This window comes from Polynucleobacter sp. MWH-UH24A (assembly GCF_018687475.1).
Taxonomy (GTDB): Bacteria; Pseudomonadota; Gammaproteobacteria; order Burkholderiales; family Burkholderiaceae; genus Polynucleobacter.
This window is the reverse complement of sequence record NZ_CP061292.1, coordinates 690436-745110: the sequence shown is the minus strand read 5'-3', so window position 1 is coordinate 745110 and position 54675 is coordinate 690436. Positions and strand designations below refer to the sequence as shown.

Annotated in this window: 66 protein-coding genes (1 of these 66 only partly in view); 20 read left to right on the top strand and 46 right to left on the bottom strand. The window is 46.9% G+C overall.

Annotated elements, in window-relative coordinates; all coding sequences use genetic code 11:
* Positions 1-8 precede the first annotated feature (8 nt).
* From ICV32_RS03945 to ICV32_RS03935, 3 genes are read right to left on the bottom strand one after another with little or no spacing between them, the layout of a single operon-like run.
* A complete protein-coding gene (locus ICV32_RS03945) occupies positions 9-374 on the bottom strand; it encodes a Rap1a/Tai family immunity protein (protein ID WP_215372113.1) in 366 nt (121 codons plus the stop codon).
* An 11-nt stretch (positions 375-385) separates the two neighbouring features.
* Positions 386-1504 (bottom strand): DUF3300 domain-containing protein, encoded by a 1119-nt coding sequence (locus ICV32_RS03940; RefSeq protein ID WP_215372111.1) that lies wholly within the window; start codon positions 1502-1504, stop codon positions 386-388.
* Between the two features lie 28 nt (positions 1505-1532).
* A complete protein-coding gene (locus ICV32_RS03935; protein WP_215372109.1) occupies positions 1533-3230 on the bottom strand; it encodes a cation:proton antiporter in 1698 nt (565 codons plus the stop codon).
* A gap of 387 nt (positions 3231-3617) precedes the next feature.
* Here ICV32_RS03935 and ICV32_RS03930 point away from each other — a divergent pair, with 387 nt between their 5' ends.
* Positions 3618-4166 carry a GNAT family N-acetyltransferase gene (locus tag ICV32_RS03930; protein WP_215372107.1) on the top strand — a complete coding sequence of 183 codons (549 nt, stop codon included), beginning with the start codon at positions 3618-3620 and terminating at the stop codon, positions 4164-4166.
* Between the two features lie 10 nt (positions 4167-4176).
* On the opposite strand, the gene ICV32_RS03925 is transcribed toward ICV32_RS03930, so the two are convergent.
* The 9 genes from ICV32_RS03925 to hemP all read right to left on the bottom strand — a co-directional run bounded on the left by ICV32_RS03925 (position 4177) and on the right by hemP (position 11594).
* A complete protein-coding gene (locus ICV32_RS03925) occupies positions 4177-4569 on the bottom strand; it encodes a VOC family protein (protein WP_215372105.1) in 393 nt (130 codons plus the stop codon).
* A gap of 73 nt (positions 4570-4642) precedes the next feature.
* Entirely contained in the window at positions 4643-5413 is a 771-nt protein-coding gene (locus ICV32_RS03920) for an ATP-binding cassette domain-containing protein (RefSeq protein WP_215372103.1), read from the bottom strand.
* A 1-nt stretch (position 5414) separates the two neighbouring features.
* Complete coding sequence (locus ICV32_RS03915) at positions 5415-6389, bottom strand: iron ABC transporter permease (protein ID WP_251371925.1); 975 nt, start codon at positions 6387-6389, stop codon at positions 5415-5417.
* A gap of 65 nt (positions 6390-6454) precedes the next feature.
* On the bottom strand, positions 6455-7357 hold the full coding sequence (locus tag ICV32_RS03910; RefSeq protein ID WP_215372099.1) for a hemin ABC transporter substrate-binding protein: 903 nt from the start codon (positions 7355-7357) through the stop codon (positions 6455-6457).
* Positions 7354-8436, bottom strand: coding sequence for a hemin-degrading factor (locus tag ICV32_RS03905; protein WP_215372097.1), 1083 nt, complete (start codon positions 8434-8436; stop codon positions 7354-7356). The genes ICV32_RS03910 and ICV32_RS03905 overlap by 4 nt, the downstream gene beginning before the upstream one ends.
* 9 nt (positions 8437-8445) lie before the next feature.
* Positions 8446-10359, bottom strand: coding sequence for a TonB-dependent receptor domain-containing protein (locus ICV32_RS03900; protein ID WP_251371966.1), 1914 nt, complete (start codon positions 10357-10359; stop codon positions 8446-8448).
* Positions 10360-10369: 10 nt separating this feature from the next.
* Positions 10370-10726, bottom strand: a complete 357-nt coding sequence (locus ICV32_RS03895; protein ID WP_215372093.1) for a Plug domain-containing protein — start codon at positions 10724-10726, stop codon at positions 10370-10372.
* A gap of 141 nt (positions 10727-10867) precedes the next feature.
* A complete protein-coding gene (locus tag ICV32_RS03890; RefSeq protein WP_215372091.1) occupies positions 10868-11368 on the bottom strand; it encodes an energy transducer TonB in 501 nt (166 codons plus the stop codon).
* 88 nt (positions 11369-11456) lie between these two features.
* Positions 11457-11594, bottom strand: a complete 138-nt coding sequence (gene hemP / locus ICV32_RS03885) for a hemin uptake protein HemP (protein WP_215372089.1) — start codon at positions 11592-11594, stop codon at positions 11457-11459.
* A 213-nt stretch (positions 11595-11807) separates the two neighbouring features.
* Here hemP and ICV32_RS03880 point away from each other — a divergent pair, with 213 nt between their 5' ends.
* Genes ICV32_RS03880 through ICV32_RS03870 form a run of 3 tightly spaced genes read left to right on the top strand, consistent with a single transcriptional unit; the run spans position 11808 to position 14360 of the window.
* The gene (locus tag ICV32_RS03880; RefSeq protein WP_251371924.1) at positions 11808-13001 is read left to right on the top strand and encodes a nitrate/nitrite transporter; all 1194 of its coding nucleotides are present in this window, start codon (positions 11808-11810) and stop codon (positions 12999-13001) included.
* Positions 13002-13003: 2 nt separating this feature from the next.
* Entirely contained in the window at positions 13004-13975 is a 972-nt protein-coding gene (senB, locus tag ICV32_RS03875) for a selenoneine biosynthesis selenosugar synthase SenB (RefSeq protein WP_215372087.1), read from the top strand.
* A 10-nt stretch (positions 13976-13985) separates the two neighbouring features.
* A complete protein-coding gene (locus tag ICV32_RS03870; RefSeq protein ID WP_215372085.1) occupies positions 13986-14360 on the top strand; it encodes a DUF2784 domain-containing protein in 375 nt (124 codons plus the stop codon).
* 29 nt (positions 14361-14389) lie between these two features.
* Here the strand turns inward: ICV32_RS03870 and ICV32_RS03865 are convergent, their stop codons facing one another.
* The gene (locus ICV32_RS03865) at positions 14390-15022 is read right to left on the bottom strand and encodes a class I SAM-dependent methyltransferase (protein ID WP_215372083.1); all 633 of its coding nucleotides are present in this window, start codon (positions 15020-15022) and stop codon (positions 14390-14392) included.
* Between the two features lie 4 nt (positions 15023-15026).
* The gene (locus ICV32_RS03860) at positions 15027-15629 is read right to left on the bottom strand and encodes an NTP transferase domain-containing protein (protein WP_215372081.1); all 603 of its coding nucleotides are present in this window, start codon (positions 15627-15629) and stop codon (positions 15027-15029) included.
* A 63-nt stretch (positions 15630-15692) separates the two neighbouring features.
* Here ICV32_RS03860 and ICV32_RS03855 point away from each other — a divergent pair, with 63 nt between their 5' ends.
* The gene (locus tag ICV32_RS03855; protein WP_215372079.1) at positions 15693-16643 is read left to right on the top strand and encodes an XdhC family protein; all 951 of its coding nucleotides are present in this window, start codon (positions 15693-15695) and stop codon (positions 16641-16643) included.
* On the opposite strand, the gene soxA is transcribed toward ICV32_RS03855, so the two are convergent.
* From soxA to ICV32_RS03825, 6 genes are read right to left on the bottom strand one after another with little or no spacing between them, the layout of a single operon-like run.
* Complete coding sequence (gene soxA / locus ICV32_RS03850) at positions 16640-17398, bottom strand: sulfur oxidation c-type cytochrome SoxA (protein ID WP_215372077.1); 759 nt, start codon at positions 17396-17398, stop codon at positions 16640-16642. The two genes, ICV32_RS03855 and soxA, sit on opposite strands and share 4 nt — an antisense overlap.
* Positions 17395-17724: a thiosulfate oxidation carrier complex protein SoxZ gene (locus tag ICV32_RS03845; RefSeq protein ID WP_215372075.1), complete on the bottom strand. Its 330-nt coding sequence runs from the start codon at positions 17722-17724 to the stop codon at positions 17395-17397. Before ICV32_RS03845 ends, soxA begins: the two co-directional genes overlap by 4 nt.
* On the bottom strand, positions 17721-18164 hold the full coding sequence (locus ICV32_RS03840; protein WP_215372073.1) for a thiosulfate oxidation carrier protein SoxY: 444 nt from the start codon (positions 18162-18164) through the stop codon (positions 17721-17723). Before ICV32_RS03840 ends, ICV32_RS03845 begins: the two co-directional genes overlap by 4 nt.
* Positions 18161-18598 (bottom strand): sulfur oxidation c-type cytochrome SoxX, encoded by a 438-nt coding sequence (soxX, locus tag ICV32_RS03835; RefSeq protein WP_215372071.1) that lies wholly within the window; start codon positions 18596-18598, stop codon positions 18161-18163. The genes ICV32_RS03840 and soxX overlap by 4 nt, the downstream gene beginning before the upstream one ends.
* A 3-nt stretch (positions 18599-18601) precedes the next feature.
* Positions 18602-20812: a xanthine dehydrogenase family protein molybdopterin-binding subunit gene (locus tag ICV32_RS03830; protein ID WP_215372069.1), complete on the bottom strand. Its 2211-nt coding sequence runs from the start codon at positions 20810-20812 to the stop codon at positions 18602-18604.
* Positions 20813-20822: 10 nt separating this feature from the next.
* On the bottom strand, positions 20823-21272 hold the full coding sequence (locus tag ICV32_RS03825) for a (2Fe-2S)-binding protein (RefSeq protein WP_215372067.1): 450 nt from the start codon (positions 21270-21272) through the stop codon (positions 20823-20825).
* A gap of 226 nt (positions 21273-21498) precedes the next feature.
* On the opposite strand from ICV32_RS03825, the gene ICV32_RS03820 reads away from it, so the two are divergent.
* Entirely contained in the window at positions 21499-23055 is a 1557-nt protein-coding gene (locus ICV32_RS03820; RefSeq protein WP_215372065.1) for a cryptochrome/photolyase family protein, read from the top strand.
* On the opposite strand, the gene ICV32_RS03815 is transcribed toward ICV32_RS03820, so the two are convergent.
* Positions 23040-23522, bottom strand: coding sequence for an MEKHLA domain-containing protein (locus ICV32_RS03815; RefSeq protein WP_251371923.1), 483 nt, complete (start codon positions 23520-23522; stop codon positions 23040-23042). The genes ICV32_RS03820 and ICV32_RS03815 overlap by 16 nt on opposite strands.
* Before the next feature lie 283 nt (positions 23523-23805).
* Between ICV32_RS03815 and ICV32_RS03810 the strand changes: the two genes are divergently transcribed.
* Positions 23806-24075, top strand: coding sequence for a GNAT family N-acetyltransferase (locus ICV32_RS03810; protein WP_215372063.1), 270 nt, complete (start codon positions 23806-23808; stop codon positions 24073-24075).
* Positions 24075-24938, top strand: coding sequence for a ChaN family lipoprotein (locus ICV32_RS03805; protein WP_215372061.1), 864 nt, complete (start codon positions 24075-24077; stop codon positions 24936-24938). The genes ICV32_RS03810 and ICV32_RS03805 overlap by 1 nt, the downstream gene beginning before the upstream one ends.
* Here the strand turns inward: ICV32_RS03805 and ICV32_RS03800 are convergent.
* Positions 24908-25219: a hypothetical protein gene (locus ICV32_RS03800; RefSeq protein ID WP_215372059.1), complete on the bottom strand. Its 312-nt coding sequence runs from the start codon at positions 25217-25219 to the stop codon at positions 24908-24910. The genes ICV32_RS03805 and ICV32_RS03800 overlap by 31 nt on opposite strands.
* 103 nt (positions 25220-25322) lie before the next feature.
* Here ICV32_RS03800 and ICV32_RS03795 point away from each other — a divergent pair, with 103 nt between their 5' ends.
* Positions 25323-25460 (top strand): hypothetical protein, encoded by a 138-nt coding sequence (locus tag ICV32_RS03795; protein ID WP_215372058.1) that lies wholly within the window; start codon positions 25323-25325, stop codon positions 25458-25460.
* A 55-nt stretch (positions 25461-25515) separates the two neighbouring features.
* Positions 25516-26115: an MOSC domain-containing protein gene (locus ICV32_RS03790; RefSeq protein ID WP_251371922.1), complete on the top strand. Its 600-nt coding sequence runs from the start codon at positions 25516-25518 to the stop codon at positions 26113-26115.
* Here ICV32_RS03790 and ICV32_RS03785 read toward each other — a convergent pair.
* The gene (locus tag ICV32_RS03785; protein ID WP_215372056.1) at positions 26100-26510 is read right to left on the bottom strand and encodes a thiol-disulfide oxidoreductase DCC family protein; all 411 of its coding nucleotides are present in this window, start codon (positions 26508-26510) and stop codon (positions 26100-26102) included. The two genes, ICV32_RS03790 and ICV32_RS03785, sit on opposite strands and share 16 nt — an antisense overlap.
* Before the next feature lie 35 nt (positions 26511-26545).
* Here ICV32_RS03785 and ICV32_RS03780 point away from each other — a divergent pair, with 35 nt between their 5' ends.
* Positions 26546-26845 (top strand): hypothetical protein, encoded by a 300-nt coding sequence (locus ICV32_RS03780; protein ID WP_215372054.1) that lies wholly within the window; start codon positions 26546-26548, stop codon positions 26843-26845.
* A 3-nt stretch (positions 26846-26848) separates the two neighbouring features.
* Here the strand turns inward: ICV32_RS03780 and ICV32_RS03775 are convergent, their stop codons facing one another.
* From ICV32_RS03775 to ICV32_RS03745, 7 genes are all read right to left on the bottom strand, one after another.
* Positions 26849-27478, bottom strand: coding sequence for a hypothetical protein (locus ICV32_RS03775; RefSeq protein ID WP_215372052.1), 630 nt, complete (start codon positions 27476-27478; stop codon positions 26849-26851).
* A 27-nt stretch (positions 27479-27505) separates the two neighbouring features.
* Positions 27506-27643, bottom strand: a complete 138-nt coding sequence (locus ICV32_RS03770) for a hypothetical protein (RefSeq protein WP_215372051.1) — start codon at positions 27641-27643, stop codon at positions 27506-27508.
* An 85-nt stretch (positions 27644-27728) separates the two neighbouring features.
* Positions 27729-28778: a selenide, water dikinase SelD gene (gene selD, locus ICV32_RS03765; RefSeq protein ID WP_215372049.1), complete on the bottom strand. Its 1050-nt coding sequence runs from the start codon at positions 28776-28778 to the stop codon at positions 27729-27731.
* A gap of 14 nt (positions 28779-28792) precedes the next feature.
* A complete protein-coding gene (locus ICV32_RS03760; RefSeq protein WP_215372047.1) occupies positions 28793-29578 on the bottom strand; it encodes a hypothetical protein in 786 nt (261 codons plus the stop codon).
* Between the two features lie 33 nt (positions 29579-29611).
* Positions 29612-29872, bottom strand: coding sequence for a SemiSWEET transporter (locus ICV32_RS03755; protein ID WP_215372045.1), 261 nt, complete (start codon positions 29870-29872; stop codon positions 29612-29614).
* A gap of 29 nt (positions 29873-29901) precedes the next feature.
* Positions 29902-30177 carry a heavy-metal-associated domain-containing protein gene (locus tag ICV32_RS03750; protein WP_215372043.1) on the bottom strand — a complete coding sequence of 92 codons (276 nt, stop codon included), beginning with the start codon at positions 30175-30177 and terminating at the stop codon, positions 29902-29904.
* Positions 30178-30244: 67 nt separating this feature from the next.
* Complete coding sequence (locus tag ICV32_RS03745; protein WP_215372041.1) at positions 30245-30946, bottom strand: haloacid dehalogenase type II; 702 nt, start codon at positions 30944-30946, stop codon at positions 30245-30247.
* 110 nt (positions 30947-31056) lie between these two features.
* Between ICV32_RS03745 and ICV32_RS03740 the strand changes: the two genes are divergently transcribed.
* Positions 31057-32202, top strand: coding sequence for an alpha-hydroxy acid oxidase (locus ICV32_RS03740; protein ID WP_215372039.1), 1146 nt, complete (start codon positions 31057-31059; stop codon positions 32200-32202).
* A 1-nt stretch (position 32203) separates the two neighbouring features.
* Here ICV32_RS03740 and ICV32_RS03735 read toward each other — a convergent pair whose 3' ends face one another.
* Positions 32204-33019: an extracellular solute-binding protein gene (locus ICV32_RS03735; protein WP_215372038.1), complete on the bottom strand. Its 816-nt coding sequence runs from the start codon at positions 33017-33019 to the stop codon at positions 32204-32206.
* A gap of 75 nt (positions 33020-33094) precedes the next feature.
* Between ICV32_RS03735 and ICV32_RS03730 the strand changes: the two genes are divergently transcribed.
* Positions 33095-34090 (top strand): substrate-binding domain-containing protein, encoded by a 996-nt coding sequence (locus ICV32_RS03730; RefSeq protein WP_215372036.1) that lies wholly within the window; start codon positions 33095-33097, stop codon positions 34088-34090.
* 27 nt (positions 34091-34117) lie between these two features.
* On the opposite strand, the gene ICV32_RS03725 is transcribed toward ICV32_RS03730, so the two are convergent.
* Together ICV32_RS03725 and yjgA are read right to left on the bottom strand one after the other, a co-directional pair.
* Positions 34118-34588: an isoprenylcysteine carboxylmethyltransferase family protein gene (locus ICV32_RS03725; RefSeq protein ID WP_215372034.1), complete on the bottom strand. Its 471-nt coding sequence runs from the start codon at positions 34586-34588 to the stop codon at positions 34118-34120.
* Complete coding sequence (gene yjgA / locus ICV32_RS03720) at positions 34589-35104, bottom strand: ribosome biogenesis factor YjgA (RefSeq protein WP_215372033.1); 516 nt, start codon at positions 35102-35104, stop codon at positions 34589-34591.
* A 70-nt stretch (positions 35105-35174) separates the two neighbouring features.
* Between yjgA and ICV32_RS03715 the strand changes: the two genes are divergently transcribed.
* Together ICV32_RS03715 and ICV32_RS03710 are read left to right on the top strand one after the other, a co-directional pair.
* Positions 35175-36116 carry a DnaJ C-terminal domain-containing protein gene (locus tag ICV32_RS03715; RefSeq protein WP_215372031.1) on the top strand — a complete coding sequence of 314 codons (942 nt, stop codon included), beginning with the start codon at positions 35175-35177 and terminating at the stop codon, positions 36114-36116.
* Positions 36117-36127: 11 nt separating this feature from the next.
* The gene (locus ICV32_RS03710; RefSeq protein ID WP_215372029.1) at positions 36128-36436 is read left to right on the top strand and encodes a chaperone modulator CbpM; all 309 of its coding nucleotides are present in this window, start codon (positions 36128-36130) and stop codon (positions 36434-36436) included.
* On the opposite strand, the gene ICV32_RS03705 is transcribed toward ICV32_RS03710, so the two are convergent.
* Positions 36437-37621: an alanine--glyoxylate aminotransferase family protein gene (locus tag ICV32_RS03705; RefSeq protein ID WP_215372027.1), complete on the bottom strand. Its 1185-nt coding sequence runs from the start codon at positions 37619-37621 to the stop codon at positions 36437-36439.
* Between the two features lie 205 nt (positions 37622-37826).
* On the opposite strand from ICV32_RS03705, the gene ICV32_RS03700 reads away from it, so the two are divergent.
* Positions 37827-38735, top strand: a complete 909-nt coding sequence (locus ICV32_RS03700; protein ID WP_215372025.1) for a 3-hydroxyacyl-CoA dehydrogenase family protein — start codon at positions 37827-37829, stop codon at positions 38733-38735.
* Here the strand turns inward: ICV32_RS03700 and ICV32_RS03695 are convergent, their stop codons facing one another.
* Positions 38736-39869, bottom strand: coding sequence for an aminotransferase class V-fold PLP-dependent enzyme (locus ICV32_RS03695; protein WP_215372023.1), 1134 nt, complete (start codon positions 39867-39869; stop codon positions 38736-38738). It abuts the gene before it with no gap.
* Between the two features lie 81 nt (positions 39870-39950).
* Between ICV32_RS03695 and ICV32_RS03690 the strand changes: the two genes are divergently transcribed.
* Positions 39951-40799 (top strand): ion transporter, encoded by an 849-nt coding sequence (locus ICV32_RS03690; RefSeq protein ID WP_215372021.1) that lies wholly within the window; start codon positions 39951-39953, stop codon positions 40797-40799.
* A gap of 10 nt (positions 40800-40809) precedes the next feature.
* On the opposite strand, the gene ppc is transcribed toward ICV32_RS03690, so the two are convergent.
* The 5 genes from ppc to ICV32_RS03665 are packed head-to-tail and all read right to left on the bottom strand — an operon-like array spanning position 40810 to position 48773.
* Positions 40810-43620 carry a phosphoenolpyruvate carboxylase gene (gene ppc / locus ICV32_RS03685; protein WP_215372019.1) on the bottom strand — a complete coding sequence of 937 codons (2811 nt, stop codon included), beginning with the start codon at positions 43618-43620 and terminating at the stop codon, positions 40810-40812.
* Positions 43621-43624: 4 nt separating this feature from the next.
* Positions 43625-44647, bottom strand: coding sequence for a type I glyceraldehyde-3-phosphate dehydrogenase (gap, locus tag ICV32_RS03680; RefSeq protein WP_215372017.1), 1023 nt, complete (start codon positions 44645-44647; stop codon positions 43625-43627).
* A 30-nt stretch (positions 44648-44677) separates the two neighbouring features.
* On the bottom strand, positions 44678-45742 hold the full coding sequence (gene fba / locus ICV32_RS03675; RefSeq protein WP_215372015.1) for a class II fructose-bisphosphate aldolase: 1065 nt from the start codon (positions 45740-45742) through the stop codon (positions 44678-44680).
* 8 nt (positions 45743-45750) lie between these two features.
* The gene (gene tkt / locus ICV32_RS03670; protein WP_215372014.1) at positions 45751-47745 is read right to left on the bottom strand and encodes a transketolase; all 1995 of its coding nucleotides are present in this window, start codon (positions 47743-47745) and stop codon (positions 45751-45753) included.
* Positions 47746-47765: 20 nt separating this feature from the next.
* Positions 47766-48773 carry a class 1 fructose-bisphosphatase gene (locus ICV32_RS03665; protein WP_215372012.1) on the bottom strand — a complete coding sequence of 336 codons (1008 nt, stop codon included), beginning with the start codon at positions 48771-48773 and terminating at the stop codon, positions 47766-47768.
* A 124-nt stretch (positions 48774-48897) separates the two neighbouring features.
* Between ICV32_RS03665 and ICV32_RS03660 the strand changes: the two genes are divergently transcribed.
* Both ICV32_RS03660 and ICV32_RS03655 read left to right on the top strand, forming a co-directional pair.
* Positions 48898-49965, top strand: coding sequence for a tartrate dehydrogenase (locus ICV32_RS03660; RefSeq protein WP_215372010.1), 1068 nt, complete (start codon positions 48898-48900; stop codon positions 49963-49965).
* Between the two features lie 72 nt (positions 49966-50037).
* A complete protein-coding gene (locus tag ICV32_RS03655; RefSeq protein ID WP_215372008.1) occupies positions 50038-50997 on the top strand; it encodes a tripartite tricarboxylate transporter substrate binding protein in 960 nt (319 codons plus the stop codon).
* Between the two features lie 5 nt (positions 50998-51002).
* On the opposite strand, the gene ICV32_RS03650 is transcribed toward ICV32_RS03655, so the two are convergent.
* On the bottom strand, positions 51003-51452 hold the full coding sequence (locus ICV32_RS03650; RefSeq protein ID WP_251371921.1) for a lipopolysaccharide assembly protein LapB: 450 nt from the start codon (positions 51450-51452) through the stop codon (positions 51003-51005).
* Positions 51453-51535: 83 nt separating this feature from the next.
* On the opposite strand from ICV32_RS03650, the gene ICV32_RS03645 reads away from it, so the two are divergent.
* Positions 51536-51730 carry a hypothetical protein gene (locus ICV32_RS03645; protein WP_215372006.1) on the top strand — a complete coding sequence of 65 codons (195 nt, stop codon included), beginning with the start codon at positions 51536-51538 and terminating at the stop codon, positions 51728-51730.
* Between the two features lie 105 nt (positions 51731-51835).
* Here the strand turns inward: ICV32_RS03645 and ICV32_RS03640 are convergent, their stop codons facing one another.
* The 5 genes from ICV32_RS03640 to ICV32_RS03620 all read right to left on the bottom strand — a co-directional run.
* On the bottom strand, positions 51836-53275 hold the full coding sequence (locus tag ICV32_RS03640; RefSeq protein ID WP_215372004.1) for a PucC family protein: 1440 nt from the start codon (positions 53273-53275) through the stop codon (positions 51836-51838).
* Positions 53276-53379: 104 nt separating this feature from the next.
* On the bottom strand, positions 53380-53577 hold the full coding sequence (locus ICV32_RS10055) for a light-harvesting protein (RefSeq protein ID WP_256437870.1): 198 nt from the start codon (positions 53575-53577) through the stop codon (positions 53380-53382).
* 27 nt (positions 53578-53604) lie between these two features.
* On the bottom strand, positions 53605-53757 hold the full coding sequence (gene pufB, locus ICV32_RS03630) for a light-harvesting antenna LH1, beta subunit (RefSeq protein ID WP_108508170.1): 153 nt from the start codon (positions 53755-53757) through the stop codon (positions 53605-53607).
* 266 nt (positions 53758-54023) lie between these two features.
* Entirely contained in the window at positions 54024-54422 is a 399-nt protein-coding gene (locus ICV32_RS03625) for a VOC family protein (protein WP_215372001.1), read from the bottom strand.
* 4 nt (positions 54423-54426) lie between these two features.
* Positions 54427-54675, bottom strand: the 3' portion of a protein-coding gene (locus ICV32_RS03620) for a cytochrome c (protein WP_215371999.1). 330 nt of this gene lie beyond the right edge of the window; the window shows 249 of its 579 coding nt (coding positions 331-579); its start codon lies beyond the right edge, outside the window; it ends in the stop codon at positions 54427-54429.

Here is a 54675-nt window from a genome sequence, read left to right as displayed (position 1 = left end):
TTAAGCCATCACTTACAGGGGTAGCGTTGTTTAAAAAAACGGATCAAGGTTTTGGCAGCTTGCTCTAGGTTAAATTGCGGATTTTGCTGATTCCACTTTAAAAAATCATCCAATATTTGCTCACGCGTGTGATTAATTGCTGCAAAGCAAATACTGGGTTTTGAGCCCGCTGGCCGACTAGCTAAATAGGCTTGATAAACCCCCTCACCAAACCCGAAGCAAAAGTTTTGGGCATCGATGTCATTTCGCGACTTACAAAGCTCCACCATCGCAGCCGTTGATGCATCATGCGGCTTTACTTGAGCAAAACTGGTAACGGGAAGTAAGACCAAAAAGCTGATCACCAATCCAATGCTTACCCTCAGTGTTTTCATTATTCGTACCATTAACGTCTAAAGCCTCCCATACGACCTGCTCCAAAACCGCCTCCACGAAAACCCCCAAAACGATCTCGATTCTCATCAAAGCGAGCTTGCTCCCGCATCGCATTTTCTTGAGCAGCTTCCCGAGTTGCATTGGGGTTTGCACGATCCTCGGAAATCGCTCGGCGCCCCTCTTGGTTAAGTCGATTCGCTTGTGCTTTCTCCTCTGGAGTGGCATCTTTCTGAAATGAACTATCAGCACGTTGCGCGGCATTGCGCGCATCTTGACGCTCTTGTGGGGTTGCGTTATTTTTCCAGTCATTTAACAAGCGCTGCTGATTTGCAATGCTGCTAGGACCAATAAGACCACGATTTGGACGTTGCTCATTATTGTTGACATTAATCGTGCCACTTGACCAAGCTGGCGTTGCCCATAATGCTCCTCCGACTGCTAAACCTACCCCAAAAGACATTGCACCCCAAGCTGGATCGTATGCTGGATAAGGTGGGTAATCGGGATAGGGCCATGGGCCATACATCTGGGTTGGGTTATAAGTTGGTACATACACAATTTGCGTATTGGGTGGCGCAATCATGATGTTTCCGCTTGCATCGGTACTCACGGTCATTTGAGCATTCGTTTTTAATGTACCGGCGGCTTGCGCTTTCTTACGCAGTGCCTGAATAGCTTTCATCGTATCTGCCGGTTGTAATTTATAGGCATTTCCGAGATTTTGCGTCCACTGCAATTGCTTACCCATCATGGTTAACGCCTGGGGAAATGTCATTAATGACTTCACACTATCGTTCCACGATTGGGCATTTAGCGCATTGGTGAGCGCACTGCCTTGCAAACTCGCATTGCTCGAGCGCCAGTTATAGGCTTCAGCAACCTCGAGTGGATAAGTTGAAGCCAACAGCATGATGGAGAGTAATGAATCGGGGTACAAAGCAATAGGAGAAACCAAGGACTCCAGTTGCGCATTTGATAATGTTTGGGGGCTGGCACTGGCCGAGACAGAGCTTCCAGAGCCAGTATTTGATTGCCCACCTGCGCAAGCACCTAATAAGAGCATCGTGGCGACACTCACCGCAATACAAATAGGCTTCTTTGATTTAGCCATCACGATCTTGGGGTTCATTAATTTCAGCGATACACAAAAGAATGAATTATTTTGCCATCTCCGCCACAACCTCGCCAGTGATGCGTGCTGCTAACTCGTCCTCGGGGGTAAAGGATTTGCCCCAACCCTCTTTTTCATAAAGCTCAACCTCTTCAGGGTTTCGTGCTCGAATAAATATTTTTACTTCCGGATTAAGGGTTCGGGCAGTCTCAACCATCTTGCTAATATCAATCGAATCTTTCGTTGCAATGACCAAGATTGCGGCGCGGGCGATATGTGCTTGAATCAACACAAAAGGATCAGCTGCGTCACCGGTTACGGCAGGAATATTTTGGTTTCGTAAGTTCTCAACAAGACCGCGATCTTTTTCAGCAATCACGCAATTAATATTATGTGATTTAAGGTTCTCAAAGACTTTTTTACCCACTCGACCATAACCAACAATGACCACCTGCTTATGTAAGAGCGATTGATTGACAGTACTTGGCAATAAAGAAAGGGGGTCGAGTCGCTCATCAAGCTTACGCGCCAGATGAGAGCGTTTTCGAGCCCATACAAGGGCAGGTTCAATGCCATTAAATAAGAAGGAGTTTAAGGCGATCGATAAAATTGCGCCCGCCAGTATCAAGCTATAAGCCTCATTCGGGATTAGATTCATGGCAAGGCCCATGCCAGCGAGAATGAATGAGAACTCACCAATTTGTGCCAAGCTCACACCGACTGTTAAAGCGGTTCCAAGTGGGTAATTAAATAGGAGAACCAGAACAATACCCACTGCCATATTTCCAATCAGAATGATTGAAACAACGATTAACAATTTAAGCGGCTCTTGCCAAACGATCTCCGGGTTAAAAACCATTCCAACCGATACAAAGAATAAAACAGCAAAGGCATCGCGTAAGGGTAAAGATTCATCAGCAGCACGTTTACTTAGCTCGGACTCACCAAGCATCATGCCCGCAAAGAATGCGCCGAGCGCAAAAGATACATCAAATAATTCAGCCGAAAAGAAGGCAACCCCAATTGCGGTAGCAATGACAGCCAAAGTAAACAGCTCTCGCGAGCCACTCTTTGCCACCAACCATAACATCTTGGGTAATAAACGCTTCCCAACCACTAGCATCAGTGCGATAAATGCGGCAACTTTTGCAAGGGTTAAACCAATCATAGACAGTAAATCGCCAGAACTCGCCTGCTGAGTAGTGGCTGCGTTATCCCCATAGATACCAGCCAATACAGGCAATAAAACCAGGGCTAAGACCATGACGAGGTCCTCAACTACGAGCCAACCAACTGCAATTTGGCCATTCGCTGTTTCCAACAAGCCTTTTGATTCAAGTACTCGCAAAAGAACAACGGTACTTGCAACAGACAAGCTGAGGCCAAAAACAATGGCACCAATGGTTGATAAATCCCAATAGCTTGCAACCATAAAACCAAGTGCGGTAACCACAATAATCTGGAGTAATGCACCAGGTACGGCAATTTTTTTGACGGCCATCAAATCGTCAAATGAAAAATGCAGTCCGACACCAAACATCAAGAGCATTACACCAATCTCTGCTAACTGCTGCGATAGCCCAATGTCTGCCACGAATCCAGGAGTTGCAGGTCCAATCATGACCCCAGCAATTAAATAGCCGAGCAATGGCGGCATTTTCAAATATGAGGCAGCCAAGCCAAAGATCAGAGCCAATCCAAAACCTCCAGCTAGAGTAGCAATCAGAGTAACGTCATGTGGCATAGATCGGAATAGTTATTCGTTATCGATATAAACCATTCGATAGTATCAGTTTTGTTTTTATACGCTCCAGCAAAAAACCATACTCCATCAGCATTCCCCGTTTTTTCTTAGTCGTTGTTGAGGAATGTCTCCTGCAATGGCAAATGTGGAGAGTTGGGATAAAGCCACGCTTACAAATGCTGTCATGCAACATTCTTAAATTAAGCGTATAGTAGATTTAGGGTTAACCCTTAAAAAGAGTTAATTCCTATTTAAATCATACCTTTACAAGAGGAAAATGCATGAAAAATCTAATCAAATTACTCAAAAATAGCATTGAAGCTTGGTCTGAGGCACGCCTTGCGTATCTCGCAAGGAACCGAAAAAATTACCCCATGGGGTCATGAAATGACGGTTTTCACTCACTTCCTGCCCGAAACTCAAATCAGTCGGTACGGCTCGTGGCTAAAAACCTTGGACCCCCAGACGCTAAGGAACTACTTTGGGATTAGCTTAAGTGCTGAGGGCATCAACCGCCTCATCCGCAAATTTAAACAGGACAAGGCAAATCATCATTTTTTAATTGCTCATCACGATGGACACTGGGCTGGTGTAATTCATATTGCCTGTCTTGATGATGCAGTGGAATTTGGCGTGATTGTGAAAAAAGAGTTTCGTCGACATGGCATTGCCGATCAACTATTGAGCGAAGCAATCACTTGGGCTCAAAACCGTGGCTACCATACGCTCTATATGCATTGCGTCATCGAGAATCAAGCAATTCGACATTTATGCGATAAGCACGGCTTGCAATCCAGGAATATCTACGGCGATGTTGAAGGTCATATGGACCTACCCAAACCCAGCTGGCGATCCCTATGGAAGGAATATTGGCAACGTCAAGCCAATTGGTATTACTTTGTCGAAGACCGGCTGAAGGACACAAAGGCCATCTAAAGTTAAGCTCTTAGAGCAATTCACTGATCTCGATTAGATTTTGGTCGGGGTCGCGTACATAAACTGAATTTATTTTCGTCGTTGCTCCAGTCCGAACAACCGGCCCTTCGATGATTGGCCAATTTAGAATTTTTAATTGCTCAATCACCTCCTTCAATGGACGGTCTGCAATAAAACATAAATCAAGCGAACCAGGTGTTGGAACATCCGCCTTGGGTTCAAATTCTTTACCTTTGATATGAAGATTAATCTTTTGCTGACCAAACTTGAATGCTTTACGCTCAACCGGTGGTGTTCCCCCAATAAATGACTCAAGTTTCATCCCAAGAATGCGTGTATAGAAATGGATGCACTGTTCCTCGTGTGCAGTTGTTAAAACCAAATGATCCAAATGATCAATCATGTCCCCTCCATCACAGTTGCTAATGAATAGATCATATGGCATCCAACCCATAATTTAAAGTGTTCAGTTACGGTTAAATACCGGATGGGTGAATCTGAATCAGCACACTTCTCCCCAGGCTATCGCGAAGATGCTCTAACTGAATACCATATAAGCGCTCTAAGTCCACTGGTGCACCATGATCGGCTGGACGATCCTGAATAATGCGTCCCTGCTCAACAAGCAGTAAACGCTCAAAATCCAAGGCATGATTGATGTCATGCAAAACGGCTAGTACCGCATGGTTTCTCTCGCTGGCAAAGTGATCGATCGTACTCAGTAATTGGTACTGCAGCCCTGGGTCTAATGCCGCCACTGGTTCGTCTACCAATATCAGACCATCATATGCATCCCATAGTTGAGCAAAGACCCGTGCCAGATGAACTCGTGCTTGCTCACCGCCAGATAGCGTATTAAAAGTGCGTCCTAAAAGATGCTCCGCACACGCCATCTGGGCTGCTTGCATAACAATCGTTTCTTGGTTGACCTTATTTGGGGCGCTCACCCGCCCCAGCTCAATCACAAGATCGGTCATGAGTCCAAAGGCAATTTGGGTGTTCTGAGGCAGAACCCCGCGAATTCGACTCAGTTGCGCCGATGAGTACTGATTCATCGAAGTGCCGTTGATCAAAATCGAGCCACTTTTTAGTTGATGCTCTCGCGCAATCAACCGCACAATCGTTGACTTACCGGCACCGCTTTTTCCCAAGATCGCAATACGCTCACCTGCCTTGATCGAGAAATTAAAGGGTCCGAAGAGTTTTTTTCCAAGCTGCAAAGAAGCGTGATCAAGCCGCAATTGCATATCAATCAAGCCTTGATCGATATTGCCGCAATAGGATCAAAAATAATGGTCCACCCAGTAGGGCTGTAAAAATACCGACAGGAAGCTCTGCGGGGATTGCAATGGTCCTGGCAATGGTGTCAGCAATCACCAGCAGGATCGCCCCAACACCCGCTGAATAAGGAATCACCCTCTTTTGATCAGACCCTAAATAAATCCGCACAAGGTTGGGTGCCATTAAACCAATAAAGCCAATCATGCCGCACCACGCAACCGCCAATCCAGAAAGAGTGGCGACCAAAACGATGGCCTTCGTTCGTAGCCGCAAAATGTCTACCCCGAGATGATTCGCAATGCTCTCACCCAATGTCAAAGCATTCAGATCCTGTAAAAGAGTTCGAATCCAGGCCCATCCGATGACCAAGACTCCAATCAGCATCCCGACCATTAACCATCGCGCGCTTGCGAGAGACCCAAGGGTCCAGAAAGTAAAGCTACGCAATTGTTCATCGTTAGCTAGATAAGTGCACAGGCCGATCACGGCACCTGCTAAGGCATTCAATGCAATGCCGGTTAATAGCAAACCAGTAATCGATCCCGGAGATACAACACGGGCAACATAATCAAGACAGAAACAAACCGCTATAGCACCCAAGAATGCAAAAAATGGGATGGCCCAAACCCGAAGTTCTTCGGTTGGAATAAAACGAAAGCCATCCAACATCACGATACCGATCGCCACGCTGCAACTGGCGCCCGCAGAGACTCCCAATAGACCAGGATCAGCTAAAGGATTACGAAATAAGCTTTGTGCGAGAGCGCCTGCAATGCCTAGAGCCGCGCCAACCGTAATAGCTAATAAGACACGTGGGATCCGAATGGTCCAAAGCACATAACTGGCACCCTCATAACCATTCTGCTGACTAAATAGGTGTAACCAATCAGCGCTTTGAATATCCACGGCACCGAAGTTCACTGCAATTAGAAATGCAAACAATCCTATAAAAAATATCCCGAGTCTTATAATCCAGGTTGAGTAATCAAAATGACTGACAGCCTGCCTCATCCGAATAATGCTCGTGCTTGACGATACAGAGTTATGACCGCCTCAGGCATTCGTGGACCAAACCCCAATAAATAAACGGCATCCATCGAAATAACCTTCTGACTAAGAATCGCTTTCGTTCTTTCCATACCGGGCAAACGCGCAAGCTGACTACGTCCGCCAATCGCTTGCAGCCCTTGGTCGGTGACCAAAATTAAATCGGGATTGGCCACAATCACTGCTTCTGGAGTAAGTGGCTTATAGCCCCGAAATCCATCCATCGCATTTCGCAGACCAGCGTAACGAATCATGGCATTGGCATTGGTTTCTTGGCCAGAGACCATCACTTGGGATGGGTTCATTGAATGAATATAGAGCACACGAGGAGCTGCACTTGGAAAGGGTTTAGCTTTCATCGCATCTTCTATACGAGCCCACTGCTGCTGCAACTGAAACTTCAATTGATCAGCTCGAGTTGGTTGATGAATCGCCTGACCAATCGCAATCACCCGATCGCAAACTCCGGTAAAGGTGTGGTGGGCAGGTATCCGTTGTATCCGAATACCGGCATCTTGGATCTGCTGAAGTACTACTGGAGGACCCGCATCCTCGGTACATAAGATTTGGCTTGGGGATAGGGATAAAACGCCCTCCGCCGATAGGGTTCTCGAGTAGCCAATGCTGGGCAATGAGCGGGCTGCATCTGGATAAATGGAGGTCGTATCAACACCCACAATCAAATCGTTTGCTTCGAGTGCATACACAATTTCTGTAACAGCGGATCCAATACAAATCAGACGTTGGCGACTTGAAATGGATTGAGTTCGTGCTGCCCAAGTGGACTTCCCAAACCAAGCCACAGGGATAGTAGCGATTGTGCATAGCGCACGACGACGCCCTGTATGACAAAGATCACTCATTGGCAGACCTCCATCAATCCATGTTCACCCTCAATATCGATTACTAGGTCTCGCCAGGATTCAAGCTCAGCGCTGCCGGGCTTGCGCTCTCCAAAAAACATTGCAATAGCCTCACCGCTGTGATCAAAAAACTCGATCGAAGTGACAATGCCATCCACAGTTGGCTTACGAACAATCCAGGCATGCGCAATAAGATCGTGGCGGACATGCAGATTAAATCGGGGATCCATCACATTGATCCAAGACCCCTGCTCAATGATCCGATCAATGGGTCCCGAATGAATCTGAATCATTCCAGGATTACCAACAAAAACCATGATGGGTGTTTGGGTCTGAGCTGCACGCTGCAACATCGATCGTAGGCAGTCTTTAGAAAGCTCACGAACAAACTCTGGCTCTGCCAAACGAAGTGCCTGAGTACGGGTAAGCGTGTATTTTCGTAAGAGTGGATAAAAATCATGGGTATCCTTGAGTTCTCTCCATGCCTGCCAAAATCCGGCGCGATCAATCTCTTCGTCTGGAATGGGATCTGACTTTATCTTGGGCTTTAAAACCTCAAGGCCAGGCTCTTGTTGACTGGCTGCGAATAATGAAACGATTCCATCAAAAGCCGACACATCACTCTGTGGTTTCAGATAAATCTTATGAATGGCCTGGCCCTGGGCATCAAAAAATTGCAAGCTATGCTGCTCTCCCTGAGAACTACTTTCAGTAACCGCAAATCCAGCAAACCACTGTTGATAAAAGATCCGCAAGTCAATCTCACCCACGACGAGGCCCACTGACCCATCATGACTAACGTGACGGTATTGGCCAATTTTTTCATGAACACACGCTTCATTTCGAGTAAGCGCCATGACCTCCCCAAGCGTCTCGACTGAGGCAAGTAGCTTTGGCCACTCCGTATTCAGACGAATTGCTCTTAAGCCATTTCGAATCGCTGTACCAAGTCCAACATGAGCAGCAATCAACTCCCCTTCCGAGATATCGAGCTTCATAGCAATATCACGATGCCGTAAGCGTCCTTCTTTGCGTAGCGTGATAAACGATTGACAAATACGATGAATCGTCGGTTTCATAAGGCCTCCTTAAAAGTCGTAGCGAGCTGAGATTTGCCAGTTCCGCAGCGCTGCCGTGGCTGATTGTTGAGTAGCTTGGGCGTTGTACTCTGAAAATCCACCAGCAGCCGCTCGGTTTTGAGTTAGAACAGAACCTTGAACATCTGACCAGTTCCAATAGGTGGTGTTGAACACATTATTGAGATTGGCATTGATCGTTAGTTTTTTGAGGGGTTTCCAGTAGCCCGTCAGATTAAGAACGATGGATGCGGGTGATAAGAATTGATTGGCTGTACCACCGGTAGCATTATTAAAGTTCACACGATCAGCGGATTTACCCTGATTCCAAATAACATTGGCAAATGCTCCCCAAGTAGTAGCGTCATACCGCAATCCTGCAATGGCGCGCAAAGGTTGAATCGTATTTAGCGGTGCTGAAATCCCATGTTGGGTTTGCTCACCATCGCTATAGGCCATTGCTGAATTCGCCTGCCAACCCTGAGCAAACGCCCAATCCGTTCGGACATCCCAACCCCAAATATTGACCTTGGATAAGTTTTGATATTGAAAGATTTGGTTAGGTCGTTCGCCGGAACTAACCTGAGAAATAAAGTCTTTGTAAGAGTTTGCATACCCCGATACTTGATAACGAAACTGCTGAAGCTGGCCGCGAGCGCCGACCTCAAAGCCATTGCCAGTTTGCGGTTTCAACTTGGGATTTGGGATGTTGGTATACCCACTTCCCGCAAAATAAGACAATGTTTGATCCGGTGTAGGTGCCGTAAATCCAGTTCCCCAGTTTGCAAACGGACGAAACTCGCGGGCTATATTCCAAATAGCCCCAATTCGAGGGGATACTGCTGATCCGGAGTTCGATGGCAATGAACCAGTGACTGGTGTAATCGAGTAACTGTCAAAGCGAAGTGCTGGAATCACACTCACTTGATTGAACTCCATTTCACTTTGCAAAAACGCGCCTGCTAGGTTGTAGGTCGATTTAGGTGCGGGTGTAATTGAACTCCCATTACCAGCTGCATTGAGCTGACTGGATATCTGCGAGGAACTCCAATCAAATCCATAGGTGAGTCGCTGATTCACAACGCTGGAAAGGTTACTCTCCAGAGTGGTATTGATGCCGTAGGTGTCTTGGCTATAGGTGTTGTTGCGACTGCGCCATGATGAAAGACTTGAATTGCCAACTTGCTGCTGGTAGGCATTTTGAGTGACATCTGCATCTTGGTAATACACCATGACATTGGCTTTTTGAACGAACAGTGCTCCACTGTCTTTAAAGTCGTATTCACCCGATACGCGATTACGCGTCGTTTTATCTTGAGTGGTGGATGTCACGACATTGTTATAGGTCGTTGGGCCAAAGGATATCCAACCGCCACTAACTCCCAGATCGGATAAATTACTCACGTTTTGTGTCACATTTTGAGACTCATAGGTAATGCCCAGTTTTTGATTGCGATCGATTTGGGCAAATCCCTTAGTCAGAACATACCAATTGCTGTAATCCGCTGGATTGGGCGCCGTCCTGGTGATGCCGGTTGAGTCAATTGATCCCTGGTTTTGATATTGGTGACCGGCTTGAAAGTTTCCAAGGACCATCCCTTGCAAGTGGTCTTGAATACCACCATAGCCAAATGTTGTATTCGAAGATGTATCGACGCTTGAGTAACCGGTGCGAGCAAATCCGCCGTGAGTCTCACCCTTTTTGATGAAATCACTTGGATTAAAGGTCTGAAAGTTCACGATCCCAGCAAGGCCATCGCTACCATACTGAGTTGAGGATGGGCCGCGTACCACCTCGACACGACGAAACCCATCAACATCCAAAAAGTTTCCTCGCCCAACCGATAGGGCCCCAAATGAGAACGCATTGGGTACCCGAATCCCATCCACTAGGAGTAAGACATTATTTCCCTGTAGCCCACGAATATTGACACTTTCATTCCCCCCCCCGGCCCTGGGCTCCGACAGCTAGACTAAATCGTTGCGTTTGCTGGGGAACCGTGACGTCTACCGAGTTATTGAATAAGTCTTTAATGTTGCGGTCACCCCTTTCTTGGATTTCTTCGGCCGTTGTCACTGTCACGACATTGGGTACGTTATCGACCTTACGAAGGGACCGAGTCGATGTTACGGTAACCTCTTTCAGAATGACATCCACCTCGCCCCGCTCACCACGGGATTGTTCAATGGGCCTTCCATCTTCCGTGATGACTGTCTGACTATGGGTACTCATGGCAATACCCGCCAAAGTGATTGCTGCAATAGCCTTCCATGGAAGTTTTCTTAGATTCATGCTCGCTAGAATTTGATGACACTAGCTAGCGACGGCGGGCTGTGACGTTTACACAATCGTTTTTTGGTTAAAACGAATCCTTACTTTAATGAGAATGATTCTCATTGTCAAGTAATATTGACAATATTCAGTGTATGGAAATTAAGTTAATACAAAGACAATCGGTAATCGATAGCAGTACGGAATCGCAGCACCATTTTTGCGCGCCGGATGAAATTTCCAGTGCGTCACCGTATTCAAGGCCGAACGATCGAGTGCTGGATGTCCTGAGGATTGAGCCAATTGCAAGCGATCAATCAACCCATACTCAGATACACATAATGAAAGCCATACCCTGCCCTCCTCCCCATTTTCTCGACTAGCAATTGGATACGCTGGCTTTGGATTATTGAACCTTGAGTCAGCAGCGGACGGCAATACTATGGGTGCAGATGAAACGTTTGTGTCTCTGCTCTCTGGCTGTTGACTGGTTATGGGGCCCTGGCTACTCTCAATGGTCGTTGCATTTGGTTGGTTAATCGGATATTGTTTTGCATGAATTGGCGAAGTTACTTTTTTTTGAATCGTATTTGACTCTCGCTCAACTAATTGACCATAGAGGATGGCAGGCGTCTCAGGTTGATGATTGCTTATGGCAGTCATGATCCATCCAATTAGCAATGCATGCCCCACGCATACCGCTAGAGTAATTTTGAATGAAGGCGAACGCAGCAACTGCCCTGAATCCATATTACTTGGTTAAGATCAATTTACCGAATTGGGTAATGCGTAAGGTGTAGATCACTCCACGATGATTAATCTGAATCGCGCTTTCCAAACCAAACAACTCCTCACTTCGGTATATCCGAATGCAATTTGATTTATTCATCGTCTTTATTTTTTATGAACATTAACAAATGCTACTACAAATGAGAATGATTATCAATAACTGTTCGTAGTTAAATACATTCTTTAGTCCTTTAGGTTTTTGGGATACCGCAGGAGCGGCACTTAAATGGAGTGCAAGCCTTTGCAAGAGCTGCATGGCATTGAAGAAGTACCATAATAGAAGCAACTAAAGTTAGTCCTATTATTTATTCAATTGATTACTTCGAAACCCTCTCGAACCATTAGCCCAAATGTAGCTTCGTTATTGATTGTGATTGCGGAGCTCATGGGAACCTCCTTGTGGTTCTCGATCAATGGCGTGGCTGACAATTTAATTGGTTCCTGGAATATCAATCTTGCAGGCATTGGTGTTTTAACCAATGCCGTGCAATTGGGTTTTGTAGCGGGCACCTTAGTATTTGCCTTAAGCGGTATTGCGGATCGGTTTAAACCCAGTCATTTATTTGCCGCTTGTGCCCTACTTGGGGCTCTGTTCAATACCGCATTTGCGATATGGGCCGATAGCATCTGGATGGGCTCTGCACTGCGTTTCTTGGTTGGAATTTGTTTAGCAGGCATCTACCCCATCGGTATGAAACTCATCATGACTTGGGATCCTCAAAAGGCATCCTCTCGTATCGCGCAATTGGTTGGCATGCTTACTCTGGGAACCGCCATCCCCCATGCCACACGCTACTTCGGCGTTGATTGGCCTTGGCAAGAGGTGATTCTGTTCTCCTCCTTCCTGGCTATCATTGCGATGGGAATTATTTTTTGGCTTGGCGACGGCCCCCACCTCAAATTAGGCACCGCCTCACGGGTGAAGCTAAGTGGCTTTCGACAACTTTTTGCTATCCCAGCATATCGTCGCTCTGCATTAGGTTATTTCGGTCATATGTGGGAGCTCTACGCCTTCTGGGCATTGGTGCCATTTCTGATTGCCAGTACGTATCCCGTTCAAAATCCCTTGAATTTATCTGGATTGGCATTTTCGGTCATCGGGGTCGGTGCGCTCGGATGTTTTCTTGGAGGGCAACTTAGCAAATCAATGGGTGGGGTCAAGGTTGCCTCAACCGCTTTAGCGCTATCGGGTATCTGCTGTCTTCTCTATCCATGGCTGACTGGTTTGCCACTGTGGGCGCAAATTTTGTTTTGGCTTATTTGGGGCATGAGTGTCGTCGCTGACTCACCACAGTTCTCGGCCCTATCGGCCCAAGCTTGCCCACCCGAAATTGTCGGTACGGCACTGACAATTCAAAATGCGATTGGCTTCACCATTACGATAATCTCAATTCAAATCAGTACCTTGGTCTTGCCCCTCGTGGATCACTACATTACCTGGCTATTACTACCTGGCCCTGTATTGGGACTTATTTTTTTGAATCGCATTTCAAAGAATAGTTCTTAAATATGCGCCGTATCGAAATCGTCACCCCAGCCCCTCCTGGGAGCCTCCACGGTAATCGTGTGACCGCCAAACGATGGCAAGGTTTTTTAAGACAGCTTGGCTACCGAGTCCCCATCACTGAATCTTGGTCTAAAAAAGACACCGACCTTCTGATTGCCTTGCATGCCTATCGAAGTCATGCGTCAATTGATGCGTTTAAGCGCGCATACCCTAATCGTCTTTTAATTCTGATTCTGACCGGTACTGACTTATATCGGGATATGGCAAACCACCCAGAGGTTCATATATCGATGGCATTAGCAGATACATTGGTGGTTTTACAGGCAGAGGCATTACAAATCATCCCCGCAAAATGGCGTCATAAGACAACGGTCATTCATCAGTCGGTACCGCAGATACCAAAGCAGCAAAAGCCCAAAGGGCAATTCAGTGTGAGTGTGATTGGGCATCTTCGCCCTGAAAAAGATCCTTTTTGTATCATCCGCGCCTTACCCTATTTGCGCAGCGACAGTCAAATCACTATTCAACACTTGGGGATGGCGATGAGTGTTGAGATGAAGAAATCAGCATTGCAAGCGACCAAACAATATGGTCGCTATACCTGGCAAGGCATGGTGAGTCATCAGAAAACACTAAGAACCCTGGCGCGCAGTCACGTCATGGTTATTTCTAGTCGCATGGAGGGTGGCGCTCATGTGGTTTCTGAAGCAATTGCCGCAGGTATTCCAGTCCTTGCCTCAAAGATAGCGGGCAATTGTGGGTTACTCGGAAAAGATTATTTGGGATATTTTCCGGTTGGTAATGAAAAAGCTTTAGCCAGACTTCTGCTCCGTGCAGAAACCGATCAATTGTTCTATAAGAAACTTCAAGATCAAATTAAACAATTGCGAAAATTCATAAAGCCAGTTCAAGAAAAAGCTGCTATTCAAAAACTATGCGCCAAGCTATTCCAATCAATACGATCTAATAAATAAAAATATTTTTATGACATCGCTTGCGGATATTGTCTTGGCTTTTCACTTTAGTATCGCCCTCTTTATTACGCTGGGCTTGCTGCTCATTCCGCTTGGATTTATTTATTCCTGGTCCTGGATTCGTAATCGCCGCTTTCGTCAGATACATGCCGGCCTCATGCTCTTTGTTGCTATCGAGGCAGTATTTGCCATCACCTGCCCACTGACAGTATTGGAAGCTCAGCTTCGACAGACAACTGCCCCACAATCATTCTGGGCTTATCAGCTTAATCAACTCCTTTACTGGGATTTACCACCCTCTTTCTTTGTGGGACTCTACCTTCTTTGCAGCATCTGGGTAGTCTATCTTTGGAGGCGAATTCCACCTCGCTCTTTGGGTCAGTAAATCACACAACCACTTGGCCGCTTGAGAGCTTAGAGTTTACGAGCAACCACGCCCATCAAGGCAGACATGCCACGATGTCCTTCACCCTCATGAATTTCTGCTTCGTACTCTTGCCAATCACAGATTTCCATTCCTCTTAAGAGATCCTGAATTAATTCAGTGGTGTAGAGATGATCAATACTCGGTGGGCCACCCGTCTTATATTCCAATTGCTTGGGCGTATACCCCTGAAGGATTAGATATCCACCGGGTTTTAGGGATTGGCGTATGTGGGCAAAGAGGTCAACACGCATATTGGGGGTCGCAAACTGAATAAATATGGCTGCGATTAAATCGTAGTGATTCAGTTTCCACGTCCAAGAATCGGTGCTAGCAACATTTAATGCAACCGATACCAATTGGTGCTTGGCTAATTGCCTTGCCTTTTCTACGGCCACTGGCGATATATCAAAGGCCTCCACAATCATTCCCTGCTGAGCTAGCCAGACGCTATTTCGCCCCTCGCCATCAGCGATGCAGAGAGCATTCCCACCTGATTTCATGCGGCTTGTTACCTGATCTTTTAAGTAAGCATTTGGGTCTTTGCCAAATACATACTCATCCCTCGAAAATCGCTTATCCCAAAATTGGGCTGCATCATCTGCGAAATGTGTTTTTTTCATTGGATTATGAGTGACTCATAGAAAGATTCTCATACTCAAGATCGGTCATCGTATCGACATCTCGAATATATGATTCGTGAGGCATGTCGATAAATAAAACATGATCAGGATTTTGATCCAACCACTCTCGACATCCTTGATTTGGGGTTGCTAACACAGCCTCTACTGCGCTCCGAGTTAATACAACTGGATTACCTCGTTGACCCTGATAACAAGGAACAATCGCTCTTACTTGACCTCGAACATGCTCTGCGTGGGTCATGAGGGCTTGTAGCTCGCGTAAGGTGATCTGAGGTTGATCCACCAGACCGATCAATAGATATTCGTAATTTGATTGCAAGGCGGCAAGACCAATTCGGACCGAGGAGGATTGGCCTCGTTCCGGTTGATCATTCGTGATTGTCTTGGAGTATTGCAAAGCCAAGGGTCTTAAACGATCTGCGTAAAAACCCAAGACAGTAATGGCTTCGCACGGCTGCAATTGGGAAGCCTCAAGCCAAAATCGACTCAGTAAGGGCACCCCATCTTTCATTAGCAGCCCTTTGGGATAACCACCTAATCGAGCCCCCTGACCAGCAGCAAGAAGAAGAATGGCAATTTTGGGCATATAGAAAATCAGGGTTTTGATCAATTCAAATAGGCATTAAACACTACCATTAAACTCTAGTACATGAATAGTACTGATTATCAAGTCCTCCAATCCGCCATTAGTTGGTTGCAGGATGGAAAGCGTGTTGCGTTAGCTACGGTTGTCCAAACCTGGGGATCCTCTCCTCGGCCAGTTGGCTCATGGCTTGCCATACGAGAAGATGGACAGGTTGTTGGATCCGTCTCCGGAGGTTGTGTAGAAGATGATTTAATTCGGCGTGTGCAAACGGAGATTTTGACTCGAACATCACCTGAATTAGTTAAATATGGGGTTAGCAAGGATGAGGCGGTTCGCTTTGGGCTTCCTTGCGGAGGAACGCTCCAGCTCTTAGTTGAACCGCGGCCCGAGCTTGCGATTCTTGAGGCGATCATGAGCGGTATTAAAAAACGTTCCATCGTATTACGCGAAGTGGACGTACTAACTGGTCAATCAACCCTAAGTATCGGAAATCGCTCTACACAGTTCCAATTTTCGAATGAGAAAATGCAGACTATTTATGGTCCCCGCTGGCGGATGTTCATTATTGGAGCCGGTCAACTCTCTCTTTGTTTAGCCAGTTTTGCCTTAACCTCAGACTTTGACATCACCATCATTGATCCACGCGAAGAGTACGCGGAGGGAATCGGATCCGAGGGAATTCAGTTTATTCAAGGAATGCCAGACGATGTGATGCAAGAGTTAGGGGTGGACTCGCATACTGCCATTGTGGCGCTCACGCATGATCCAAAAATTGATGATTTAGCCCTGATTGATGCCCTCCAATCTGAAGCCTTCTACGTTGGAGCATTGGGCAGTCATACCAATACCCAAAAACGCAAAGAGCGGCTAAGAGAATTTAACCTCTCTACCGAACAGCTAGAGCGACTGCATGGCCCTGTAGGCCTAGCGATTGGGGCTTTAACCCCACCCGAAATCGCAGTTTCGATCATGGCAGAGGTAATCGCTGTTAAATACGGAAAGAATGCTTCCTAAGGACGAATTCCCGGGCTTTCTATGATCATGCCATTTGCACGATGCATTAAATAGAGCTCAATTTGCATTAGCTCGTTCGACCCATAGGCATAGGTTTGGGCACGTACTCCCGACAGGCAGTTTCTTAAGCGGCGTTGCAACGATCCCATTCCTTGCCATTCAATCCGATAAATGGGATAACCGGTAGGATGCGCCTGGGGAATAACACTCCCACCAAGTTTTAAACCAGCCCGATCATCATGACACTGCGCACAAGACAAATTAAGCTGACCAATCCGTTGAAAATATAGGCTCTTACCGGACTCATACTCTTTTTTAACATCTCCCAGCGGTGTAGCCTGAATCGGCGAGCCGCGTGACTGCAAAGCGATCAAAGTACTAAGCGCTAGCATCGGCTTACTTTCGTATGCAAACGCAGGTAAGTGCTGATGGCGGGTACGACAAGCATTGATCTGACCCTCCATATTTTGTAATTTCTGATGCATGATTTTTGGGTAGGTTGCAAAAACGCCCCGCATCGATTGTTTGACATCCCCATGACAAGATGCACACGATTTGCCATTGGCCTGGGATTTTTCTTGCCAAAGAGCTTCACCATCCATCACTGCAAAAAGTGCTGGATTGAGATTCATATCATTTTGCATCGCTTGATTGGTTGGGGATAGAAGCTGGTATGCCGATTGGCGAGAATCTGCGAGTGCCGAATGGGTGAAAAGAAAAAAACTGATGGCAAGCGAACCAAACGCTTGAATCATAGTACGGTAATTGGCTGTTGTAGTACGGTTAAATAACCGTTATCCCCTGACCATTTACACTCGATCATCCCAGATTGATCGGCCTTTGCATCAAAGATAAAAATCGGGTTTGATCCTATTCCTGGATGAAGATCGGCCCGAAAAACGAGTCGGCCATTGTAGGTACAAACAAACTCCCGAATGATATCGCGTGGTACCCGCACACCCTGTTCGGTATGACGAAAGCCGGATTCCATATCGTGTTGAACAATGGCCCGAATTGAAAATAATTCGCCACGCTTTACTTGATTTGAAAAGGTAACAACGGCACGTGAAGAGCGACTCATATCATCTCCGTACAAGCCGATAAAGTGACTACCGTGTCAGCAGAAGTTCGCCAGAAATCACCATTACTCATTTGAGCCAAGACCCATACTCGCTGCGAATCTGCTAGTCGAATCCGCGTACTAAATTCTGCCTTTCCTGATAGCGGTGTGAAATAGCAACTCACGACATTGGGAAGTGGATTGCCCTCAGCAATCATATGAATAACTTTTACATAATCATTGGCGGTCATTGGGCTTTGGACTGCACACTTCACGGCAACTAAATTGCCATTCTCAACCAAAGGCGGAAGCTCAAAATAAATTCTTCCAGTTTTGACCGACTGATTTCCAATGATTTTTGAAATAACTTGCTGAGCATCGCTTGTCGATGCTTGTGCTCGATGCCAAGGGCTCAGACAAATGGCCGTCATGGAGGAAATAAATAAACGACGTGAACTCATGGTGTTTTGATTGTTAGCAAATAGGCAACCACATCCTCAATGTCTTGACCACTTAATACCGTTTTACCTGCAAATGATGGTGCAACACGATGAAGATGATCGATTCTATAGTAAGACGGCATAATCGTGTTGGGTTGAAAACGTGAGGCATCGACTAGACGCGCACGAAGTTGAGCGGCATTTAAATTACCTACACTGATGCGCAAATCGGGTGCTAAATTTCCCTGAAATCGCTCCTCGGTAGATGGCACGCTGTGGCACAAAATACACAAACCCGTTTGACGACTTACGACAATGGATTTTCCTCGAGTGGGATCACCAGGCTGCCCACTTAATGAATTTGGGATGGCATCGCCATCCCAAATCAGTTGTGCATACAGTGGGTGTGGAAAAGCTAGTAACGCACAAACGACTAGCTTAAATCCAACACGCATCAATTACACAAGGGTGATACCGCTATTCTTAAGTGGTACGGTACGAACGCGCTTACCGGTTGCACGGTAATAGGCATTGAGTACGGCTGGAGCAGCAACAGAAATAGTGGGTTCACCAATTCCACCCCACTCTTTTCCACCACCTTGAATAATGATCGTTTCTACTTTTGGCATTTGCCGCAAACGAATCGACCCAAAGGTATCAAAATTGGTTTGCTCGATGCGCCCATTTTTGACGGTACACTCTTCTTCAAACAATGCCGAGAGGCCATAAACAAAGGATCCAGAAACCTGACGCTCAATTTGCGCCGGATTAACCGCATAACCAGGATCCGTAGCAGCAACGATCCGATGTATCTTGATCTTATTGCCATCGGTGACCGAGATTTCACAAGCAGCCGCCACAAAACTACCAAATGATTTTTGCTGCGCTATTCCTCGGAATACACCAGCGGGCGCAGGTTTTGTCCAACCAATTCGATCGGCCACCGCATTGAGAACGGCCAAATTGCGTGGGTAATTGGCTGAATACTTGCGTCTGAATTCGACTGGATCCATTCCGGCATATTCTGCCAGTTCGTCCATGAAGCATTCCATAAAGACAGCATTCTGATTGATATTGACGCCCCGCCAGAAACCCGGTGGCACATGCGTGTTCCGCATGGCATGGTCAATCGTCAAGTTAGGAAAATCATAGCTAATGCCATGCTCTCCACCTTTTGCTACCCCCTGGAAAACCAATGGATCCATTCCTTTATTTTGGGCAACCACCGCAGGACGAACGGCCGTCAAGATGGACTGACCTGAGAGGCGCATATGAACACCGGTTAGGTTTTTCTTATCATCAAACGTTCCGGTCATCTTGCACATCATGATGGGATGGTAACGACCCTGGGTCATATCCTCTTCACGAGTCCAAATGAGCTTAATGGGAGTACCAGGCATTTGTTTTGCAATATTGACCACTTGAGTTGTGTAATCCTGAAACGCCCCGCGTCGTCCAAATCCACCACCAAGATTAACTTTGATTACATCGCATTTATCTGCTGTTAGACCAGAAGCTGCGATCACGGCTGCAAGAGATGCCTCACCATCTTGTGTGGGGACCCAGGCACGGCATTTATCCGCAGTCCACAACGCAGTTGCATTCATGGGCTCCATCGGAGCGTGGTTTAAGAATGGATAAAAGAATTTGGCTTCAATTTTCTTTGAGGCATCCGATGCTGCATTTTTAAAGTCGCCATTGGCATTACCAACAAAGGTTTCGTTGGCATTTAATCCCTCCTCAAGACGCTTCAGAATATCAGCCTGTTGAACATTGGCATTGGCGCCTTCGTCCCAAACGATGGGCAACTGATCCATAGCAACCTTAGCCTGCCAGAAGGTATCTGCAACAACAGCGACGGACGTATCGCTAACCTGCACTACCTTTTTTACACCCTTCATGCTGGCTACTTTGCTAGCATCAAAGCTTTTTAACTTACCGCCAAATACCGGGCATTGCTTAATCGTAGCAACTAGCATGCCAGGCATTTGCAGATCGATTGCATAGACTTGTTTGCCGGTCACTTTATCGGCCAAGCTATCAATGCGGTCCATCGACTTACCAATCACCTTCCAGCGCTTGGGATCTTTCAGTTCAATATTCTTAGCGTCAGGCACAGGCAATTTCGCTGCAGCAGCAGCAACTTTTCCATAACTGATGGTTCGACCGCTTGCCTGATGGGAAATGACGCTATTGGATGCCAAGCATTCTGCAGCAGGAACACCCCATTGATTTGCTGCTGCTTGAACTAGCATGATGCGCGCTGCAGCACCGCCTTTGCGAACATAATCTTCAGAGGTACGAATGCCGCGACTGCCACCAGTGGAGAATGATCCCCAAACACCTTTACGCTTTAGGCTCTCTCCTGGAGTCGGATAATCAATCGTAATTTTCCTCCAATCGCACTCCAACTCCTCGGCGACTAATTGAGCTAAGCCAGTAATGGTGCCCTGACCCATTTCAGAGCGAACTACACGAATAATCACGGTGTCATTTGGCTGAATCATCACCCAGACCCCGATTTCAGGGGGCATTGCCGCTTGCGCTGTGGAGGCTTGAGCACTTCCAATCACGGCTGGGAACTCCAAACCGATTGCTAATCCAGCAGAAACTGCACTGGATCCGACAATGAATTGGCGGCGAGATAAATTTGGTACAGGTGCATTCATCGTATTCTCCTTAAGCCTTAGCGGCGGCATGAACCGCAGCCCGAACTTCTTGAAAGGTTCCACAGCGACAAATATTGGTCACTGCCGCATCAATATCGGCATCGCTTGGCTTTGGATTGCTTCGTAGTAAAGCGGTGACTGCCATCACCATGCCGGTCTGGCAATAGCCGCATTGCGGGGCTTGTTTTTCAACAAATGCCTGCTGAACTTTGCTGAGCTTGCCGCCTTGGGCCAAACTCTCAACCGTCTCAATCTTTTTACCTGCTGCAGCACTAACGGGCAAGGCGCAGGAACGGACCGCTGCACCGTCCAATAGTACGGTACAGGAACCGCAGGCCGCGATACCGCAACCATACTTCGTTCCAGTTAATCCGATTTGCTCACGAATCACCCACAATAATGGGGTGTTAGGATCGACATCAACCGATCTTGCCTTGCCGTTCACGGTTAGCTTTACCATGCAGGTCTCCTTGCATTTAGTTTGACTTATTGAAATTCCTCTTAGATCAGAGGGTTTTAAGAATCATATACCAAATAGTAAAAAAATAAATGGGGGTTAATTGGGAAAATCGGTTTTGATCAATGGATTTGATAACGCATTGAATTCAATAAAATTTTCTGTTTCATCATAAAATTCCAATACGGGTCATCAACGATCTGAACCCCCAATCAATTTACCTAAATTCATGGCCCAAACTCGATCCTTAGTCGTTATCCTTGGCGATCAGCTCAACCGGGATGCGAGCGCATTTGACGGCTTTGATGTGAAGCAAGACGCAGTATGGATGGCAGAAGTGGATGAAGAATCCACCCACATTTGGTCTTCAAAGCAACGGATTGCTTTATTTATTAGTGCGATGCGTCATTTTGCGCAATCGTTGCGTCAAGAAAAGATTGCATTGCATTACAGTGAACTCGATGACCCGAACAATACCCAAAGCATTGAGGGTGAGCTTGCCAGAACCATTGCCCTATGCAATCCAAGCCGACTCATTATGACTGCCCCTGGGGATTGGCGGGTTCTTGAGAAAATCAAACAGCTGGCATTGCAAACCGGCATTGAACTAGAAATCCGTGAGGATCGGTATTTTTTCTCGACCGTTCGGGAGTTTTTTGAACATGCCAAAGGTCGCAAGCAACTGCGTCTGGAGTATTGGTATCGCGAGCTTCGCAAAAAGCATCGTGTCCTCATGGATGGCGATTCCCCTGCCGGTAGCGAATGGAACTTTGACTCCGAAAATCGCTCCTCCTTTGGTAAAGAGGGTCCTCCACCTATACCACCACCACTGCGCCTCAAGCCCGATCGCATTACCCAAGAGGTGATCGAACTGGTTGAGAGTCGGTTTGCATCGCATCCCGGTTCAGTAACTGCAAGCGCTTCTGGCTTTGGGTGGCCGGTCAATCGGCAAGAGGCTCTGCGTGCCTTGGATGACTTTATTCAACATCGTCTACCTGAGTTTGGCGTGTATCAAGATGCCATGTGGACTGATGAGCCATGGTTATTTCATTCGCATATTGCAAGTGCCCTAAATCTGAAATTACTATCCGCTCAAGAGGTGGTGAAGGCTACAGAAGAAACCTATCGTCAAGGTCGGGCACCAATTGCCGCGGTTGAGGGATTTATTCGTCAAATCTTAGGCTGGCGTGAATATGTCCGCGGTATCTATTGGATGAACATGCCAAAGTACCTTGAACTCAATGCGTTAAACGCCAATCAAGCTCTACCGGCATTCTTCTGGGACGGTAACACCCCAATGCATTGTTTATCGCAAACGATTACTCAGAGTTTGCGAACCGGCTATGCGCACCATATTCAACGCCTCATGGTCACCGGTCTCTACGCCCTCCTTCTTGGTGTCAAGCCAAAGGAAATTCATGCTTGGTATTTAAGTATGTATGTGGATGCTGTCGAGTGGGTAGAGCTCCCCAATGTCATTGGTATGAGCCAATTTGCCGATGGCGGATTAATGGCCAGTAAGCCATATATTGCAACGGGTAAATACATTGATCGCATGAGTAACTATTGCAAGCACTGTGTCTTTAAGCCCGATCAATCTACCGGTCCCAATGCCTGTCCATTTACCACGCTGTATTGGGATTTTCTGATTCGCCATGAGAGCGCCATGAGCAAAAATCCACGCATGCTCATGCAGGTTCGCAATCTCGCACGCATGACCGATGAAGCCAAGTTGGCAATTCAAGACAAGGCTTCAGAACTTCGAGACAGTCAGGCTGGTAAATAATCCCAGCGATCAAATCGGGCGGCTTGGCCCACCCTCGCTCCATTCGCATCGATTAAATTCCATACCGTTGCATTACGGATCCAAAACCGTTTACCGCCCTTAGATATCCGAATACCAGAGTAATCATCGATAAAACCAAACTGTTGCACACGCTGCAATAAGGATTGGCGCTCGTCTTGCAAGACCGGCTCCGCCGATTGACGCGATGGAATCGAGGTGATTTCTGCCCAATTCATCTCAAATGCATTCTGGGCCATCCGATTGGCATAGGCAAAAATTGGGTCTGCGAAGGTATCATGCGCCACCACCGCAAAAGGGGCTTCATAGAGCATTTGCGCTGCATTCTTTGAACTGGTTAATTCAATGCAAGACTTACCCAGAAAATGCTGATAGCTATCCAATATCAACCGAGCCTCGATGGGCATAAATTGATTATTCGGGCCTGGTTCAATGCGGGAGAATGGCATGCCAAGCCTTATCGGCCGAGCAGTGAAATAATTTTGTAGCGGCCGTCACTACTAATAAGCTTTAAGGTGTACTCCTCAATGAAAACAGCATCACTGAGTTTTGGGAAATAAAATTCAAACGACTTGCCCTTTGGTTCGTCAGCAACGTAGGCCAGTTCTTTGACGGGATCGATTTTTATTATTCGGTACATAAACACTAGGCAATACAAACAAGCTTGTAATACTAGAATTCAAAACTAAACATAAAATACCCAAATTCATTCTACAGGCGATTTAGGAAAAAATGCAATTACTCAATCCTATGGACTACTCAATGGAAGTTGAGCAACAAACGATCTGGATTAAAAACCCAAACACCACGATCGCTTACTGCCGATATTCCAATGACGGTGATATTGAGTACATTTATGTTCAACCCATGTACCGGCTAATGGGGTTTGGTCGCAAGTTAGTAGAAGAAGTCCAGCGCATCACAGGCAAAGTGGGCCTCCCCCATGAGCCAGTATCCCCCATGGGGCAGCGCTTTTTTGCTGCACTCGAGAAATATTCTTAATGAATACTATTAAGAAAATTTATCTAAGTTGGATTCTTCTTGTTTTTAGCAGTGCTGCAAGCGCAAACTCAATCGTTGATTTGCGTAATCAGACCACCATTAATCAGGAGCGATTGATTGCTGAGCTAATCAGCGCTGACTATATTTTGCTGGGTGAGCTACACGATAACCCCCATCACCATGAAGCACGTGGTCGATTGATTGCTGCAATTGCTAGCAAAAAATATGCAGCGGTTGTTGAGTATCTGCCAACCGGTCCATTAGTCCGATGGACTGGATCGACTCTACAGTCGCTGGAGCAAGCAGGGTTCTCCCCAAAGGCGTGGCCATGGAAGCTCTATCAACCCCTATTTGAAGCGATTCGGGTATCTGAATTACCGCTCTACGGCTCCAATCTAGATCGTTCAATTTCTAAAACCATCTTCTCTGGTGGACCCATCCCCGCTGCAATGGAATCGGATTACCAAAAAAGTGCTTTGACAGGTGAGGCAAAACGCAGTCTTGAGAACGATTTGATCGACGGGCATTGTGGCAAGCTTCCCGCCCAGTATTTAGAACCCATGTTTCGGGTACAGCGCTTGACGGACATCTCGATGGCGCAGGTCATGATGCGTCATTCCCCCGCCATTCTGTTTGCCGGTAATGGTCATGTTCGCAATGATTATGGGGTGCCCCAAGTTTTAAGATCTCTTGAGCCTTCCAAGAAACGAGTGAGTGTTGGCTTGATTGAAGAGGCGCAGCGCGACTCTACAGCATTTGCAGAGCTCGCCAAACTATACGATTTTGTCTGGATTACACCTAGTATCGATCGCGCCGACCCCTGCGCTACCCTTCATTTTGATAAATCAGAATCCTCTAGGTAGTACGCATCGGCAACAAATGCTGGGCCTTTCATTAAATACACGATAAAGGCACATAAAGCGGCAGTGAAAAGCATCGTCCAGAAGAAGATGAGTCCCGCTATTAAATAGAGCTCCCAGAGCTTGGATGATCCGCTAGGCTCTATGCCGTATTGCAAAATGGCAAGCGGTATAACCAATATGCTGGTGCCATAGAACATCAGCTTTGGCGTATAGCGCAAAATGACCCACTCAAAGCCAGGCGGTTCTCGACGTGTTAGGGGAAGCTTCTTTAACCAGTTCATCGTTTGATATTAATCGATCGCCCTTGAATTTTCACAGGCAGAGCCCTATATTCCTTTCGCAGGACTTTTCCTGACTTTTTTAATCATCAATAAAGGAGTCTTTATGTCAAATTCCAATCCAGCGAATGTGCGTTATTCCATCGCCGATTGCAAAGCGTCACTCGACAAAAATAATCACCATCCGCGCTATAACCATAGCATTCGCGAGTGCGATCAATCGATTCGCGCCGAGAAGAAGTAAGTCAATCCCTGTAGCCCCGAGTTTGAGCTTGGGGCTTTCTTCGGCATAATGGCTTATGACAATTCGTCTAGAAACCATTAGTGCTGGACTGGTAAAACCCATATGGGTTCGCGATGACAATGAGCTTCGCACAATCATGTCAGGTATTTACAAAACGCCGATTAGTACACTGACTAATCCTCAACTAATCGAAGTAACAAGAGCTGGAATTGTTGGCGATGAACAAGCTGATCCCCAAGCTCATGGTGGGACTGAAAAAGCCCTTTATATGTATCCGCAAGAACACTATCCATTTTGGTCCTCGCTTTTTTCAGAAGCTAAAGGCCAATCCATCCATTTAGAGCACGGCTACCTTGGTGAAAATCTAACGATTAGCGGATTAAGCGAGCACGATATCTACGTTGGTGATCGCCTTCGTATTGGAGCTGTTGAATGCGCTGTTACGAAATTACGCGAGCCCTGCTATAAGTTCACAGCGAAGACGGGTGTTGCAACAGCGGCCAAGGCAATGATCCAAGGTGCTCGCAGCGGTTGGTACCTTCGAGTCCTTCAGGCTGGATTCCTAAAAGCCGGTGATGCGATTACGGTCATTCCCGGGCCTCGCGAATGCTCAATCGCCCAACAAAATCATGCGCTACGTCATCGGGGTGATTGAGTTATCCGTTTGACCAGTTTTAATGCGAAGGGTCCGATGGCGCCTGATATCGCATGGCGATTCTTTGCAAAAATTCGATATGCAAGATTCAAGATGGGTCTCAGTATTTTTCTTGAAAATAGCCAAGCCAGGATGGGGAGATTAGCGCGCCGATAGGCCTCTGCAAAGACAGGGACACCATGGATCAGGGCCTGCCCCTCAATTTGCCCAACCATCTGATTGAGCGCCGCCTGGCACGAAACGCCGACGCGCTCTGGGTCGAATGCACTGCTGTTGACATCGACAAATTGAAGCAATTGCTGTTGATTGCGGGTTTGCAAATAAAGAATCTCTGCCTGACACAGTGGGCAGGCACCATCATAGAACAGGGTCAACGGCAATAGGGTTTGGCTCATACAATAGATCGAATCTAGATTCCATTGTCCTGTAAATGCGCGTTTTTTACTTTCTACCCCTACTTCTTATGCTTTCGGCATGTGGCCAAGCCGACTACACCACCTGGAACTGCATTCCCGAGAATGACCCTAGCAAAAAAGTAGTCATGGTCTTGCAGCAATCGACCATGAAGATTGACGATCGGCAGTTGCGCTTTTGTGGCAGTCTCGGGCTAGTCAGCTATTTTGATGAAAACTGCAAGGTTGGTGACGTCAAAGCGTCTATCGCGCAATTGATTCAGAGCGAATCGCGCTTAGCCATTGGCTCCAAGCAGTATCGCTGTGAAAAGCTCTAAGCTTTAATCGGAGCGCTTTAGCAAGATCTGCGCAGTCATTTTTCCGGCAAACACTAAGTCCATCTCCAGACCATCATTAGCGGACTTAATATCAACGCCATCTTGACTCGCTGGTTTAGTTTCTTGAACGGCAAGCAGCTTATCTGGCCATGAGAACCTCATGTTCGCGGTCATCGGTAAATAACCATCAAAGAGTCTGCGCATCAAGGGACCAGCATTGAGTTGATAAAGACCATTACCAAGAGAATCCAGCGCTTTTGACTGCAAATCAATACAAATCGATCCACCTTTTTGTACCTCACTTAAGGTCACGCGATTGTCTCTGACCTCAGCCATTGCGATGCCATCCATGGTCCGCACTTGAATATCCCGGATTCGGTCTTTGTTAAACAGAATGACCACCTTACGAATTGGATCTAATTTTTTATGGCAGGTCTGAATTTGTACCAAACCAGAATCAAGACTGGTCTCTAGGATCGTTACCTTCGATTCATAGGTATATGAATTGGGATCTGGCTTGGTTTTCAGAAAACGGATCTGTCCCTCACCAACCACATCGGCAAGACCCGCTGCTGATACGCCGATGGGTAAAACAAAAAGGCACACAGCCAGGTGTGTGCCCCATCGGGTCATGATTGATCGCATTCGATCAGAGCAACATTAATAGATCTTTTTACTCAAGCGCTGATCACGCTTTTCAATCATCAACTGTAAAAACCACTCTCCTCGCTTCATGGGGGAAGCCATCATATTTTGTATGAACGACTGAAAACAGGCTGCAAAATTCTGGTTTTTCATAGCGAAACCTTTACTTTGATTAAATAATAATTTGATTGTAGCTAGTTTTAAGATAATTGACCAACGCAACGACTCAGCTTTATTCCTAAGTCATCGCAAGGCCTTGACCACTTCCAAAGTGGCCGATCGCTTTCGCCTCATGAAACCCCGAGTGGTGGAGTAAATTCAGAACTTGTTCTTTAGCTTTAGGTGCGCAGGCAATCAAGAGACCGCCGCTGGTTTGCGGATCGGTCATTAAATGCTGTTGCCACACTTCGATAGCCGGACCAAACGAAACCTCGCCCCCATAGCCTTGCCAATTACGTGTGGACGCTCCGGTATAGATATCTTCTTTAACAAACTCTAAAGCTTCGGCAATGACTGGAATATCATGCCAAGTCAAGTTAGCTTGAAGATTAGCTCCGCGACTCATCTCCAAAAGATGCCCTGCTAAGCCAAAGCCCGTGACATCCGTCAAGGCATGAACCTCTGGCATTTTCGAGAGTGCAATGCCTGGCTGATTTAGCTGCGTTGTATAGGTAATCATCGCCTCGTACCCTTTAGCGGAAAGACGTTCTTTCTTTAGTGCGGCGCTCAAAATACCGACTCCGAGGGGTTTACTCAAAATAATCACGTCTCCTGCTTGCGCACCGCTATTGCGTTTTAAGTTGGCTGGATCAACAATGCCAATCGCCACCAAGCCATAGATGGGCTCAACGGTATCAATGGAATGCCCACCAGCAATCGGAATACCCGCCGCTTGGCAAACCGATTCCCCACCCGCGATGATCTTTTGAATCACCTCTAGAGGTAATACATTAATTGGCATACCAAGTAATGCCAGTGCAAATAAGGGTTGAGCGCCCATTGCATAGATATCTGAGATCGCATTGGTGGCCGCAATTCGACCAAAATCATAGGGATCATCGACGATTGGCATAAAGAAATCCGTAGTGGCCACAATCGCTTGGTGATCATTGATTTGATAAACCGCGGCATCCTCATTATTTTCTGAGCCCGCTAACAAAGCCGGTGGAATCATTTTGAGGGGTGAGGCACGCAAAATATCACTTAAGACACCAGGTGCAATTTTGCAGCCACATCCCCCTCCGTGGGAGAGTGAGGTCAGGCGGCCGTTATATGCATTGAGAGTCATGAGTTATTCATGAATTATTTTTGAAACAACTTTTTGATATTGGTAATGGCATCCTTACCGTATTGCTGCGCATTGTCGGTGACATTCCGTAATGTATCCGTCGCGATATTCAAATAGGTGTTGATACTTTTGAGCGCAGCATTCTTCACCACGGGAATAATGGCATCGATAATTTTTCCAACCGCTTCTTTAGTTCCCGCGCCATCCTTACCAGTATCAATATTAGTGATTTGAATGTCATCTAACTTAAGGTTTACGCTTGTGCCTAAGATTCTCATATCCTGATAAATTAGATCCGCCCCCTGAATATCAAACTGCTTAATTAGGATGCGTGGCTGCTTAGAATCACCAGCTTTACCAGCTTTGCTTTGAGCATCTTCTTTTTGATTGGTTGAACTGTATTGCTTTGCGTTATTTTGCAAAACCGATAGATTGTCAGAATCTTTGGTTTTGACATACTGCACACTAGGCTGACTCAAGAGCACTCGATCAATGACAACCCAATCGAGTTTAGACTCCTTCGGATTAAGTTGAATCTCGATCAACCCTGCTTTAAATGCATGAGTCCCTGCAAAACCCGGGGGATTTGCTACTTCAAGATTAGTGATGCTTGCACGGGTTTGACGCAAGCTAATATTGACCTCGCCAACGGTTACCTTTGTTCCCAGGGATTGCGTGGCGTAGTTCTCAATTGAGCTCTTCACATAGCCATCTAATTTACTAACCGTGTAATACGCAACACCAATGGCAATTGCTATAGCTAATACGATCAAGAGGACAAGCATTTTGAGAATTTTCATTATCAGAATTGAGTCATAACAGTGCGTACTCTGTTATTTTGACATTTGTTTTAATTTCATGAGCAAGATGCTCAGGGCAAACAGGAAAGTCAACGCATTGGTCACAATTAAGGGCCAACTCTCAATCACAATCCCATAAATAAGCCACAGTCCAACCCCAAGGGTAAACATGCTGTACATGCCCACCGAGATGCCTGAGAGGTCTCTTGTTCGCCAGGATTGAATGGCCTGAACAAGAAAGGAAAAGGTGGTCAGTAAAGCAGCGAAGTAGCCAATGATGTCAATATGAAACATCTTGGCATCTTAGCCGATTGATGAATGGCTTAGCTGATACGGCCGATTGCGCAACTCACAAATGATTTAGCGGTCGCAATTCCTTTATCAAGACCCGCTACAGAACCCTTTTCAGGGTAGCCCATACTCAGCAACTTATCGACAATCTGCTGGCGCAAATTAGAGTCGGCATCCAGAACAACGGCTCGGTTTGCATGATCGACCGTGACTGCTTGAACTCCAGAAATCGCTTTTAAGCCTTTGACGATGGTGTTCTCACAACCGCCGCATTTTAGGTTCTCAATTTCAATGGTTAGATTTGCCATAGAATCCTCCGATAATTTCTCTAAGTATGATCTTTTTTTTGGGTTTTGGTTTGATCTAGATCATTATTTATGAGGCGGCCTTGAGTTGCGCTGCTAGATCAATAAAGTCTTTGGCATGGTAGGTCGTCCAGGACTCTTGCCCAAGGTCTGTTCGGGTTACCTTTGGTCCAAACTCATTAGGGCGTTCAATAAATGCCGTTTGGAGACCGCATGCATGAGCCGCTTCTAAATCGTCTTTATGGGCAGCCACCAACATCACCTCGTGCGGCTTTAAATCAAATGTTTGGCAAACGCCTAAATAGGTCTGAGGATCTGGCTTGTAGTGGCGAAATACTTCGGCCGAAAGAATTAGATCCCAAGGTAAGCCGCCATTTTTTGCCATATTAGCAAGTAGGCCTAAATTACCATTGGACAGAGTGACGATCGTAAAGTCTTGTTTTAGGAGTGTTAAACCACGCACCGTATCCGGCCATGGTTTTAATCGGTGCCAGGCGAGATTAAGATGCTTCTTTTGGGCTTCCGTCAGATGATCAATTTTTAGCTCAGTCAGCACTTGATCCAAGATCATTCGATGTAGATCATCAATCCGAGTCCAGCCGAGCTCCCCACTACGAACTCGAGCCATGGCAGGCTTATAGCCAGACCGCCAGGCACTGGCAAAAGCAATAGGGTCAGCTTGGGGCAAGAGTTGGGTAACCTCAGCCGCAATTGAGCCATGCCAATCCACTACGGTTCCAAATACATCAAAAGCCAGTACAGTTGGTTTCATCTTGGGGTTTGGGTTTGGGTTTGGGTTTGGGTTTGATTAGGATCATTCATAATAGACAAATACCAAGCCTCTCCGATACAGTCAATCGTATTAACCTTTAAAAATACATCATGCCCATTATTACCAATATTGAAGACTTGCGCGTTCTCCATCAAAAACGCACTCCCAAAATGTTTTATGACTACGCAGACTCGGGTTCTTGGACCGAGTCCACCTATCGCGCCAATGAATCCGACTTTCAGAAAATTAAATTACGTCAACGGGTGGCTGTCAATATGCAAAATCGCACCACCAAAACGACGATGGTCGGCCAAGAGGTAGCAATGCCAGTTGCTCTGGCACCCACTGGCTTAACCGGTATGCAATACCCCGATGGGGAAATTTTGGCTGCACAGGCTGCTGAGAAATTTGGGGTCCCCTTCTGCTTATCAACCATGAGCATTTGCTCGATTGAAGATGTGGCCGAACGAACCACTAAACCATTTTGGTTTCAACTCTACGTCATGAAAGATCGTGGTTTTATTGAACGCTTAATTGAACGGGCTAAGGCTGCTAAATGTTCGGCACTCGTACTCACCTTGGACTTGCAAATTTTAGGTCAGCGTCACAAAGATATTAAAAATGGTTTAAGCGCGCCACCGAAACTCACAATTCCAAACATGATCAATATGATGACCAAACCGCGTTGGTGCATGGGGATGCTGCAAACGCCACGTCGCACCTTCCGAAATATTGTTGGTCATGCCACCGGCGTAGGGAATATGTCCTCCCTATCATCATGGACTGCCGAACAATTTGATCCTGGCCTCAATTGGGGTGACGTTGAGTGGATTAAAAAACACTGGGACGGCAAATTGATCATTAAAGGTATTTTGGATCCAGAGGATGCGCGGGCAGCCGTTGGATCAGGGGCGGATGCGATTGTGGTCTCGAATCACGGTGGCCGACAGCTCGATGGTGCAATGTCGAGTATTCAGGCACTACCACCAATTGTCGATGCGGTTGGTAAGGATATCGAGGTTTGGATGGATGGCGGCATTCGTTCTGGTCAAGACGTTCTTAAAGCATGGGCCTTAGGTGCCCGCGGTACGATGATTGGTCGCTCCTTCCTCTATGGTCTTGGCGCCATGGGTGGGCCTGGCGTTACAAAATGTTTAGAGATTATTCATAAGGAGTTGGATCTCACGATGGCATTTACTGGCCACCGTGATATCCATAATGTCACCAACGATATTTTGGTGCCTGGTACCTACTAAGTTATTTCTTCGCGTTTGGAAAAAAGAGCTGCTCACCGCCTACTTTGTAGGAGGCAATCGTATCTTGGCCTTCTTTTGAGGTAATCCAGTCCACAAATGCCTGGCCTTCGGCTTTTTTCACATTGGGGTGCTTGGCGGAGCTCACCAACATCACGCCATACTGATTAAAGAGCTTTGGATCGCCTTGCACCAGAATAGCTAGATCACCGCGGTTCTTAAAAGTAAGCCACGTTGCCCGGTCCGACAAGATATAACCATTCATACCGGATGCTGTATTTAATGCAGGACCCATTCCAGAGCCAGTTTCTTTATACCAAGGTAGATTCGCTGACACTGTAATGTCCGCACCCTTCCAATACCGCAACTCGGCGGCATGGGTACCACTCTTATCGCCTCGAGAGACAAAGGTTGACTTACTATCGGCGATTTTCTTGAGCGCTGCTTGAATATCTTTGCCACCGGCAACTTTCGCTGGATCACTTTTTGGGCCAATCAGTACAAAATCGTTGTACATCACTTCAATCCGTTTATCGGCAAAGCCTTCGGCAACAAATTTTTCTTCAGCGACCTTGTCGTGAACGAATACCACATCAGCGTCTCCTCGACGGCCAATATCTAAGGCCTGTCCTGTGCCAACGGCAACAACTTTCACCTGAATACCTGTTTTCTTCTCAAACGGTGGCAGGATGTGCCCAAATAAACCCGATTGCTCCGTCGAAGTTGTCGATGAAAGCACAATACTTTTTTGTGCATAAGCGGCCGTTGAAAGTAAGAATGAGAGAGTGAATGCCGAAACAATGGAGCGAATATTTTTCATGGTGATTAATAGTGAGTTGAAAACGTTTTATCATCAAGAGATCGATTTAAATAATCAATATGCAAAAATATTCATATGAAGCTCGTGATCCAACCCACCCTCCTCCTGAAGACCCCAAACTACCATCAGCGTAGCCTCGACTTAACGCATATTGGTAATTTGTTGCGCAGTGTGGATCAGGGGCGTACCCTTGCAGCTGCTGCAAAGGATCTCAATGTCTCCTATCGAACGGTTTGGAATGAACTGCGAGAGGCTGAGCAAGAACTGGGCTGTAAGCTATTAGAGCGAATTAAGGGGCACGGCTCAAAAATTACTCCCGCCGGTCAATTACTGATTCATTCGCTCGATCGCTTGGATTTACAGCTTTCAAATGAGGCTCAGCGCTTAGCTACGGATATTGGCGAGAAGCTCTCCAAGCATCTTGAAAAAATCCTTGATCGCTATATTTTTTGCACTAGTAACGACCCACTCATTGAGCAAATTCATTCAAAATTTGATGAAATTGACTATAAAACGATGGGGTCTGGACATGCGCTGGATCGACTGATCGAAAATAAAGCGAGCATTGCAGGTTTTCATGTATCGGATCCTGCTGAAATTAAAGCGATCGAAGACCACCTCCGCCGTGCTGGTCTGGTGACCGTCCCCTTAATGCAGCGCGTTCAAGGATTATTGTTAGCAAAAGGCAATCCGCTGAAGATTCAATCCATCCGAGATCTCGCTCGGCCCGAGGTACGGATGATTAATCGACAAAAGGGGGCGGGTACACGTCTATTACTTGATCGACTCTTAGAGCGTGAAGGCCTAAAGACCAAACTAATTAAAGGATATGGGCACGAGGAGTTTACCCATAGCGCCGTTGCGACCAGCATCTTAGCTGAACAAGCCGATGTCGGAATTGGGTTGCAATACATCGCCAAAGAGTACAAGTTACACTTCATTCCACTTGAGACTGAAACGTTTTACCTCGCCATGAAACCAGAGTTCAGGCGTAATAAAACCTTGATCGCATTCATTAAAGCCATCAAGAATCGTTCCAATAAAACTCCGGGGTATAAAGCGCTTAAATGAATCGGCTAATTATTTTCAGGTAATCGATTAATAGATTAGTGGGATCAGTTTCTTGGTACGCCGTTGATAGTCCTTATAGTCTGGAAACTTTTCCAACAGCCACTCTTCTTCTTTGCGGGACTTCATGTCAAAGAAGAGTAGTAATGCGAGCGCCACAATAAAGGTATACCAATTTTGCACAGTTGCTGCCCATCCAAAACCCAGAATAATCACCCCAAAATAAATGGGGTGGCGCACCATCTTGTAAATTCCTGTCTGAATTAATTCGCCGTTTTGCTTGGGTTTTGGTAGTGGGGTCAAATTGGGACCTAAAGAAATGGCAGCCCATATAGCAATTCCAAGACCGAGGTAGAAAAAAGCCCTACCAATCAGCCACAAGGGGTAATGGATTGTCTCTGGCTTACCAAGCAGATCGGCCGGACCAAAGAATAGTGCGATTAATAAAACTGCTTGAATGAATACGTAGATCGCGCCACGATCGTGCTTGGTTTTACTCATCTAAGTCTCAAGCTCTCTAAGGTATTGGAAAATCTCACGATAGGCTTTCGGAGGTTTATTGGTCTCGCGTTCCTTTTTGGCATTTCGAATCAGAGTACGAATACTCTGAATATCGAGTGCAGGATACTTAGTAATTAACTCCTGTAAGGCCTCATCACTTTGTAGCAAGCGTTCGCGCAAACGCTCTAAACGATGTAACTTGGCAGTTTCGACCCGACCAGGCCCTTCAATGACTTCAAGTTGATTCTTAATGGCAGCAATATCCTCATCGGATAATGTGCGCATCCGTTTACCAAGGTATTGCTTATGGCGCCGAATCCCCTCAAAGGACCGAACCTTTGAGGTCTGTGCAATCGCATCGCGCAAATCTTCATCGATTGGAATAGACTTTAACGCATCACTTGTGAGGGCGCTTAAAGCCTCAGCTAATTTTTGGCGCTCGGCCATTTGACGTTTGAGCTCTGATTTACTGGGTGGTAAATCATCGTTTGCGATTAAAGGATCAATTTCAGCCATGTCCCATTCTACTGAATGGTTCAATCCGATTAAAATCGAGCATTATTGATTGACTCCCCCTTTTGCCTTCATGGAATATCAAGACTATTACAAAATACTCGGCCTGGAACGGGATGCGACGCCTGATCAGATCAAACAGGCCTATCGCAAACTAGCTCGCAAATACCATCCCGATGTGAGTAAAGAGACGGATGCCGAAAAACGCTTCAAAGAAATTGGTGAGGCTTATGCAGTTCTAAAAGATCCAGAGAAAAAATCTGCCTACGATCAAATGGGTAATAACTGGTCGGGAGGTCAAGGTTTTAATCCACCACCCAACTGGGATTCTGGATACGAGTTTCGAGGTAATGGTTGGGGTGATCATGCCAATCCTGACCATAGCGAGTTCTTTGAGTCCATTTTTGGGCGCCGCGCCCAACAAGCCAATCAACAAAGTGCTCAACTCAATATTCCGGGTGAAGATCACCATGCCAAGATTGAGATTGATTTAGTTGATTCCTATCTAGGTGCGCAGCGGAGCATTGGACTCAAAATGCCCACACTCGACGATCAAGGTCATCTTCGCATGCAAGAGCATACTTTAGAGGTCAAGATCCCCAAGGGTATTCGAAGCGGTCAACATTTGCGCCTTGCTGGTCAAGGAAGTCCTGGGTTTGGCAATGGCAAAGCGGGTGACCTCTATTTAGAGATTGTGATTAAACCGAACCCCTACTTCAAGGTTGATGGTAAAGACGTTACGGTGGAGTTAAGCCTTGCTCCCTGGGAGGCGGCATTGGGGGCAACGGTAGACCTCCTTATTCCAACTGGCAAAGTTGAACTGAACATACCTGCCAACACCATGGCGGGTAAGAAATTACGCCTTAAGGGCAAAGGCATTCCGAGCCAAGAACCAGGTGACCTTTATGCAACCATTCGATTGGTTACCCCACCAGTAACCACCGATGCCGATAAAGAGTCCTACCAGGCGATGGCAAAGTCCTTTGCCGCATTTAATCCACGTGCAAACGTATAGGAGCTATCCATATGAATACCAATCATTCTGTATTGCTAGAGGGGGTGGTGGTTGAAGAGCATCTGCATCTAAGTGTTACTGAAATCTGTCAAGCATGTTCAATCACTCATACGCATATTGAAGAATGGGTGGCCGAAGGTGTTTTGCAGCCACAAGGTTCGAATCAGAGTGATTGGCGCTTTACCGGTCACTCCTTACGACGCGCCAAGATTGCTAGTCGCTTAGTCCGAGACCTCGAGGTAAATACACCGGGCGTTGCTTTAGCGCTTGATCTCTTAGAGGAAATCGAAACGCTTCGCAAACAACTCAATCAGCCGTAGTTATTGCAAGGCTTCTTGGGCAGCAAGAACGCCACTACCCTTGAGCTTGATACCAAAACGGTTCATGCCCATTTCGCATCCACTGATGGCAGCAAGCAAAGATAACTCATTGCAGTCACCCAAATGCCCAATGCGGAATAATTGACCCTTCACCTTACCTAGGCCCGTTCCAAGGGACAGGTTATAGCGCTCAAAGATTAATTTTCGCAAGGCATCAGCATCCACACCCTCTGGGGTGCGCACGCCAGTTAATACAGGCGAGTAAACCGCTGGGTCCTTACACTGCACTTCCATTCCCCATGCCTCCACTGCTGCGCGACAAGCTTTTGCAAGACGCTGATGGCGAGCGAACACATTGTCCATGCCTTCATTCAAAATCATCTCGATCGCTTCGTGTAAGCCATAAAGTAAATTGGTCGCAGGCGTCGAGGGCCAATAACCCGTCTTATTGGACTCCAGAATTTCATCCCAAGCCCAATAGGCTTTTGGCAAGGTTGCGCGCTTACTGGCTTCTAGCGCTTTTGGTGAAATCGCATTAAATCCAATGCCAGGGGGAAGCATCAAGCCCTTTTGTGAGCCGCTTACAGTTACATCAACGCCCCACTCATCATGACGAAAATCTGCCGAGGCAAGGCCGGAGATCGTATCGACCATTAAGAGTGCAGGATGTTTTGCTGCATCAATGGCCTTGCGCACAGCGGCGATATTGGATGTAACCCCTGTTGAGGTCTCGTTATGAACCACACAAACTGCTTTAATTTGATGGCCTGTATCTGCCTTTAAGCGCTCTTCAATTTTTGCAGCGTCAACTCCATGACGCCAACCCTCTGCACCTGGTAAGCCAATGAACTCCGTTTTAATTCCTAAACGTTGAGCTAACTTATTCCAAAGGGTTGCAAAATGACCAGTCTCATACATGAGAACGAGGTCACCCGGAGACAAGGTGTTCACAAGAGCACCCTCCCACGCACCAGTACCTGAGCTGGGATAAATAATCACTGGATGCTTCGTCTTAAAAATGGTTTGCATACCAGCCAATAACTGAAGACCTAACTCACCAAACTCAGGGCCGCGATGATCAATGGTTTGATAACTGATGGCACGCAAAATCCGCGAGGGAACCGGACTGGGTCCTGGAATGTGTAAAAAATGTCTACCCGATGGATGTTGGTCAAGTTTCAGCATATTTTGTCTGTCGTTGTCGTTTTAGTTGGCAATGGCTTTAAAAAGCGAAGCCCCATTTATACCAGTTTCAGCGCTGTTTTGCCTTGACCTGTATAGGACATTGGCTATCAAGCCAATTGGATGCAATAGCCTGTCAATCCAGGCTGACAGAGAATAAAACTGAATTAGACTCTAGCTTATTTAGAGCGTTTGATAAGGACTTTTGATGGCTTATGTAACTGTAATTGGAACCGGAACCATGGCGACTGGGATCACAGCTGGATTCCTGGAAGCTAATGTTCCTGTGGTGGTCTTGGGGAGGACCCAGAAAAAGGCGCAACAATGTCTTACTGACGCAATCGCATTATGCTCGGAGACAAAATCAATCACCACAGAATCATCCCATGCTGACGAAATTGATACATGGAGCAATTGGGCTAACTGCCGCTGGATTGTAGAAACCATTATTGAAGACTTACCAAGTAAGCAAGCCTTGTTTTGCGCTCTCGACGAACGTGTTCCTGAAGATATACCAATTGGGAGCAATAGCTCAGCCTATCCAATTAGTAAAATCGCACAGGATTTAAAGACAGCCCATCGCATGATGGGGGCTCATTACTTCATGCCTGCTGAATTAGTGCCCTTAGTTGAAATTGTCTTGGGTGAGAAAACTGATCCAATCATTGCAAAAAGGGTTTATGACTTCTATCAATCCATTGATAAGAAGCCGGTTCTTGTTAAAAAAGATATCCCTGGATTCTTAGCGAATCGTATTCAACATGCCTTAATGCGGGAAGCCCTGTATTTAATTGATCGTGGCATCGCCACGCCGGAGGATGTGGATGATGCAGTTCGCTATAGCTTTGGCTTTCGATATGCTGCGGTGGGACCAATCACCCAGAAAGAACTATCGGGGTGGGATGTTAACTGTAACGCAGCCAAGGAGATTTATCCAGCACTATGCAATGACTCCACCATGCCTGCAACAATCCTAAACATGGTTAAAAGTGGCAAAACGGGAACTAAAAATCTTGCTGGCTTTTGGTCGTGGACCCCAGAAAAAGTAAAGGCGCTAAAGGAGGTTTACTCCAAGCGCCTGCAAGCTGCCTTTGCTGTCTTAAAGATTGAAAAATAATTACTTTGCCGTGATCTTATCCATCGCAGCTTCGAGGTGTGTGATGGCACGCTCAATATGCAAAAGCTTCTCAAGGCCAAATAATCCAAGTCGGAAGGTTCTAAACTCGGGACCCTCGCCGACTTGCAACGGAACACCCGCAGCAGTTTGCAAACCAACTTCCATAAACTTCTTACCGGATTGCATATCTGGATCAGTGGTGTAGCTGACCACAACACATGGCGCTTGATATCCAGCCGCGGCTACGCTCGGAAAACCCTTACTAACCATTAAGGCTCTTACCCGGTTACCTAACTCAATCTGTTGCTGCTTGAGGTAATCAAATCCATGGGACTGAGTCTCCTTCATGGCATTACGCAAAATCTTTAGCGCATCCGTTGGCATCGTGGTGTGATAAACGTGTGCGCCCTTTTCATAGGTTTCCATGATCTGCAACCACTTTTTAAGATCAATCGAGAAACTATTACTTTGGGTTTGCTCAATTTTTTGCCGTGCGCGCTCAGAAAGACCAATCAAGGCACAACATGGGGAACTACTCCACCCTTTTTGTGGGGCACTAATTAAGACATCAACCTTACTGGCTTTCATATCAACCCACATCGCACCAGAAGCAATGCAATCCAATACAAATAGTCCATCGACCGATTCCACTGCGTCACCAATGGCTCTTAAATACTCGGGTGGCAAGATAATCCCAGCAGAGGTTTCAACATGGGGAGCGAATACGACATCAGGCTTTTCTTTTTGAATAAAGGCAACAACCTCCTCAATCGGAGGAGGTGCAAACGCACCCTGAGCAGTATGCTCAACTTGGCGACCCTTAATAACGTGTACATCTTGGGTGAACTGTTCGAGATCAAAAATTTGCGTCCAGCGATAACTGAACCAACCATTACGAATAATCAAACATTTTTTGCCAGGAGCAAATTGCCTAGCTACTGCTTCCATGCCGTAGGTCCCACTTCCAGGAATCACAATGGTTGAATGCGCTTTATAAACATCCTTAAGAATTGCAGAAATGTCGGTGATCACTTTTTTGAATTCCGCCGACATGTGATTTAAAGAACGGTCGGTGTACACCACCGAGAATTCCAATAGACCATCCGGGTCTACATTGGGCAAAAGGCCTGGCATGCAAATTCCTTCTTATTTAGGCTAAATTAATGATTACGTGTTAAACCGTTATTCTAATTGTTTTAAACCACTAGGGCCGATATGACCGCCAAGCCTCGGAACCACGAACCTCAGAGTCTCAAAGAGACTTTGTATCGGGTTATTTTTGAGTCCGATACCCGTGCCGGTCGACTGTTTGACCGGATTCTGATCTTTGTCATTCTGTTCTCAATTTTGGTAGTGGTGCTCGATAGTGTACAAAGCATATCGGCAAAATTTCATACCATCCTCTTTTCCTTGGAATGGTTTTTTACCTTCATCTTCACCATTGAATACATTGCACGACTCTACTGCGCTCCTGATCGACGCAAGTATGCGCTAAGCTTTTTTGGAATCATTGATCTTGTGGCATTTCTACCCACCTACCTCGCGCTCTTCTTTCCCGAGTTGCATTCGCTAATCGATGTTCGCATCTTGCGCCTGCTGCGCATATTCCGAATCTTCAAGCTCACAAGTTTCTTGGTTGAATACACCCACCTAGCAAATGCCCTAGCTGCCAGTCGGCGCAAAATCATGGTGTTTCTATCGGTTGTGCTGATGATTGTGATGGTGATGGGAACGCTGATGTATGTGGTTGAAGGTCCAGAGCATGGGTTCACTAGTATTCCAATTAGCATTTATTGGGCGATTACAACCATGACCACCGTTGGTTTCGGTGACATCACCCCAAAAACCGATTTGGGGAAATTGATTGCCTCGGCCATGATGCTGATGGGCTGGGGTACATTAGCTGTTCCAACTGGAATTGTGACCAGCGAAATGGCGTTGCGTCGTCATCGGCCAGATTTGGATCCTCGAACCTGTCCGAACTGTTTAGCCGATGACCTCAATGCAAGCGATAAATACTGTCGAGCGTGCGGGGTTGAGCTTCCCTCCGACCACCACAAGTAATTCGCTTCATTTATCCTGTGTTGCGCAAACCTGAAGCAATTCCATTAATCGATAAGTGGATACCACGCTTGACCCGCTCGTCGCTTTGCCCGGCACGATAACGTCTGACTAACTCAACCTGAATATGATGCAATGGGTCAATGTAAGGAAAGCGATGGCGAATGGACCTGGCCAAGATCGGATTATTTGCCAAACGCTGCTTCTCCCCGGTGATTTGCTCGAGTGCCGCAACTGTCTTATCCCACTCTGCACACATGGCTGTATAGATTTTTTTGCGTAAGCGCGCATCAGCAACGAGCTCACTGTAAAGTGCTGCAAGGTCAAGATCTGCTTTAGATAAAGCCATATCCATATTCGACAAGAGGGTTCGAAAAAATGGCCACTGTCGATACATGCGTTTTAATAGGGCTAAGTTTGTAGCTCGCTCCTTTGGTTTACCATCATGCAATAACGCGTAGATGGCAGATCCAAAGCCAAACCATCCAGGCAGTGTTAAGCGACACTGCCCCCAACTGAAGCCCCATGGAATGGCTCGAAGATCCTCAATACGCTGCGTCGCTTTACGGGATGCAGGTCGTGAACCAATGTTGAGTTCGGCAATCTCACGAATCGGCGTGGCCTGGAAAAAGTATTCTGCAAAGCCCTCAGTTTCATAGATCAATTGGCGGTAGGCCCGCATGCTGGACTCTGAAATCTGTGCAGCTGTTTTTAGAAATAATGAGGTCGCTGGCTTGGTTGGCTGCAATAGAGTTGCCTCAAGGGTTGCTGCAATCAATGCCTCCAAATTTTGCCTGCCAATCGCTGGATTGGCGTATTTGGAGCCGATCACCTCGCCTTGCTCCGTCAAGCGAATTTGGCCTCTGACCGTCCCCGGTGGCTGCGCGAGAATGGCTTCATAACTCGGACCACCGCCACGCCCAACCGTTCCACCACGCCCATGAAATAAACGCAGCTGAATATTGTGGCTATTCGCTAAGCGCTCAAAGAGCTCCACCAAGGCAATCTCGGCGCGGTACAACTCCCAATTGCTGGTAAAGATCCCGCCGTCTTTGTTGCTATCCGAATAGCCCAACATAATGTCTTGCTCGGCACCCGACCGTTTCACTAGATTGGCGATGCCCGGCAAGGCATAAAAGTCCCGCATGATGGGTGCGGCATTGCGCAAATCTTCAATGGTCTCAAATAGAGGCACAGTAATCAGGTCAATAGTTGCTTTCGAATCCAAGGTGCCATGCATGAGACCAAGCTCTTTTTGCAACAACATAACCTCTAGTAAATCGCTGACGGTCTCCGTATGACTAATGATGTAGTGCCGAATCGCATCGGCGCCAAAGTGCTCACGCAAACGTTTGGCAAGCGCAAAAATAGCAAGCTCACTGATGGTGTGCGGGGAGTATTCTGCGCCAACTACCTGCAAGGGCCGTGCCTCATTCAGCAAGCGAATCAATAAAGCCTGTTTAGCAGGCTCATCTAAAGCTCGGTAGTTTTTTTCTATCTTGGCAACAGCGAGTAACTCTTGTAATACTTCCTCATGCTGATCTGAGCTTTGGCGCAAGTCCACAGTGGCCAAATGAAATCCAAACACTTCAACTGCACGGATAAGTGCTCGAAGGCGTTGATTAATGAGCGCCTCAGCAGAGTGGGATCGCAGTGAGCTCTCAATGATCTGTAAATCACCTAAGAATTCTTGAGCACTTTGGTATGGATTTTGAGGAGGCACAGCGTGCCTTGCTGCATCACCGCCAGTCAGATCTTTTAATGTGGCCGCGAGTCGCGAGTAAATGCCAGTTAAGGCTCGTCGATAGGGCTCATCCATCCGATGCTCATTCTCATCGGGAGAGCAATTCGCTAAGGCTTGCATCGCCTTAGGAAATCCCACCAAGAGTGCAGAGAGCGAGAGCTCCGTTCCTAGGTAATGAACTTCGGTTAAGTAGTGCCGCAAAATCATCTCGGCCTGGCGCTTTAAAGCATATTCCAAGGTTTGGGCAGTGACATTCGGATTGCCGTCCCGATCGCCACCAGTCCACTGACCCATGCGTAAAAACGATGCGATATGGGATTGTCCAAGGCGATCTTCTAGCTCAGCATAGAGCTTTGGAATCTCTCGTAAAAAAGTGGCCTCGTAGTAACTCAAGGCGTTTTCAATTTCATCCGCAACCTTCAGTTTGGTATAGCGCAATAAACGGGTTTGCCATAACTGAATTACACGCGCTTTAATTTGTAATTCATTATTTGCAAGCTCGCGCTCACACAGCAGATCTTTTTTTAGCTGATAGGCTTTCGCTCGATCTTTAATCTGATCACGGGTAAGCAAGAGTTGGGCAATGCTCCGCTCCGCATCCAAAATACTTTTACGCTGCACCTCGGTTGGGTGTGCGGTCAACACGGGTGATAAATAACTATCAGCGAGGGTTTTAACAATGGTTGCCTTACTAATCCCTGCTGCATGAATCCGCTCTATAGCTAAATCAATACTGCCGGGCTGTTGGCCAGCAATGCGCTCTTGAGCAGCTTGTCGGCGTAGCTGATGCCGGTCCTCTGCTAAATTTGCTAAGTGACTGAAATAGGTAAAGGCTCGGATGACCTTCACTGCATCATCGGCACTTAATCCTTTTAAAAGCTTCTTAAGCTCTTTATTGGCATTCTCATCACCATGGCGATGAAACCGGACCGATAAGACCCGGATCTGCTCAATCAAATTGAATATTGCAACGCCCTCTTGCTCCCGAATCACGTCCCCTAAGATGCGCCCTAGTAGACGAATATCGTCAACCAAGGCCGAGTCGGGGTCTTGTTTTCGGGTAGAGGGTCGACTGACCAATGCCTTATACCGCCATCAGGGCTTGTGCCGCATTGAGCATTTGCACGGAGTAGCCCCATTCATTGTCGTACCACGCCAAGACCTTGACCAACTTGCCATCGCTCGAGACCCGCGTTTGCGAGGCGTCATAAATACTGGGTCGGGGATCGTGATTGAAATCAATTGATACCAGCGGTAAGGTATTAAAGCCCAGAATGCCTTTGAGCTCATGCTCACTGGCCGCCTTGAGTATTTGATGAACTTCATCGACCGAGGTAGGACGCTTGGCAATAAAGGTGAGATCAACGACCGAGACATTAATAGTAGGTACGCGCATCGCAAAGCCATCAAAGCGGCCAGCCAATTCTGGTAGCACTAGACCAACCGCTTTTGCAGCACCGGTTTTGGTAGGGATCATGCTACTCACCGCTGAGCGTGCCCGACGTTTATCCTTGTGATACACATCGGTGAGTACTTGATCATTGGTAAACGCATGAATCGTGGTCATGAGGCCAGATTCAATTCCAATCTTCTCCAGCAGCGGCTTAACGAGGGGTGCCAAGCAATTGGTGGTGCAACTTGCATTAGAGACCACCACATCGGTGGGTTTTAAGACCTTCTCATTGACGCCATACACAATCGTGGCATCCACATCCTTTTCACCGGGGGCTGAGATCAACACCTTCTTGGCGCCCTGCTGGATATGGACCATTGCCTTTTCTTTGGAGGTGAACTTACCAGAACACTCAAGCACCAGATCAACACCCTCTTTGCCCCATGGGGTTTCGAGGGGATTACGGGTCGAATACATCCGAATTCGATCGCCATTGACCACCATGTAATCGCCATCGATGCTCACTGTTCCAGGAAAACGACCATGGGCAGAGTCGTATTGGGTGAGATGTGCGTTGATATCAATATCACCCATCGCATTAATTGCGACGATTTGGATATCGCGTTTTTTATTCTGCATCGCCTCTTCGTAGAGCGCACGCAATACCATCCGGCCAATCCGGCCATATCCATTAATTGCAACTCGGATCGTCATGTTTTCCTCTTTATTCCTTTTACTCAATCATTACTGCACAATCGCTTTTAGTTCTCCCTTGGCGTAGCGCACTGCCATCTTTTCCAAAGGGATCACCTTAATCTTGCTGGCTTGCCCAGCACATCCAAACGATTTGAAGCGCGCCTCACAAATTCCTTTGGCAGCGGCTGTGGCAACTTTCAAAAAAGCGCGAGGATCAAATTCTTCTGGATGCTCTGAGAAAAATTTCCGTATTGCACCGGTCATCGCTAAACGAATATCAGTGTCGATATTAATCTTGCGCACGCCATGCTTAATCCCTTCAACAATCTCTTCCACTGGCACACCATAGGTCTCTTTAATAGTGCCGCCATGCTGACGAATAATTGCTAACCACTCTTGCGGTACGCTTGACGATCCATGCATCACTAAATGCGTATTGGGTATGCGTTGATTAATCGCTTTAATACGATCAATTGCCAAAATATCACCAGTGGGGGGTCTGGTGAACTTATACGCTCCATGACTGGTACCAATGGCAATCGCTAGCGCATCCACTTGAGTCTTAGCAACGAACTCAGCTGCCTCATCGGGATCGGTGAGGAGCTGCGAGTGATCAAGCACACCCTCTGCGCCACTGCCATCCTCGTCACCTGCTTGTCCAGTTTCCAAAGAACCCAAGCAACCCAGCTCACCTTCCACTGAAACACCAACAGCATGCGCCATATCCACAACCCGACGGGTTACATCCACGTTATAGGCAAAGTCAGCCGGGGTCTTAGCATCTTCTTTTAGTGAGCCATCCATCATCACACTAGAAAAGCCACTGCGAATCGAGGCTTGGCAGACTGCAGGCGAGGCGCCGTGGTCTTGATGCATACAAATTGGGATATGGGGGTATTGCTCAACCGCTGCATGCACCAGCATACGAAGGAATGGCTCCCCTGCGTATTTCCGCGCACCTGCCGAGGCCTGCAAAATGACCGGGCTATCAACCTGCTCAGCGGCCTGCATGATGGCATGGATCTGCTCCATATTGTTCACATTAAATGCTGGCAATCCGTAATGATGCTCAGCGGCGTGATCTAAAAGCTGTCTTAATGAAATTAATGCCATTTTTTCCTCTAGGACAAAACAAGTTCAACAATACGGTCAACGGTGATTCCCAAGGCTTGATAAACCGCCGGTGCAGGTGCGGATTCTCCAAACCGATTGATACCAACGACGGCGCCATCTAAGCCAACATACTTCCACCAGAGATCGCCCTGCCCGGCTTCAATCGCAATTCGTCGCACACCCTTGAGTAAGACCTCGTCTTGCCACTCTCGAGACTGACGATCAAAGGCCGAGGTGCACGGCATGGATACCACGCGCACCGACTTACCCTTAGTGCGTAAGAGCGCTTGGGCTTGCATCGCCAGACTCACTTCGGAGCCGGTTGCAATTAGCACTGCCTCAGGATTGGGGGAGTCGGATAAGACATAAGCACCCTTTAATACCTGGGCCTCCGTAATTGCTTGGGTGAGCTGGGGTAAATTTTGGCGAGATAAAAAGAGTGCGCTGGGTCCATCGGTACGCTCAATGGCAGCAGTCCATGCAACAGCGGTTTCAAATCCATCGCAAGGGCGCCAGAGATCAAGATTCGGGATCAATCGCAAGCTAGAGGCATGTTCAATCGGTTGATGGGTCGGCCCATCCTCACCCAAACCAATGGAGTCGTGCGTGAGCACATAAATGACACGCTGGTGCATGAGAGCACTCATGCGCATGGCATTACGGGCGTAATCCGAAAACACCGCGAAGGTGCCACCATAAGGAATGAAGCCTTTATGCAATGCAATGCCATTCATGATGGCGCTCATACCAAATTCACGAACGCCGTATGACAGGTAGTTGGCCACTTGATCGGGCTTTTGGTGCCAGGTGACACTGGCTTTCGCAGCGGTTAGGTTGGAACCGGTGAGATCAGCTGAACCACCCAAGAGCTCAGGCAAGGCTGGGACCAAAACCTCTAAGGCCTGTTGCGATGACTTACGACTGGCGGTTGGTGCCTCGATGGCTTTCATGCTGGCAAAGAGTTGTGATTTGGTGTTCGCCCAACCCTCAGGGAAGATCTCGCCAACGCGGCGCAGTAAGTCTTTAGCAAGCTCAGGGAACTCACGCTGGTAGTTGGCAAACGCTTCATTCCAAGCAGCTTGTTTGGCTTTGCCCGCTGCAAGCGCACTCCATGCCTCTTTGATGGATGCAGGGATCACAAACGGCGCGTGGGTCCAGCCTAGTGCTTGGCGGGTTGCTTGGGCTTCCTTCTCACCCAAGGGCGCACCATGTACATCATGGGTGCCCGCCATATTGGGGGCTCCCCATCCAATCGTCGTCTTACAAATAATCAGGCTGGGGCGCTTGGACTCGCTCTTTACTTGCCCGATGGCTTGTGTAATTGCGTTAGTGTCGTGACCATCAATCGGGCCAATGACATTCCAACCGTAGGCCTCAAACCGCTTGGCAGTATCGTCTCTAAACCAACCATCGACATGCCCATCAATCGAGATGCCGTTGTCGTCATAAAAGCAAATTAGTTTATTTAAGCCCCAGACTCCTGCCAGTGAGCAGGCCTCATGACTCACGCCCTCCATTAGGCAACCATCTCCTAAGAAGGTATAGGTGTGATGATTGATGATGGAGTGGCCAGGGCGATTAAAGCGCTTGGCGAGTAGCGATTCGGCCAGAGCCATCCCCACCGCATTGGCAAGGCCTTGACCAAGTGGACCAGTGGTGGTTTCTACGCCGGGCGTGATGCCGACTTCGGGGTGGCCAGCCGTGATGCTATGCAACTGTCGGAACTTCTGAATATCGTCAATACTGACGGCATAACCGGTGAGATGCAGTAAGGCATAGATCAGCATCGATCCATGGCCATTGGAAAGCACAAAGCGATCCCGATTAATCCATGCTGGATCGGCAGGATTATGCTGCAAGTGATCACGCCATAACACCTCGGCAATGTCTGCCATTCCCATCGGTGCGCCAGGATGACCCGACTTGGATTTTTCAACGGCATCGATGGCCAAAAAGCGAATGGCGTTGGCCAGTTCGCGACGATTAAGTGATGATGTACTCATATCCATTCGTGTTGTTGGTGTTACGCGCGATCATGATCGCGGTGATAGTTCTCAATACGCTCTACTTCATTTTTAGACCCAAGAATTACTGGGATCCGCTGATGAATGCTTTCCGGTTGAACGTCCAAGATGCGTTGACGTCCAGTGGAACCGAGGCCGCCTGCCTGCTCCACCACAAAGGTCATGGGATTGGCCTCGTACATGAGACGCAGGCGCCCTGGCTTGCTTGGATCCTTCGTATCCTTTGGATACATAAATACCCCACCGCGCATCAAGATCCGATGCACATCTGCCACCATACTCGCAATCCAGCGCATATTAAAGTCACGCCCCCGCAGGCTGGTTTTACCTTGCTTGCATTCACTGATGTAGCGACTCACGGGTGGCTCCCAAAAGCGCTCATTGCTAGCGTTAATGGCAAACTCACTAGTATCCGCAGGAACCTGAATATCAGGATGTGTCAGTATGAATTCACTCGATACTGCATCCAAGGTGAAGCCGTGTGTACCGCGACCCAAACTAAAAACTAGCATCGTTGCTGGCCCATAAATCGCATACCCTGCTGCGATCTGTTTGCGCCCCACTTGCAAATAATCACTCACTGTAAGCGTGGTGTTCGGGGTTGCAGGCAGTATTGAAAAAATAGTTCCGACTGAAACATTGACATCAATATTGGATGAGCCATCGAGTGGATCAAAGAGACATAGAAAAGAGCCGCCCTTAGGATTACTCAGTGGTTCATCGTTTTCTTCGGATGCAATTCCGGCAACTAAATTACCGGATTGAAAGGTCTGAATCAGAATCTCATCGGAGAGAACATCCAATTTCTTTTGGGTCTCACCCTGAACGTTCTGACTTTCTAAGCTACCCAGCACCCCAGCGAGTGCTCCTTGGGAAGTCAATACTGAAATTTCTTGAACTGCTTTAGAAATTTCTAAAACAAGCTTACCAAGATCAGGGTGAAGAGATTGATGCTGGGCCGATTGCTGGCGTAGATACTCTAAAAGCGTGATTCTCCCTGCTGGCATGGTGGCGGGTCTTTTGACTCATTAATTAAAACTCTATTTTCTCAGATATTTTGGTTAGCGCACCTTTTTTGATAAATCGGTTTCTGTTAACCTCAAACCTTCTAGAACAAACGATTTAGTGCGCATGAAAACATACAAAATTGCATCCATTCCCGGTGACGGAATCGGAAAAGAGGTGATCCCCGAAGGCGAAAAAATTCTAGCTGCCCTTGAAAAGCGCTTTCCTCAGATGAAGTTTGACTTCGAACGTTTTGATTGGGGAGGTGACTATTACCGCAAACATGGAATCATGATGCCTGAGGATGGTCTAAATCATTTACGTAACAAAGATGCCATCTTATTTGGTTCGGCTGGGGATCCAAAGATTGCAGATCACATTACTTTGTGGGGCCTACGCCTCAAAATTTGTCAAGGCTTTGACCAATATGCCAATATTCGCCCAACCCGTATATTGCCTGGAATTCAAACGCCATTAAGAAATTGTCAACCCGAAGATCTTAATTGGATGATCGTCCGCGAAAATTCAGAAGGTGAATATTCTGGTCTTGGAGGACGGGCTCATCAAGGTCACCCCATTGAAGTTGCCTCCGATATTAGCATCATGACTCGTGTTGGAGTCGAACGCATTCAACGTTTTGCTTTTGCTTTAGCGCGATCACGACCAAGAAAAAAATTAACACTGATAACGAAATCAAATGCTCAACGCCATGCAATGGTAATGTGGGATGAAATTGCTTGTGAGGTAGCCCGTGATTTCCCAGATGTGCAATGGGATAAAGAATTGGTAGACGCCGCAACCGCCCGCATGATTAATAAACCGAGCTCTCTAGATACGATTGTGGCAAGTAACTTACATGCTGATGTTTTAAGCGATTTAGCTGCTGCATTAGCAGGCAGTTTGGGAATTGCCCCAACCGGTAATATTGATCCCCAGCGCCGCTATCCATCGATGTTTGAACCTATTCATGGATCTGCCTTTGACATTATGGGACAAGGTTTAGCAAACCCTATTGGTACTTTTTGGTCGATTGTCTTGATGCTTGACCATCTTGGTGAAAATGAAGCGTCAAAGCTACTCATGCAGGCGATCGAAGGGGTCACTGCCAATCCAATACTTCATACTCGCGATTTAGGTGGGCAAGCCAAAATGATTGACGTCAGTAATGCAGTGATAAAAGCTATTCATTCTTGAGTGCTTAGGGTTCATACCAAGACGAAATTTGATCTTTATCGTGAATACTTGATAAAACCTAAGGAGAATGTCATGAATAAAACGATCGGTATTTTTAAGCAACTTGCTTTGATCTTTTTTGTGTTCGGTTTTGGTGGTGCGCACGCGCAACCTATTATCGACAAACAAATTCAATACATTATTCCATTTCCGGCGGGTGGGGAATCTGACATAGTGGCCCGAATTCAGGCTGATATTGCGATCAAAAAATATAATCAGCCAATGATTGTGATTAATCGCTCTGGCGCTGGTGGTGCGATGGTTTGGAGTCAGTTAAACACCTACCCTGCGGATGGCACAAACATCATCGGTGTCAATATTCCGCATACTATTTTGCAACCATTGCAAGAGGGTATTCAATATAAAACTGCTGACATTAATGCAATTTACTATTACCACTTTACGCCTGATGCCCTAATGGTTTCTGCCGATAGTCCCTACAAAACCTTTCAAGATTTTGTTGCAGCAGCCAAGAAAAATCCGGGGAAATTAACCCTTGCAGGATCAGCTCAATTCTCTGCAAATCACATGGCAACCGAACGTTTCAATAAATTAGCTGGTATCAAAGTGGAATATGTTCCATTTAAAGGGACTGGTGATTTGGTCTCTTCTCTGATCGGAATGCATGTTAGCGGAGCCATGGGCTATCTTCCTTTAGCGATTCAGCAAAAAGGTAAGGTTAGAACTCTTGCAATTGCTACCGAGAAAAGGCATCCCGCACTACCCGATGTTCCAACCTTTAAAGAGTTGGGGCTTAATTGGGTTGACGGTGCGTATCGAGGAGTGGCCATGCCTAAATCAACGCCTCTCGCTCTTCAAGAAAAAATGTCAGACTTTATCGGCAAACTCAATGCTGATCCTGAAGCTAAAAAACGGCTGGAGGATATGGGATTTGTTGTGGTGGATATCCCAGTTAATAAAATTCCTGCCTTTATGAAGGAGAAAACTCCTCTAGCGATGGAGGATGCAAAGAATGCTGGAATGATTAAATAGGGAAATTATTTTTTTGCCTTGTACTTTGCGATTGCGTCCTTAAGATCTCGGTACTCCTCACAAGGTAAGAAACAGGCCTTATTGAGTCTTGCCAGCATTTGTTCGGCACCGGCTAAATCGTTTTTCATTAAAAACAACTCACCGTAATACTCCAAGGCGCCACGATGTTTTGGATCAATCTTCAACGCCGCCTGATAGTAGCGCTCCGCAGCGGCTAAATCCGGCGGGGTCTTTTTGCGTTGCGCATAACCGAGCAGGTTATTCCAATCCGCTGAATTGGGTTGATTGGCTGCAAGTAGTGTTTTGATGGCAGCATCATAATTATTTGCCTTAATCTCTTTTTGCGCATCCGCTTGCCAAGAGGGAGCTGACTCACTTGGGGTCGTATCTGCTGCGATCGCGCCCAATGAAAACACGATTGAGAAAACAGTAATAGCAAAACGTTTGATCGCCATGATGGATCCTCCAAATGATGAATCATTATGATCCAACTCCATCAAAATTGCTGATCAGAACGTCTCCCGCTAAGATGATGCCTATGAAGAATCTTCGCAACTACCTCTTTTTGATCCCCTACCTAGTTGCGGTGGGCGTTGGCCTAAAATTTGGTTACGAGTTTGGCTTGCAAATCAGTGGGCCGATCATGGCCGTGATTACCGCCCTTCTCGGGGCAGTATTTTGCTCCATCATCGTGGAATCGTTTTTGGGTAAAAAACGCAAAAGCGATTCCTAGGTAACACTTATTTCCGGCGATTCATATTCCGGATGGCGACCATGGCGCCGATGGCAACAATCAAAATCGCAACAACATAACCAGCTTCCATTGCTTTCTCCTTGATTAAGAACTACGACCCATACCGCTCGAACTTGTTTGCAAGGGTTGCGGTAATACCCGTTGCTTGATTAATGGGGCCATGGCAATGATCGTCGCAATTAAGAGCACGATCTCGAGTGCATAAACAGCAATATAGCCTGTACTCGGGTCGATCAAAGCAGGACCGAAATAACTGTTCATCGCGAAATAATTAACAAGATCACGAATCACTCCACCCAAGGCCATCGCAATACCCGCCCCAGTAGCCTGCACGGCACCCCAGGCACCTAAGGCTAAGCCGCGCTGCTCCGGTGGTGCAAGGTTCATGGTGGCGGTTAATGTACCGTGACCAAATAAACCGCCTCCAAAACCGATGAGAAAGACCCCGAAGCTAAAGAGTGATGCGGAGGCTAACGGGGCCGCCAGAATCACCGCCATAAATGCAGGTAAGCCAAGCAATGCCCCCATACTGGCCATCCGAAATGGATCAGCCCCACGGCTTAGAACCCGCGATGCAAGGCCAAATCCGATTAAGCCACCGATTGCCAAGGTTGCAGTCAAGAATGTCGTGGAGCTAACACTAAGTTTAAGAATTTCACCGCCATAGGGCTCCAACAGAACATCCTCCATGGTGAATGCCATGGTTCCCAAACCAACTGCGGTTAAGCGACGAATAGCGTGATCGCCTTTGCAAAAGAGCTCCCAAGATTGTTTAAATGTGGGTTGGTCGGGATTCTTAAAACGACGACTTCGATCACGGGTCTCCTGCTTCCATAGCGCAATCACATTCAAAATCATCGTCGTAATTGCGCACCCCTGAATCACTTGAATTAAACGGCCTGGTGAAAAATCCTCCAAGACCGCGGCAAATACAAATGCGCTCACAATCATTCCGAGGAGCAACATGACATACATCAGTCCAACTACTTTGGGTTGCGACTCTTGAGGGGCTAAATCGGTTGCGAGTGCCAAGCCAACGGTTTGGGTAATGTGGATACCGGCCCCCACGAATAAGAAAGCAAGGGCGGCAGAGGCCTGACCAATCCAAGCTGGGGCGCTGGCCGAATTTCCACCGCCGGACAAAACCAATAGGGCAAATGGCATGACTGCAAGACCGCCAAACTGAACTAAGGTTCCGAGCCAAATATAGGGAACACGTCGCCACCCAAGTTCAGAGCGATGGGTATCCGAGCGAAAACCAATTAATGCTCGAAATGGCGCAAACACCAATGGCAAGGAAACCATGATTGCGACCAAGGAGGCGGGTACACCTAGCTCGACGATCATGACACGATTGAGTGTCCCGATTAATAGCACTAAGGCCATGCCAACCGAAACCTGAAATAAGGATAGTCGCAGAAGACGCGAGAGAGGTAAGTCGGGGGTAGCGGCATCCGCAAACGGCAGAAACTTAGGACCAAGACTGGCCCAGGATTGCACTAGTTTCTCGCTTAAGCGTTTCATGTATAGCTATCTCACCATCAGGATCAACCGGCGTCAAGACTCACTATCAAAATGCAAAAAGTCCGAGGCCCGCCGACCTCGGACTAGTGAAAAATTAAAGTACTTTACTTCTTCACTGCAGGTGCTGCAGGTGCTCCCGCTGATGAGCCCGAAGCGCTTGCGACTTTATCAGCGTTGCCATTCAAAAATGCTTTAACCCACGTTGTATTGTTGAGAATCATTGTATGAACAGCGAATGAACCAACTGCACAGGCGCCCAAAAACAATGGGATCCCGACGGATGGTTTTACGACACACCACATTTTTCCGTAAATCATTTTTTAATCTCCTTATTTCAGCCAAGGCGAATAAATGTACGCAAGCAAATGGGCAAGAGCTGCGATCATGCCAAAAAACTGCGTGCCTTGAATCAGATTACGGTGTAACTCTTCAGATTCAGCCTCCGTTAAGCCGGTGGGCCATACCTTGTTTGGGTCTGACATAGTTTTCTCCCTTTGAAAGACACCCTACTGCTCGTGCTCCACCCGCACGCGGGTTTTATGACACCCTCTGCCACAAAATCGAAATAACCTACTTTTCCTAAGTGTAATTCTAATTTTACATATATCTTTGTCAATAAAAATATACATATATGGGCGTCTAAATGCCCACCCATGGAAAAATAAGGAAATTACTGAGTTAAATCAGTGATTTAAAGAAATAGAAAAAAGTCCCTTTTTGGGGCTTTTGTGGTGCTTTCCAGTGAAATTTAGATGTATTCGGCCACTTCGACCAGGTTTCCGTCCGGATCCCTGAAATACACCGAGCGAATTGGCCCCAGCGCTCCACGCCGTTGCACCGGCCCGGTATCAATCGCCACACCAACTTTTTGAAGATGCGCAATAAAGTCATCGAGTGGCACCTTTGAGATCAAGCAAAAATCCCCCGCACCAATGGTTGGAACTTTTGCCTTCGTTGGGGTCTCGGTATTTTTATCTTGAAGATTGATCTTGTAGGAGCCAAACAATAAGGCATAGCGTGGCTGCCCTTCCGGCCCCTTAAAGAACTCCCGCTCAAAACCGAGTGCCCTTTCGTAAAACTGGGTGGTCTTCTCAATATCCGTCACAGTAAGAACGAGGTGATCAACGCGGTCAATAAGAAGAGTCATGGGCTTACTTTAATTGAGAAAGATAGTGAGCAATGGCTTTTAGATCATCATCGCTCATGCCATAAAGTGATGCTGCCATGATTGTATCTCTACCAATAGCCTGATTAGAACGAAACTGCCTCATGCTATAGAGAAGATAATCTTCGCGTTGAGCAGCAATACGTGGCATCTGATCTCTACCAACATAATTTGGCAAATGGCATGTTCCACACAAAGCCTCTTTTGAAATAGTTTGACCCTTTTCAAACAAAGT

What these genes read in the sequence shown, in the direction of transcription:
- ICV32_RS03945 (WP_215372113.1), bottom strand. Translation starts at nt 374, where the DNA reads ATGAAAACACTGAGGGTAAGCATTGGATTGGTGATCAGCTTTTTGGTC.
- ICV32_RS03940 (WP_215372111.1), bottom strand. Translation starts at nt 1,504, where the DNA reads ATGAACCCCAAGATCGTGATGGCTAAATCAAAGAAGCCTATTTGTATT.
- ICV32_RS03935 (WP_215372109.1), bottom strand. Translation starts at nt 3,230, where the DNA reads ATGCCACATGACGTTACTCTGATTGCTACTCTAGCTGGAGGTTTTGGA.
- ICV32_RS03930 (WP_215372107.1), top strand. Translation starts at nt 3,618, where the DNA reads ATGACGGTTTTCACTCACTTCCTGCCCGAAACTCAAATCAGTCGGTAC.
- ICV32_RS03925 (WP_215372105.1), bottom strand. Translation starts at nt 4,569, where the DNA reads ATGATTGATCATTTGGATCATTTGGTTTTAACAACTGCACACGAGGAA.
- ICV32_RS03920 (WP_215372103.1), bottom strand. Translation starts at nt 5,413, where the DNA reads ATGCAATTGCGGCTTGATCACGCTTCTTTGCAGCTTGGAAAAAAACTC.
- ICV32_RS03910 (WP_215372099.1), bottom strand. Translation starts at nt 7,357, where the DNA reads ATGAGTGATCTTTGTCATACAGGGCGTCGTCGTGCGCTATGCACAATC.
- ICV32_RS03905 (WP_215372097.1), bottom strand. Translation starts at nt 8,436, where the DNA reads ATGAAACCGACGATTCATCGTATTTGTCAATCGTTTATCACGCTACGC.
- ICV32_RS03895 (WP_215372093.1), bottom strand. Translation starts at nt 10,726, where the DNA reads ATGAATCTAAGAAAACTTCCATGGAAGGCTATTGCAGCAATCACTTTG.
- ICV32_RS03890 (WP_215372091.1), bottom strand. Translation starts at nt 11,368, where the DNA reads ATGACTGCCATAAGCAATCATCAACCTGAGACGCCTGCCATCCTCTAT.
- hemP (WP_215372089.1), bottom strand. Translation starts at nt 11,594, where the DNA reads ATGAATAAATCAAATTGCATTCGGATATACCGAAGTGAGGAGTTGTTT.
- senB (WP_215372087.1), top strand. Translation starts at nt 13,004, where the DNA reads ATGCGCCGTATCGAAATCGTCACCCCAGCCCCTCCTGGGAGCCTCCAC.
- ICV32_RS03870 (WP_215372085.1), top strand. Translation starts at nt 13,986, where the DNA reads ATGACATCGCTTGCGGATATTGTCTTGGCTTTTCACTTTAGTATCGCC.
- ICV32_RS03865 (WP_215372083.1), bottom strand. Translation starts at nt 15,022, where the DNA reads ATGAAAAAAACACATTTCGCAGATGATGCAGCCCAATTTTGGGATAAG.
- ICV32_RS03860 (WP_215372081.1), bottom strand. Translation starts at nt 15,629, where the DNA reads ATGCCCAAAATTGCCATTCTTCTTCTTGCTGCTGGTCAGGGGGCTCGA.
- ICV32_RS03855 (WP_215372079.1), top strand. Translation starts at nt 15,693, where the DNA reads ATGAATAGTACTGATTATCAAGTCCTCCAATCCGCCATTAGTTGGTTG.
- soxA (WP_215372077.1), bottom strand. Translation starts at nt 17,398, where the DNA reads ATGATTCAAGCGTTTGGTTCGCTTGCCATCAGTTTTTTTCTTTTCACC.
- ICV32_RS03845 (WP_215372075.1), bottom strand. Translation starts at nt 17,724, where the DNA reads ATGAGTCGCTCTTCACGTGCCGTTGTTACCTTTTCAAATCAAGTAAAG.
- ICV32_RS03840 (WP_215372073.1), bottom strand. Translation starts at nt 18,164, where the DNA reads ATGAGTTCACGTCGTTTATTTATTTCCTCCATGACGGCCATTTGTCTG.
- soxX (WP_215372071.1), bottom strand. Translation starts at nt 18,598, where the DNA reads ATGCGTGTTGGATTTAAGCTAGTCGTTTGTGCGTTACTAGCTTTTCCA.
- ICV32_RS03830 (WP_215372069.1), bottom strand. Translation starts at nt 20,812, where the DNA reads ATGAATGCACCTGTACCAAATTTATCTCGCCGCCAATTCATTGTCGGA.
- ICV32_RS03825 (WP_215372067.1), bottom strand. Translation starts at nt 21,272, where the DNA reads ATGGTAAAGCTAACCGTGAACGGCAAGGCAAGATCGGTTGATGTCGAT.
- ICV32_RS03820 (WP_215372065.1), top strand. Translation starts at nt 21,499, where the DNA reads ATGGCCCAAACTCGATCCTTAGTCGTTATCCTTGGCGATCAGCTCAAC.
- ICV32_RS03815 (WP_251371923.1), bottom strand. Translation starts at nt 23,522, where the DNA reads ATGCCATTCTCCCGCATTGAACCAGGCCCGAATAATCAATTTATGCCC.
- ICV32_RS03810 (WP_215372063.1), top strand. Translation starts at nt 23,806, where the DNA reads ATGCAATTACTCAATCCTATGGACTACTCAATGGAAGTTGAGCAACAA.
- ICV32_RS03805 (WP_215372061.1), top strand. Translation starts at nt 24,075, where the DNA reads ATGAATACTATTAAGAAAATTTATCTAAGTTGGATTCTTCTTGTTTTT.
- ICV32_RS03800 (WP_215372059.1), bottom strand. Translation starts at nt 25,219, where the DNA reads ATGAACTGGTTAAAGAAGCTTCCCCTAACACGTCGAGAACCGCCTGGC.
- ICV32_RS03795 (WP_215372058.1), top strand. Translation starts at nt 25,323, where the DNA reads ATGTCAAATTCCAATCCAGCGAATGTGCGTTATTCCATCGCCGATTGC.
- ICV32_RS03790 (WP_251371922.1), top strand. Translation starts at nt 25,516, where the DNA reads ATGACAATTCGTCTAGAAACCATTAGTGCTGGACTGGTAAAACCCATA.
- ICV32_RS03785 (WP_215372056.1), bottom strand. Translation starts at nt 26,510, where the DNA reads ATGAGCCAAACCCTATTGCCGTTGACCCTGTTCTATGATGGTGCCTGC.
- ICV32_RS03780 (WP_215372054.1), top strand. Translation starts at nt 26,546, where the DNA reads ATGCGCGTTTTTTACTTTCTACCCCTACTTCTTATGCTTTCGGCATGT.
- ICV32_RS03775 (WP_215372052.1), bottom strand. Translation starts at nt 27,478, where the DNA reads ATGACCCGATGGGGCACACACCTGGCTGTGTGCCTTTTTGTTTTACCC.
- ICV32_RS03770 (WP_215372051.1), bottom strand. Translation starts at nt 27,643, where the DNA reads ATGAAAAACCAGAATTTTGCAGCCTGTTTTCAGTCGTTCATACAAAAT.
- selD (WP_215372049.1), bottom strand. Translation starts at nt 28,778, where the DNA reads ATGACTCTCAATGCATATAACGGCCGCCTGACCTCACTCTCCCACGGA.
- ICV32_RS03760 (WP_215372047.1), bottom strand. Translation starts at nt 29,578, where the DNA reads ATGAAAATTCTCAAAATGCTTGTCCTCTTGATCGTATTAGCTATAGCA.
- ICV32_RS03755 (WP_215372045.1), bottom strand. Translation starts at nt 29,872, where the DNA reads ATGTTTCATATTGACATCATTGGCTACTTCGCTGCTTTACTGACCACC.
- ICV32_RS03750 (WP_215372043.1), bottom strand. Translation starts at nt 30,177, where the DNA reads ATGGCAAATCTAACCATTGAAATTGAGAACCTAAAATGCGGCGGTTGT.
- ICV32_RS03745 (WP_215372041.1), bottom strand. Translation starts at nt 30,946, where the DNA reads ATGAAACCAACTGTACTGGCTTTTGATGTATTTGGAACCGTAGTGGAT.
- ICV32_RS03740 (WP_215372039.1), top strand. Translation starts at nt 31,057, where the DNA reads ATGCCCATTATTACCAATATTGAAGACTTGCGCGTTCTCCATCAAAAA.
- ICV32_RS03735 (WP_215372038.1), bottom strand. Translation starts at nt 33,019, where the DNA reads ATGAAAAATATTCGCTCCATTGTTTCGGCATTCACTCTCTCATTCTTA.
- ICV32_RS03730 (WP_215372036.1), top strand. Translation starts at nt 33,095, where the DNA reads ATGAAGCTCGTGATCCAACCCACCCTCCTCCTGAAGACCCCAAACTAC.
- ICV32_RS03725 (WP_215372034.1), bottom strand. Translation starts at nt 34,588, where the DNA reads ATGAGTAAAACCAAGCACGATCGTGGCGCGATCTACGTATTCATTCAA.
- yjgA (WP_215372033.1), bottom strand. Translation starts at nt 35,104, where the DNA reads ATGGCTGAAATTGATCCTTTAATCGCAAACGATGATTTACCACCCAGT.
- ICV32_RS03715 (WP_215372031.1), top strand. Translation starts at nt 35,175, where the DNA reads ATGGAATATCAAGACTATTACAAAATACTCGGCCTGGAACGGGATGCG.
- ICV32_RS03710 (WP_215372029.1), top strand. Translation starts at nt 36,128, where the DNA reads ATGAATACCAATCATTCTGTATTGCTAGAGGGGGTGGTGGTTGAAGAG.
- ICV32_RS03705 (WP_215372027.1), bottom strand. Translation starts at nt 37,621, where the DNA reads ATGCTGAAACTTGACCAACATCCATCGGGTAGACATTTTTTACACATT.
- ICV32_RS03700 (WP_215372025.1), top strand. Translation starts at nt 37,827, where the DNA reads ATGGCTTATGTAACTGTAATTGGAACCGGAACCATGGCGACTGGGATC.
- ICV32_RS03695 (WP_215372023.1), bottom strand. Translation starts at nt 39,869, where the DNA reads ATGCCAGGCCTTTTGCCCAATGTAGACCCGGATGGTCTATTGGAATTC.
- ICV32_RS03690 (WP_215372021.1), top strand. Translation starts at nt 39,951, where the DNA reads ATGACCGCCAAGCCTCGGAACCACGAACCTCAGAGTCTCAAAGAGACT.
- gap (WP_215372017.1), bottom strand. Translation starts at nt 44,647, where the DNA reads ATGACGATCCGAGTTGCAATTAATGGATATGGCCGGATTGGCCGGATG.
- fba (WP_215372015.1), bottom strand. Translation starts at nt 45,742, where the DNA reads ATGGCATTAATTTCATTAAGACAGCTTTTAGATCACGCCGCTGAGCAT.
- tkt (WP_215372014.1), bottom strand. Translation starts at nt 47,745, where the DNA reads ATGAGTACATCATCACTTAATCGTCGCGAACTGGCCAACGCCATTCGC.
- ICV32_RS03665 (WP_215372012.1), bottom strand. Translation starts at nt 48,773, where the DNA reads ATGCCAGCAGGGAGAATCACGCTTTTAGAGTATCTACGCCAGCAATCG.
- ICV32_RS03660 (WP_215372010.1), top strand. Translation starts at nt 48,898, where the DNA reads ATGAAAACATACAAAATTGCATCCATTCCCGGTGACGGAATCGGAAAA.
- ICV32_RS03655 (WP_215372008.1), top strand. Translation starts at nt 50,038, where the DNA reads ATGAATAAAACGATCGGTATTTTTAAGCAACTTGCTTTGATCTTTTTT.
- ICV32_RS03650 (WP_251371921.1), bottom strand. Translation starts at nt 51,452, where the DNA reads ATGGCGATCAAACGTTTTGCTATTACTGTTTTCTCAATCGTGTTTTCA.
- ICV32_RS03645 (WP_215372006.1), top strand. Translation starts at nt 51,536, where the DNA reads ATGAAGAATCTTCGCAACTACCTCTTTTTGATCCCCTACCTAGTTGCG.
- ICV32_RS03640 (WP_215372004.1), bottom strand. Translation starts at nt 53,275, where the DNA reads ATGAAACGCTTAAGCGAGAAACTAGTGCAATCCTGGGCCAGTCTTGGT.
- ICV32_RS10055 (WP_256437870.1), bottom strand. Translation starts at nt 53,577, where the DNA reads ATGTGGTGTGTCGTAAAACCATCCGTCGGGATCCCATTGTTTTTGGGC.
- pufB (WP_108508170.1), bottom strand. Translation starts at nt 53,757, where the DNA reads ATGTCAGACCCAAACAAGGTATGGCCCACCGGCTTAACGGAGGCTGAA.
- ICV32_RS03625 (WP_215372001.1), bottom strand. Translation starts at nt 54,422, where the DNA reads ATGACTCTTCTTATTGACCGCGTTGATCACCTCGTTCTTACTGTGACG.